This is a genomic window from Pseudomonas furukawaii (assembly GCF_002355475.1).
In the GTDB taxonomy this organism is placed as follows: Bacteria; Pseudomonadota; Gammaproteobacteria; order Pseudomonadales; family Pseudomonadaceae; genus Metapseudomonas; species Metapseudomonas furukawaii.
The window spans coordinates 280,587-337,029 of the sequence record NZ_AP014862.1 but is presented as its reverse complement, the minus strand read 5'-3'; the positions used below and the strand labels follow the sequence as shown (position 1 = coordinate 337,029).

Genomic DNA, 56,443 nt, shown 5'->3' with positions numbered 1-56,443 from the left:
CAGATTGACGTGCCACTGGCTGTGACGCCCCACCGCCTGGGGCAGGGCCGACTCGAAGGTGGCGTCGATGTGCTGGGCGTAGAGGAAGCCCACCGGCAGGCCGCCGGGCAGGGCGTCGAGGAAGTCCTTCACCGCCGCCGGGCCACCCAGGGACGCCGCCAGCAGCCAGACCTGACGGGCCGGCTCGCCGGACACCAGCGGGGTGTTCGCCAGGGCCCGGGGCAGCTCCAGCCGCGCCGGGCGCTGGGCGTCGGCCAGCAGCGTCTGCAGGCTCGGACCCACCGCCACGGCGGGGTCGCCCACCAGCTTCTTCAGCTTGCCGAACAGGCGCCGCTCCCAGCGCGGATAGTGTTCGGAATGGCGCTCGGGGGCATGGCCCTCGCCGAACAGCACCGGCGCGCTGGCGTGTTCCAGCAGGTTGTCCACCAGGGGAGAGTCCTCCGACAGGGCCAGGTCCACCAGCCACAGGTCGGCCTCGCAGGCGCCCAGCGCGGCTTCGTCCAGGCGCGCCGGGTCACTGTTGAGCACCACCTGGTAACCATTGCCGGTCAGGGCCTGCTGCAGCACATGGCGCTGCAGCGAGGTGTCGGCGAGCACGGCGATGCGTGCGGATGTCTTCTCTGTCATGTCCGTTTGACCAGATGCTGGATGCTGTCGAGCAACTGGGACTCCTGGTAGGGCTTGCCCAGGTACTCGTTGACGCCGATCGCCAGGGCACGCTCCCGGTGCTTCTCGCCGGTACGGGAGGTGATCATGATGATCGGCAGGTCCTTCAGGCGCTCGTCGTGGCGCACCAGGGTGGCCACCTCGAAGCCGTCCATGCGCGGCATCTCGATGTCCAGCAGCAGGATGTCCGGGCGCTGCTCCTGCAGCAGCGCGATGGCGTCCACCCCGTCCTTGGCGGTGAGCACGTTCATGCCGTTGCGCTCCAGCAGGCGGCTGGTCACCTTGCGCACGGTCACCGAGTCGTCCACCACCATCACCAGCGGCGGACGCACCAGGTCGGTCTCCGCCGGCAACTGGGCGACGCTGGCCGAGCGCGGCAGCGGCTGCGCCAGGTGGGCATGGCGCGAACGGATGGTGGCCAGCAGGTCGAGGATCACCACCACGCGGCCATCGCCGAGGATGGTGGCCCCGGAGATGCCATGGACCCCGGCGAACTGCGGGCCCAGGCTCTTCACCACGATCTCGCGGGAACCCACCAGGGCGTCCACCTGCACCGCCACGGCGTGCTCGCTGGAACGCACCAGGATCACCGGCAACGGCAGGCTCTGGCCCACCAGCTTCGGCTGCTGGCCGTTATCCAGCAGATCGCCCAGGTACTTCAGTTCATAGGCCTGCGCGGCGTACTCGAAGCGCGGCGCACCGGGCTGGTAGTAGGCCTCCAGCTCATAGGGCGAAACCCGCACTATGCCTTCGATGGTATTCAGCGGGATGGCGTAGAGGTCCTCGCCGGAGAGCACCATCAGCGCACGGTTCACCGAAACGGTGAAGGGCAGGCGGATGAGGAAGCGGCTGCCGACGCCCGGCGTGGAGTCGATGCTCATGCCACCGCCGAGCTGTTTCACCTCGGAGTGCACCACGTCCATGCCGACGCCACGGCCGGAAATCTGGGTGACCTGCTCGGCGGTGGAGAAGCCCGGCTCGAGGATGAACTGCAGCACCTCGTGGTCGGAGAGGTCCGCATCGGCATCCATCATGCCGCGCTCGATGGCCTTGCGGCGCACGGCCTCCAGCCTGATGCCGGCGCCGTCGTCCTCCAGGGTGAGCACGATGTCGCCACCTTCACGGCCGAGGTTCAGGCGGATGGTGCCGGTCTCCGGCTTGCCGGCGGCGCGGCGGGCCTCCGCGGTCTCGATGCCGTGGTCGACGGCGTTGCGCAGCATGTGCTCCAGGGGCGCCACCATGCGTTCCAGCACGGTACGGTCCATTTCGCCCTCGGCGTTGCCGACGACGAACTCCACCTGCTTGCCCAGTTCGCTGGCCACCTGCCGGACGATCCGGCGCAGGCGCGGCACCAGTCGATCGAAGGGCACCATGCGGGTGCGCATCAGGCCTTCCTGCAGCTCGGTGTTCACCCTCGCCTGCTGCAACAGCAGGGTTTCCGCATCGCGGTTGCGTGCGGCCAGGGTTTCCTTGAGGTCCAGCAGGTCCGACGCGGACTCGAAGAGTGCGCGGGACAGTTGCTGCAACTGGGAGTGACGGTCCATTTCCAGCGGGTCGAACTCTTCGTAGCCGGCGCGCTCGGCCTCCGCCTGGTAACGGCTGAGGATCTGCGCCTGGGTCTCGGTGTCGAGACGGCGCAGCTGGTCCCTGACCCGCTCGATGGTGGCCTCCATCTCGGTGAGGGTGAAGCTGAAATCACTGACCTGCTGCTCCACCCGTCCCCGGAAGATAGAGGTTTCGCCGGCCAGGTTCACCAGGCCCTCCAGCAACTCCGCCGGCACTTTCACCAGCTCCTGGGGCGCGCGGCGCGCGGCGGCTTCCTGGGCCGCCTCCTGGGCTCGACGGACGAACGGCAGGACCCGCTCCTCCTGAGGGACATCCGGCGCCACGCTGGCCGCGACAATGGGGGCGGCCAGGGCAACGGGCCCCGGCTCGTTCCCGGGGCCCCTGGCGCCGGGCTGATCCTCCGCCAGGCTCTGGTCCAGCTGCTGGCGCAGGGTGTCCAGTTCGGCCTGCAGCCCCTCGTAGCCGGACTGCAGGTCGAGGAACAGGCTTTCCGGCCAGGGCGCACCCTGTTGCTGGATCTCGATGAGGTACTGCTCCAGGTCGTGGCTGAGGTCGCCGAGGCGTCTCTGCCCGGCCAGGCGGGCGCCGCCCTTGAGGGTATGCAGGTTGCGCAGCAGCTCGTCCAGTTGGCTGCCGTCCTCGCGGGACTCCTCCCAGCGGCCGATGGCGGTCTCCATGGCCTCCAGCAGGTCGTCGGCCTCTTCCAGGAAGATGTCGAGGATATCCGCCTCGGCCACGGCCTCCAGCTCGTCTTCCACGGCCGGTTGCAGGTGGACGCTGCTGGGCATGGCCAGCTGCTCGGCGGGGTTGGCGCGCCAACGCTGGATGGCTTCGATCAGCGGCCGGCCATCGGGCAGCGGACGGCGAGCCCGTACCGCGTCGAGCATCTCGCCCAGGCGGTCCTGGCAGGCCTGCAGCAGCAGGAACAGTTCCGGACTGGCGCGCAGGCGGCCGCTGCAGAGGCCCTCGTAGAGGAATTCCAGCTCATGGGAGAGATCGCCGATGGGGCCGATCTCGGCCATGCGTGCGCCGCCCTTGAGGGTATGCAGGTCCCGCTGCAGGGCCTCCACTTCCAGCAGGTTGTCCGGGTCCTCGATCCAACGCTGCAGGGCGGCGCCGGCGCTGTCGAGGATGTCGAAACCCTCCTCAAGGAAGATCTCCACCAGCTCCGGGTCCTGCTCGCGGTCCAGCCCCAGGGACTCGCCGCCGTAGCGCGCCGGCTCTTCGACCAGGGGCCGGGGCTCGCCTTCGTCCAGCGCAAGGGCCAGCTCCGTCTCCATTTCGTCCTCGCTGGACGACTCCGCCCCGGCATCGTTGGCGGCGGGCGGGTCGTCCGCCGCGTCGAACTCGGGGAACGCGTCCTCGAAGGCCTCCGGCAGGGGCTCCACCACCGCCGCGGACAGGCTCTGGGCGCCGCCCTGGCGGTAGCCGCGGATGTCCCGGATCAGTTGCGCCGGCTCGGCCAGCGGACGGCCGGCCTGAAGCTGTTCCAGCAGCCGGGCGAGGCAGTCATGGCTGTCCTGGAGCAGGCCCGACAGGCGGGGGGAATGGTTGTGGCGGCGATCCACCAGGCCCTCGTAGAGCGACTCCAGTTCGTGGGCCAGGTCACCGATGGGGCGGATCTCGGCCATGCGCGCGCCACCCTTGAGGGTGTGCAGGTCGCGCTGCAGGGACAACAGCGCGGACATGTTGCCGGGCTCGCCAAGCCAGCGCTCCAGGGCCTTGCCGGCACTGTCGAGGATGTCCACCGCCTCCTCGAGGAAGATGTCCACCATTTCCTGGTCCAGTGCGGCGGGCACCTCGTCCAGGGGCACCTCGTCGATGGGGGCCTCGGCGGGGTTCGACCCGGACAGGGCATCGTCGACGGCATCCGGCGCCGCATCGGGCTCCAGCGACGCCAGGGCCACAGGGTCCACCGCCTCCTGCAGCAGGGCGTGCAGCGCCTGGACGCGCTCCGGCCGGGGCGTGACCTCAAGGGCCGCAGCGACCTGGTCCATCATGCCGATCAGCGCCTCATGAGCCGCCTCGGCCTCGCTGAAGAAGCGCTCGCTGACCGGCAGGCTGCTCTCGTCAACGGCACCGTAGACATCCAGCAGCGCTTCGCAGAGCGTCTCGATCTGTGGCAGCTCGGCCATTTCCGCGCCATGGGCCAGGGTAGTCAGTTCTTCCAGCAGCGCGCCCAGTTCCTGGCGCTCGGCGGGATGCTCCCGCCAGCGACGCAACAGGTCCTCGGCATCCAGCAGGATATCCATGCCCTCGGCGAGGAACAGCGAGATCATCTGCGGATCGCGGCTCTCGCCCTTGTCGTTGCGGCGAGCGGCGTTGGCGGCGTCCAGGCGCTCCTGATGCAGCCGGCGAATGCGCTCCAGCAGCGCCTCGGTGCCGGGAATCGGCTCCAGCGGTGCGCTGTCCAGTTGCGCGACACCGACCCGCAGCAGGGCCAGGGCGTCCTTCAGCAACTCGGCCTCGGACAGGTCGATGCTGAGCAGGTTGGTCTTGTACTCCTTGGCCAGCTTCTCCAGGGGCGTGGCGATCTCGGCGATGGGCAGGATGCCCGCCATGTGGGCACTGCCCTTGAGGGTATGGAGCGCACGCTGGAGGTCGTCGTTCACCGCCTGGGGCAGTTCCTGGTCGCAGGCCTTGAGGAATCCGGCCAGGGTGTCCAGGTGCAGCTCCGCCTCGTTGCGGAAGATTTCCAGCAGTTGCGGGTCCAGCGCCTCACCGCTGTCGGTGATGACGTGAGCCTGAGCCTCGCCCACGGGCCCGACGGCCTGCTCTGAACCCGGGGCATCAGATTTTGGGAGGGGCTGTCCCTTGGCCAGGGCGTGGGCGGTGGCGGCCAGCAGGTCGACGTCGTCCCGTTGGCGCTGGGCCTTGTCGGCGTACTCCTGCACCAGTGCCGGCAACAGGTCGACCACTTCCTGGACCACCTGGTGCACCGGCTCGCTGGCCTCGATGCTGCGATCCAGCACGCGGTTCAGCAGGTTCTCCACGGACCAGCTGAGTTCGCCGATGACCAGGGCGCGGACCATCCGCCCGCTGCCCTTGAGGGTATGGAAGGCCCGGCGCACTTCGCCCAGGGCGTCGCGGTCGTCGTCGGCGGCGTGCCAGCGGGGCAGGTACTCGGCGAGGGTCTCCAGCACTTCACCGGCCTCTTCGATGAAGACTTCCTGCAACTCGTCGTCCACCGGTTCCTCGTCGGCCGGCGGCGGCAACAGCGTGGGCGGCACCTCGCGGGCCGGCGGATTGAACGCCGGGACCGGAGCGGCCATGACGTCGGCCAGGGACAGCGGGCGCTCGGCCGGCACCTCAGGGGCTTCCGGCACGGGATCGGGCGCGGCCGGCAGCTCAACATCGGGCAGGCCCAGTTCGGCCAGGGCGGCCTCATCCCATTCCAGGGGCGCGGGCAGGTCGTCGAGGCTCAGGGCTTCCAGCCCGGCCAGGGGCTCGTCGACGGGCAGCAGTTCCAGTTCGTCGAAGTCCAGGCTCGGCAGCGCCTCGCCGTCACCCTGCGGATCGAGTGCGGCGGGCTCGCCCGGTTGCGCCGGCGCAAGCGCCTCCAGATCGGCCAGGTCGAAGCTGGGCTGCGGCTGGACTGGCTCGAACTCCAGCGGCATGTCCAGGTCGAGACCCTGCCAGTCTTCGCTGCGGACCACCGGTGCGTCGGCATCCGCCGGCAGGCTGTCGAGCTCGGTGAGGTCGAGGCTCGGCAATGGATCGTTCCTGTGGGGCAGCAGGGCAGCGTCCAGTTCCGCCAGGTCCCATTCATTGGCGCGGTCGGGGATGGGGGCGTCGACCGTCGCCTCCAGCGGTGCATCCAGGCTGAAGTCGAATCCTTCGCTGGGGAGCAGTTCCGGCTCACCCAGGCTCCAGTTGTCATCGCTGGCCAGCAGCTCGCCCGCCTGGGCCTCAGGCGACTCGCCGCCCGTCCTTTCCAGGGGGGCATCCAGGCTGAGGTCGAAACCCTCGGCAGGCCGGGTTTCCGGCTCGCCCAGGCGCCAGTTGTCGTCGTTGGCCAGCCCTTCGGCGGCCGGCATGACAGCGGCGTCGGGCGAGGCGCCCAGCCCGAAGTCGGAGTCGAAATCGTCCGGCGCCTGGGGCGCCGCTGCATCGACGGACACTTCGGCGTCCTCCGGCAGCGGGTCGGGCATCAGGGACGCGGGTTCCTCGTCCAGCTCCAGGTGCTGGCTGAGTTCGGTCTCCTCGGCGGCCAGCACTTCGATGTCCTGCAGCGGGTCGGCCAGAGGCGCCGGTGGCTCCACATCGGCCACCGGGTCGAGGATGGAGGGTTTCTGCTGAACCGGATAACCCAGGGCGGCAAGGCTTTCCTCGGCCACGTCGAGGATCAGGTCGCCTTGGGCGGCATGGTCCTCGGAGAGTCGTTCCAGGTAGTACTCGACGCTGGTGATGGCGTCGGCGAGGGTGTCCAGGCTCTGCCAGTTGGGCACGGCCTTGCGCGCCAGCAACTGCTCCTGGATGTAGCGGTTGCAAGCTTCCAGCAGGGTGGCGGCACGGGGCAACGGAATCATCGACAGGCCGCCTCGGGCCTGGGTCAGCAATTCCGGTACCCGGGCCAGGTGCTCATGGTTCCACTGGGAGGCGATGAACTCGATGATGGCGTCCTTGGCCTGCTCCAGGGCGTTGCGGGCCTCCTTGATCACCAGCTGGTGGATCTGCGCCACGTCGGTGGTGGGCAGGTGGCTTTCCTCGCCGCCCCCCTCCTCCGCCGGACCGACCATGCCGGCCAGGGTGGCTTCCACGTAGAGCAGCGCACCGGCGACATCCATCAGCACCGCGTCGCTGGGCTCGCGCTGACCGAGGGACAGGCCATGGATGACGTCGATCTGGTCGAGGATCACCTTGCGTGGCTGGCCGAAGCCCAGTACCGCGAGGGTGTCGGCGATCTGCTTGAGGGGCGGCAGCAGGGCATCCAGATCGGTCACGGCACTGCGGTCGCTGCGCACGAACAGGTCGAGGCTGTCCTTGACCCGCACCAGTTCCTCGCAGAGGGCGGCGACCACCGAGCGCATGGCGTCGCGGTCCGGCCCGGCGAGACGGGCACGCTCCTCGTCCACCACGGCGGTATCCGGCAGGGCCTCGTCGAGGCGGTAGCGCGCCTTCAGGGCGCGGATCCGTGGCGACTGGGCCGGCGCCTTGGCGATGTAGAACAGCAGGTTCTTCACCAGCTCTTCGGGGGCGGCCTGGTTGAAGCCGTCGGCACCCTGTTCCAACAGGCGCTTGAGCTCCTTGTCCACCTGGCGCAGCAGGTTGCGCACCGAGGAGCCATTGACCACCGATCCATTGGCGAGGCCTTCCACCAGGCCCGAGGCGATGGGCCAGAGGGTCCCCAGGGGGGCGTCCTGGCAGAGGGATTCGAGGCGGGCGAAGACCCGCGCCATGTAGCCGAGGTTGGTGGCCAGGTCCTGGTTGCGGATCACGCCGACCAGCGCGGTCTGCAGCATCTGCCGCAACTTGCGCAACAGCGCCGGCAGCTCGGCGGTGCGCATGCGCGCCAGGCTGTCCACGGACAGCGCGGGCATGACGCTGGACAGGTCGGGGGCGAAGAGGCTGGTTTCCGACAGCAGGTTGTCGCCACGGGCGGCGCGCAGGTCGTTGAGCAGCGGCAGCAGCACCATCGGCAGGTCGCGGCGGGCGCTCTGGATGCGGTCCAGGTAGGGCGGCAGCTGGAGGATGGCCTGCATCAGCACTTCCAGGGCCTCGCCCCGGTTGGCGGTGCGTCCTTCCATCAGGGCCAGGGCCAGGCGTTCCATCTCCTCGGCGAGCAGGGCCGCGCCGTAGAACTCGACCATCTGCAGCGTGCCCTGGACCTGGTGGATGTAGTTCAGGCAGAAACGCATGCGTGTCGGGTCCTGGGGATTCTCGACGAAATCCTCCAGAGCCTGCCGCGCCTGCTTCAGGGTTTCCGCGATCTCGCCCTTGACCCACTCGAGGGCGACATAGTCATGCCGATCAGTCATAGCCGTCTGCTATCCCTTCCGGGTGAATGCGAGAACCTGTTCGTTGGCCACCGGCTCAAGCTCCGGATGCTCCCAACCCACGACTTCGCCCACGCCCAGCACCATCAGCCCTCCCGGCGCCAGGCGCTCGGCCAGGCGGTTGAGGATGTCGCGGCGCCGCCAGCGGCGGAAGTAGATCAACAGGTTCTGGCAGAAAATTACGTCCATGCCGGACATTGGCGCCTTGGCCAGTTCCAGCACATTGAGCCGTGCGCAGCACACCCGCGCCGCCAGGCTCGGCACCACCTTGTAACGCCCGGCGTCCAGGGCCTGGAAATAACGTTCGGCAAGCTCGGTTGCCAGGGGTTCCAGGCGGCGGGCGCCATATACGCCCTCGCGGGCCTTGGCCAGGGCGCTCAGGCTGATGTCGGTGCCCGTGACCGCGAAGTGATCCGGCCACGGCGTGCCGGCCAGGGCTTCGGCGGCCACCATGGCCAGGGAATAGGGTTCCTCTCCGCTGGAGCACCCCAGGCTCCAGATTTCCAGGGGCCGCGACAGGCCGGTCTCGATGCGCCCGCGCAGGTAGTCGGCGAGCAGCTCGAAGGACGGACCATGGCGGAAGAAGCGGGTTTCCTGCACCGTCAGACGGTCCAGCAGGTTGGACCACTCCACGGCACCACGGGGACCATCGGTGACCTGGCGGTAGTAGCTGGCGTAGTCCGTCACCCCCAGCTCGCGCATACGCGCACTGAGGTTGGCCTGCAGGAAGGTGCGGCGCCGGTCGTTGACCACCACGCCTGTGCGTTCCTCCAGCAGTTTCTGCCAGTCCTGGAACTCCTCGTGCGTCATGTCGGCCAGGGGTTTCAAGGCCCAGACGCCGCCTGGCTGCATGCTGTCGTGCCCTTGATTCATGGCCGTCGTGCCGCGACCTCAGGCCGCGGCGCCTCCCCTGGTCAGGCTATGTCCTGGGTATCCGGCAGCTTGAAGCCGGATACCGACTTGCGCATCTCGCTCGCCATCTTCGCCAGGTTGCCGATGCTCTTCGCTGTGGCGGTGGTGCCGGCGGAGGTCTGCGAGGTGATCTCCTGGATCACGTTCATGGTGTTGGAGATGTGGCCGGCGGAGGAGGCCTGCTGACGAGCGGCATTGGAGATGTTCTGGATCAGCGCCGCCAGGGTCTTGGATACCTTCTCGATCTCCTCCAGGGCCACACCGGCGTCCTGCGCCAGGCGTGCGCCACGGACCACTTCGGAGGTGGTCTGTTCCATGGAGATCACCGCTTCGTTGGTGTCGGTCTGGATGGTCTTCACCAGCGCCTCGATCTGCTTGGTGGCGGCGGAGGAGCGTTCCGCGAGGCGCTGGACCTCGTCCGCTACCACGGCGAAGCCACGGCCCGCGTCACCGGCCATGGAGGCCTGGATGGCGGCGTTCAGGGCGAGGATGTTGGTCTGGTCGGCGATGTCGTTGATCAGGCTCACGATGTCACCGATCTCCTGGGACGATTCACCCAGGCGCTTGATCCGCTTGGAGGTGTCCTGGATCTGCTCACGGATGTTGTCCATGCCGGTGATGGTGTTGTGCACCACCTCGTTGCCCTTGTTGGCGATGGCTACGGAGCGCTCGGCTACCGCGGAGGATTCGGAGGCGTTCGCCGATACCTGGTCAATGGACACGGCCATTTCGTTGATCGCGGCGGAGGCACCGGCGATTTCCTGGGCCTGGTGCTCGGACGCCTCGGCCAGGTGCATGGCGGTGGCCTGGGTTTCCTGCGCGGCGGCGGCCACCTGCACGGCGGTCAGGTTGATGGTTTCCACCAGTTCGCGGAGCTGGTCGATGGAGTAGTTGATGGAGTCGGCGATCGCACCGGTGAAGTCTTCGGTCACGGTCGCGGCCACGGTCAGGTCACCGTCGGCGAGGTCGGCGATCTCGTCCAGCAGGCGCAGGATCGCGGCCTGGTTGCGTTCGTTCTTGGCGGCGGTTTCGGCCAGTCGGCTGCGGGTGCTCTGCACCATCACCAGGCCGATGAGGATGATCGCGCCCAGGGCGAGGGCGCCGAGGATGTAACCCGCGAGGGTGTTGAGGCCACGGCCGGCGGCCAGGTTCTCGAAGCCGGTGGTCAGGCCGGAGGCCTTGTCCAGCAGGATCTGGGAGCCGGAGAAGATGGTGTTGGCGGACTCCCGGACCTGGAACAGCTCCGGAGAGGTCTCGAGGATCTCGTCCACGGAGCCGGAGACGAATTCGAACAGCTCGGAAATCTCCTGCAGGCGCTCCAGCGCCTCGGTGTTGGTCACCTTGGAGATGTCCATGGCGGCGTTGCCTTCCAGCATGGCGCTGAGCACGCGGCCGAAGAGGCTGGCGTCGCGGCCGAACATGTCGGCGGCCTGCACGGAGTCCTCGTCACCGGCCAGCACCTTGTTCACCGAGCCGAGGATTCGCTCGGCCAGCAACGACTGGCGCTGGGCCACGGAGACCTGGCTGGCGGGGGCGCCGCTTTCCAGCAGGATGTCGACGACTTCCTCGTACTCCACCTGCAGCTGCGGGATGGTTTCGGCCAGGGTGGCGGCCACCTGGTGCAGGGACAGTACGGTCTGTTCACTGGCCAGGATGGCGTCGGCGTTCTTGCGCAGGTTGTCCCAGTCCTTCTGCACCGCGCCCATCTCGTCTTCCACGGCGGCGGGTGCGGCGGGCAGGCCGGCGGACGCATCCCCCTTGGTGAGGATGTTCCAGCGCTTGTCGAAGTCGTTGCGCGCGTCCTTGAGCTGGGCGAAGGCTTCGGCCTTGCCCGCGGCGGCCTCGCTGGAGTTCTTCGCGATACGCTGGGACAGGACGCGCAGCTCGCCGGCGTGGCTGATGTATTCCTTGTCGTAGTTCGCCTGGGTGTTGAGGTACGCGAAGTTCGCGAACAGCAGCACGATGGCGATGATCAGGACCACGAAGAGTCCCGCGATCAGCGACGTGCTGCGCACCCCGGAAAGAAGATTGCCTGCGTTGAGTCTTTTCATTATCGGGCCCCCGCCTGGACCAACCACTGGTTTCCCATGTAACGCCAAAGGGCCGGCAGCGCCGGCCCAACCTTGAAGCCTGGGCCCCCGGGCACTCCGTCCCGTGGGCCGCGCGAGGCGCCATGCGCCGCGCGTGGAACTAGACCGCTACCTCGAGGAAGGCCTGGTGCCGGGCCAGCACGTGAGGGCTGAACACCAGCCAGGGCCGCTCGCGATGGAACACACCGTGGATGAAGGGCTGGATGCTGGCCTCCAGGAGAGGTCGCTCCTCGCTGAAGGCATCCACCAGGAAATGCTGCATGCCGAAGACCTCGTCGACGATCAGGCCGGCGAAGATCTCCTGGTGGTCCACCACCAGCACCCGGCGCTGCTTGCGCAGGGGCGACAGCTCGCCGCCGAAGAAACCGCACAGGTCCATGATCGGCAGCAGGCGGCCACGCACGTTGGCCACGCCCCGGACCCAGCTCTTCACGCCAGGCAGCGAGGTGTAGCGGGGCTCGTGGAGCACCTCGCTGACCTCGCCCATGGGCGCCACGAAGTGTCGCTCGCCCATGCGGAAACCAATGCCGCTCCAGCTGCGCACCACCTGCTGCTGCGCGGGCAGGCCCGCGGCCAGCGCACGGCAGCGCTGGTCGATCTCGAGGAGGAGCTGGAAGGGTGTCCGGGATTCCGACATTGGGTGACCGGCCTTGGCCTGTTTCTAATCGTTATGCTTCGGGGGACCGGCGCAGGTGTCAGCCGGCCAGTACCGTGTTCAGGGTCTTGATCAGGGTGTCTTCGTCGATGGGCTTGGTCAGGTAGTCCTTGGCGCCCTGGCGCTTGCCCCAGACCTTGTCGGTTTCCTGATCCTTGGTGGTGACGATGATCACCGGAATATGGCTGGTCTCGGCGTCCTTGGTCAGTTGACGGGTCGCCTGGAAACCGTTGAGGCCGGGCATGACGATGTCCATGAGGACGGCGTCGGGCTTCTCCTGGCGGGCCAGGGCCACGCCGTCGGCGCCGTTCTCGGCCTTGAGTACCTGATGACCGTGCTTCTCCAGCATGGCGGTCAGTTTGTACATTTCGGTCGGCGAGTCATCAACAATCAGAATACGAGCCATTGGGTTCCCCATTCGGAAAGGCTTCACCGGCCATCAGGCCGGACTTCAGGAGGCTTGCTCCACCGGGGTGAAATCGGGGACGTGAGTCTTGATCGCGCCGAGCAGCTCTTCCTTGCTGAATGGCTTGGTGAGGTACTGGTCGGAACCGACGATGCGACCCTTGGCCTTGTCGAACAGGCCGTCCTTGGAGGACAGCATGATCACCGGGGTGGACTTGAAAGCGCTGTTGTTCTTGATCAGGGCACAGGTCTGGTAGCCGTCCAGGCGGGGCATCATGATGTCGACGAAGATGATGTTCGGGTGGGAGTCGGCGATCTTGGCCAGGGCATCGAAACCATCCACCGCGGTGATGACTTCGCAACCCACCTTTTTCAGCAGAGTCTCGGCGGTGCGACGAATCGTTTTCGAATCGTCGATCACCATGACCTTCAAACCCTCGGAATGCTGTTCCATGTTCGCCCTACCATCGCCTCGGTGAGTCGTTCTTCTGCTTTATATGTGTGCCTGAGGCCCTGAAAACGACGGGCTCCGGCCCAATCGTCGGGCCTTTTTAGCACAGTCTCCAGACGTCGGCTACACGCCATCCGCATCTGCGATTCCTCCCCTTTTACGGGAGGTTTTTTCCTTGACCGCGATCAATGGCGGCGCCACCCTGAGCGCCTCATCCAACCGGCCCGCCGTCCTGGCGAGCCCCTTGAAACCTGTTGCGGAGAACCCCCATGAGCGTTCGCCTCGGGATCGTCATGGACCCCATTGCGAAAATCTCCTTCAAGAAGGACAGCTCCCTGGCCATGCTGCTGGCGGCCCAGGAGCGCGGCTGGTCGCTGTTCTACATGGAGCAGCAGGACCTTTACCAGAAAAACGGTGAAGCTCGCACGCGCATGCGTCCCTTGAAGGTCTTCCTCGACCCGGAGCGCTGGTTCGAGCTGGAGGCCGAGGACGACATCCCGCTGGCCGACCTGGACGTGATCCTGATGCGCAAGGATCCGCCCTTCGACAACGAGTTCGTCTACTCCACCTACCTGCTGGAACAGGCCGAACGGGCCGGCGTCCTGGTGGTGAACCGCCCGCAGAGCCTGCGCGACTGCAACGAGAAGTTCTTCGCCACCCTGTTCCCCCAGCTCACACCGCCGACCCTGGTCAGCCGACGAGCGGACATTCTGCGCGAGTTTGCCGAAGAACAGCGTGACATCATTCTCAAACCCCTTGATGGCATGGGCGGTTCCTCGATCTTTCGCCACCGCGCCGGCGACCCCAACCTCTCGGTGATCCTCGAGACCCTGACCGCCCACGGCAGCCAGCAGATCATGGCCCAGCGCTACCTGCCGGCCATCGTCGACGGCGACAAGCGCATCCTGATGATCGACGGCGAGCCGGTGCCCTACTGCCTGGCACGCATCCCCGCGGCCGGCGAGACCCGTGGCAACCTGGCCGCCGGTGGCCGTGGCGAGGCGCGTCCGCTGACCGAGCGCGACCGGGAGATCGCCGCCACCGTGGGCCCGACCCTGCGGGAGAAGGGCCTGCTGTTCGTCGGCCTGGATGTGATCGGCGATCACCTCACCGAGATCAACGTGACCAGTCCCACCTGCATCCGCGAGATCGACAAGGCCTACGACACCCGCATCGGTGCACGCCTGATGGAGGCCATCGAGCAGAAGCTGAAAGCGGCAGGCCGAACGCCACAAGCTTGAAGCAGGTAACAGCTTGAGGCGTGTCGCTTGCAGCCCACAGTCCCACTTGGGCAGACTGCGCCGCTATCCGCAGCAAGCTGACTGGCGATGAACGCAGCCATGACCTCCTCCGCCCATCCGACCGCCGGCGTCCGCCCGGCGGACCGGCTGGGCTTTACCCTGTTCCTCGCCGCCGTGCTGCACGTCGCGGTGATACTCGGGGTCGGCTTCACCCTCGGCGACCCGCAGCAGATCAGCAAGTCCCTGGAAATCACCCTGGCCACCTTCAAGAGCGAGGAAAAGCCCAAGGAGGCCGACTTCCTCGCCCAGGCCAACCAGCAGGGCAGCGGCACCCTGGAACACAAGGCCACCCCCAAGACCACCGAGGTCGCGCCCTTCCAGGACAAGGAGATCCGCAAGGCCACGCCGCCGACCGCGCCAACCCAGGCGCCCAGGAAGGAAGCCCCCAAGGCCGCCGTCGCCACCACCAAGCCGCAACCGCAGAAGACCACGGTCAAGCGCGAGCAGACCCGCCCCCAACCCGAGGCCAGGCCAGCCCCCACTTTCGACAGCTCGCAGCTCTCCGCCGAGATCGCCAGCCTCGAGGCGGAACTGGACAAGGAGCGCCAGCTCTATGCCAAGCGCCCGCGCATCCACCGCCTCAGCGCGGCCTCGACCATGCGCGACAAGGGCGCCTGGTACAAGGAAGAGTGGCGCAAGAAGATCGAGCGCATCGGCAACCTGAATTACCCGGACGAGGCCCGTCGCCAGCGGATCTACGGCAACCTGCGGCTGCTGGTCTCGATCAACCGCGACGGCACCCTCTACGAGGTGCAGGTGCTGGAGTCCTCCGGCCAGTCGGTGCTGGACCAGGGCGCCATGCGCATCGTCCGCCTCGCCGCGCCCTTCGCCCCCTTCACCGGGGACCTCGCGGACATCGACCGCCTGGAAATCATCCGCACCTGGCGCTTCGAGCGGGGCGACCGCCTGTCGAGCAACTGAGGGCGAGGGTGCGGTCCATGCCCTAGGCTTCAGGCAGGAGCGGAAGCCGGCGCCCTGCCGCTTGAAGCCTGCCGACTTAAGCCTGAAACTAGCCGACATGAAAAGCGCACCGAGCTACCTCAAGCATCACTTCCTCATCGCCATGCCGCACATGGCCGATCCCAACTTCGCCCAGACCGTCACCTACCTGGTGGAACACAACGAGCAGGGCGCCATGGGGCTGGTGATCAATCGACCCAACGGCCTCAGCCTGAGCGATGTGCTGGAGCAGCTGCGCATGGACTACACGCCGCCTGCGCGCTGCCAGGGCCTGCCCATCTTCGCTGGCGGGCCGGTGCAGACCGATCGAGGTTTCGTCCTGCACCCCACCGGCCACAGCTACCAGGCCACCCTGGAGCTGGGCGAACTGGCCCTGTCCACCTCCCAGGACGTGCTCTTCGCCATCGCCGACGGCAGCGGGCCGGAGAAAAGCCTGGTGGCCCTCGGCTACGCCGGATGGGACGCCGGCCAACTGGAGGCGGAGCTCGCCGACAACGCCTGGCTGACCTGCCCGGCGGACCTGCCGATCCTCTTCGACACCCCGGCCGAGCAGCGTCTCAGTGCGGCCGCCGCGCGCCTCGGGGTCAACCTGAGCCTGCTCACCGCCCAGGCCGGGCACGCCTGATGGGCGAGACCAGACCCCTGCGACTGTTGCTCGGCTTCGACTACGGCACCCGCCAGATCGGTGTCGCCGTCGGCCAGGCGATCACCGGCCAGGCCCGCGAGCTCAAGGTGCTCAAGGCCCAGAACGGCGTGCCGGACTGGCAACAGGTCGAAGCCCTGATCCGCGAGTGGCAGCCGGACGCCATCGTCGTCGGCCTGCCACTGAACATGGACGGCACCCCCAGCGAGATGAGCGCCCGTGCGGAGAAGTTCGCCAGGCGGCTCAATGGCCGCTTCAACCTTCCGGTGTTCACCCACGACGAGCGCCTGACCACTTTCGAGGCCAAGGGCCAACGCCTGGCCCAAGGCCAGCGCGATGGCTACCGGGAGCGCCCGGTGGATGCCCTGGCCGCCGCCCTGCTGCTGGAAGGCTGGCTGGCCGAGAACCCTTCACAATCCTAAGCGAGGACCGCCGATGACCCTGCCCAACCCCGCCGAACTGCTGCCGCGGATGGCCAGCGACCTGCACGCCCACCTCAAGGCACGCCAGATCCTCGAACCCCGTTTCATCGGCATCCGCACCGGCGGCGTGTGGGTCGCCCAGGCCCTGCTGGAGCAACTGGGCGAGAAGGGTCCGCTCGGCACCCTCGATGTCTCCTTCTACCGCGACGACTTCACCCAGAACGGCCTGCACCCCCAGGTGCGCCCCTCCGAGCTGCCCTTCGAGATCGAAGGCCAGCACCTGGTGCTGATCGACGATGTCCTGATGAGTGGCCGCACTGTGCGCGCGGCCCTCAACGAGCTGTTCGACTACGGCCGCCCGGCCAGCGTGACCCTGGTCTGCCTGCTGGACCTCAACGCCCGCGAGCTGCCGATCCGTCCCGACGTGGTAGGTGCAACCCTGTCCCTCGGCGCCACCGAGCGGGTAAAATTGCTCGGCCCCGCGCCGCTCAGCCTCGAGCGCCAGGACCTCGCTTCACCTGCCTGATCCCCCGATTCCTCGTAACCTTTCAGGGCCTGCCCCATGCCGACCGACGCCAAGCGCCCGCTGCAGCTCAACGACCAGGGCCAGCTGCGCCACTTCCTCTCGCTCGACGGGCTGCCCCGCGAGCTGCTGACGGAACTCCTCGACACCGCCGACTCCTTCCTCGAAGTGGGCGCGCGCGCGGTGAAGAAAGTCCCGCTGCTGCGTGGCCGTACCGTGTGCAACGTGTTCTTCGAGAACTCCACCCGCACCCGCACCACCTTCGAGCTGGCGGCCCAGCGCCTGTCCGCCGACGTCATCACCCTCAACGTCTCCACGTCCTCCACCAGCAAGGGCGAGACGCTGTTCGACACCCTTCGCAACCTGGAGGCGATGGCCGCCGACATGTTCGTGGTGCGCCACGCCGACTCCGGCGCCGCCCACTTCATCGCCGAGCACGTGTGCCCCGACGTGGCCATCATCAACGGCGGTGACGGCCGCCACGCCCACCCGACCCAGGGCATGCTGGACATGCTCACCATCCGCCGCCACAAGGGCGACTTCGAGAACCTCTCGGTGGCCATCGTCGGCGACATCCTGCACTCCCGGGTGGCCCGCTCCAACATGCTCGCCCTGCGCACCCTGGGCTGCCGCGACATCCGCGTGATCGGGCCCAAGACGCTGATCCCGGTGGGGGTCGAGCAGTACGGCGTGAAGGTCTACACCGACCTCAGCGAAGGCCTGAAGGATGTCGACGTGGTGATCATGCTGCGCCTGCAACGCGAGCGCATGCAGGGCGGCCTGCTACCCAGCGAAGGCGAGTTCTACCGCCTCTACGGCCTCAGCACCCAACGACTGGCCCTGGCCAAGCCCGACGCCATCGTCATGCACCCCGGCCCGATCAACCGCGGCGTGGAAATCGAATCCGCCGTGGCCGACGGCGCCCAGTCAGTGATCCTCAACCAGGTCACCTACGGCATCGCCGTGCGCATGGCGGTGCTGTCCATGGCCATGAGCGGCCAGGCCGCCCAGCGACAACTCAACCAGGACGCCGAGGAGCTGAACTGATGCGTACCCACATCCTCGGAGCCCGCCTGATCGACCCGGCCAGCGGCCACGACCAGGTGACCGACCTCTTCCTCGAAGGCGGCAAGGTCGCCGCCATCGGCCAGGCCCCCGCAGGCTTCCAGGCCGAGAAGACCCTCGGCGCCAAGGGCCTGGTGGCCGCACCCGGCCTGGTGGACCTGTCCGTCGCCCTGCGCGAGCCCGGCTACAGCCGCAAGGGCACCATCGCCAGCGAAACCCTGGCGGCCGTCGCCGGCGGCGTCACCAGCCTGTGCTGCCCGCCCCTGACCCGCCCGATCCTCGACACCCCGGCGGTGGCCGAGCTGATCCTCGACCGCGCCCAGGAGGCCGGCCATGCCAAGGTCTTCCCCATCGGTGCCCTGACCAAGGGCCTGGCCGGCGAACAGCTCTCGGAGCTGGTGGCCCTGCGTGATGTGGGCTGCGTGGCCTTCGGCAACGGCCTGGCCAGCTTCGTCAGCAACCGCGTGCAACGCCGCGGCCTGGAATACGCCGCCACCTTCGACCTGACGGTGATCTTCCACGCCCAGGACGCCTCCCTGGCCGAGGGCGGCCTGGCCCACGAAGGCCCCACCGCCAGCTTCCTGGGCCTGGCCGGCATCCCGGAAAGCGCCGAGACCGTGGCCCTTGCCCGCGACCTGCTGCTGGTGGAGCAAAGCGGCGTGCGCGCCCACTTCAGCCAGATCACCAGCGCTCGTGGCGCCGAGATGATCGCCCAGGCCCAGGCCCGTGGCCTGCCGGTGACCGCCGACGTGGCCATGTACCAGCTGATCCTCACCGACGAGGCGCTGATGGACTTCTCCAGCCTCTACCATGTGCAGCCGCCGCTGCGGACCCGCGCGGACCGCGACGCCCTGCGCGAAGCGGTGAAGGCTGGCGTGATCACCGCCATCGCCAGCCACCACCAGCCCCACGAACCCGACGCCAAGCTGGCCCCCTTCGGCGCCACCGAGCCGGGCATCAGCAGCGTCGAACTGCTGCTGCCGCTGGCCATGACCCTGGTGCAGGACGGACTGCTGGACCTGCCGACCCTGCTTGCCCGGCTCACCTCCGGCCCGGCCCGCGCCCTGCGCCTGCCCGCCGGTCGGCTGGCCGTGGGCGCCCCGGCCGACCTGGTGCTGTTCGACCCGGAGGCCACCACCCTGGCCGGCGAAACCTGGAAATCCCGTGGCGACAACTGCCCCTTCATCGGGCACTGCCTGCCCGGTCAGGTGCGCTACACCCTGGTGGATGGCCGGATCATCTTCCAGGGTTGAATCACCCGGTACTGAACGAGCCCGCCTGCTGGCGGGCTTTTCGTTTCCGGACGGATGATTCAGCAGGCCTCGATGCAATCGCGCCGCAGCTTGGCGCGGTAAAGGCCATCGTCCAGCCGCTTGAGCAGGGACTCGATCCCTTCCCCGGCCTGCATCGCCGCCACCGAGAAGCTGGCGGTCAGGGCCCGGGGCAGGCCCGGATCGGCCTGGGGCACCCGCTGACGCAGGCGCTCGGCCAGGCGCAAGGCGGATTCGAGGTCGGTCTCCGGCAGCAGGGCGATGAACTCCTCGCCACCCCAGCGGGCGAAGCAATCCTCCTCCCGCAGGGCACCGCGCACCGAGCGGCTTACCGCCACCAGCGCGCGATCGCCGATCTGGTGGCCGTACTGGTCGTTGATTCGCTTGAAATGGTCGAGGTCGAACATCAACAGTGCGGTCGCGTGGCCGTGGCGCTGGAAGCGTTGCCACTCCCCATGCAGGGCCCGCTCGAAGTGGCGGCGATTGGACACCTGGGTCAGCGGGTCCGTCTCGCTCAGCCGCATGGCCGTCGCCACCTGCTGGGCCAGTGCCTCGTTGGTCCGTCGCAGCTCTTCGGTGCGTTCCGCCACCAGGCTTTCCAGGCGACGATTGAGGGCCAGCAACTCTTCGTTCTTGCGTTGAAGCTCCAGGCTGGCCATCTTGCGCCGATGGATATCGCGATGAGCGCCGATCATCCTGGTAGGACGCCCATCTTCGTCGAACTCCACGAAGCGACCATGATCACTGACCCAGAGGTAGCTGCCATCGCGGCAACGGCAACGGTAGTCCTCGGCGTAGATCTGGCTTTCACCGCTGACATAGGCCTGGAAGTTGCGCATCACCCGTTCGTAGTCGCCGGGATGGATCACCGACTTCCAGGTATCCACATCCTCCGGCAGGCCATCCTGTGGATAACCCAGCATGGAGTACCAACCGGGGCTGCGCTTCACGTGGTTTGTGCGGATGTTCCAGTCCCAGATGCCATCACTGACGATATCCAGCGCAAAGCGCAGTGTCCGCTCCACTTCTTCGAGCGTGGTGCCGTAGCAATGGTCGAGCGGTTCGGGATCGAGCTTCTCCATAAGCTTCCTGCCGATGAGCCCCCTGAGAGACCTTTGCCCATGAGCAAAGCACATGGGCGCGTTGGTGGCGCCCCGAGGCTCAGGCCTGGATGGTCGCCGCCGGATTGATCACCCGCCCCAGACCCAGGTTGCGCAGGGCGAGACTCAGCGAACTGTGAATGACCTGCGGGTTGTCGATGGTCAGGAGCTGCGCCAGCAGCTCCCTGGCCTTGCTCAGGGTGACCTGGCGCAGCAGCCACTTCACCTTGGGCAGGTTGGTGGCGTTCATCGACAGGCTGTCGAAGCCCATGGCCAGCAGCAGCACCGCCGCCGCCGGATCGCCCGCCATTTCGCCACAGATGCTCACCGGCTTGCCCTCGGCGTGGGCATCGTCCACCACCTTCTTCAGGGCCTGCAGCACGGCGGGATGCAGGTAGTCGTAGAGGTCGGCCACGCGCGGGTTGTTGCGATCCACCGCCAGCAGGTACTGGGTGAGGTCGTTGGACCCCACCGAAAGGAAGTCCACCTGGCGCGCCAGCTCTCGGGTCTGGTAGACGGCGGCCGGTATCTCGATCATCACGCCGACGGGCGGCATGGGAATGTCCACACCCTCGTCCCGCACCTCGCCCCAGGCGCGGTGGATCAGGTGCAGCGCCTCTTCCAGCTCGTGGGTGCCGGAGATCATGGGCAGCAGGATGCGCAGGTTGTCCAGGCCCTCGCTGGCCTTGAGCATGGCGCGCACCTGGACCAGGAAGATCTCCGGGTGGTCGAGGGTGACGCGGATGCCGCGCCAGCCGAGAAAGGGGTTGCTTTCCTTGATGGGGAAATAGGACAGCGCCTTGTCGCCACCGATATCCAGGGTGCGCATGGTCACCGGCAGCGGGTGGAAGGCCGCCAGTTGCTCGCGGTAGATGGCGAGCTGCTCCTTTTCGCTGGGAAAGCGCTCGTTGATCATGAAGGGCACCTCGGTGCGGTACAGGCCGACACCTTCGGCACCACGCTCCTGGGCGCGGGTGACATCGGCCAAGAGGCCGGTGTTGACCCACAGCGGCATGCGCTGGCCGTCCAGGGTCTCGCAGGGCAGGCTGCGCAGGGCGTCCAGCCCCTTCACCAGCTGGCGGTCCTCCTCCACCACCTCGCTGTACTGCTTGCGCAGCTCGGCGGACGGGTTGGTGAAGACTTCGCCGTGGTAGCCGTCGACGATCATCTCGATGCCGTCGACCTTGGAGTACGGCAGGTCCACCACGCCCATGACGGTGGGAATCCCCATCGCACGGGCGAGGATGGCGACATGGGAGTTGCCCGATCCCAGCACCGAGACCAGGCCCACCAGCTTGCCCTCGGGCACCTCGCCCAGCATGGCCGGGGACAGCTCCTCGCTCACCAGGATGGTGTTGTCCTGATACACCAGGTTCTGCTTGCGCTCTTCCTGCAGGTAGGCGAGCAGGCGGCGACCCAGGTCCTTGACGTCGGAGGCCCGCTCGCGGAGGTAGGCGTCATCCATCAGTTCGAAGCGGGTGACGTGCTCCATCACCACCTGACGCAGGGCACCCTGGGCCCACTGGCCGGTGCGGATGACGCGCTTGACCTCCAGGCCGATGGAGGCATCGTCGAGCATCATCAGGTAGACGTCGAACAGGGCGCGCTCTTCGGGACGCAGCTGGGTCTCCAGCTTGCTGGAGAGGCGCCGCATGTCTTCGCGCACCGCTTCCAGGGCCTGTTTGAAACGTTCGATCTCGGCATCGATATCGTCGACGCTGCGGTCGGGAACCACTTCCAGGTCAGCCGGCGGCAACACCACAACGGCGGTGCCCACGGCTGCCCCGGGCGCACCCGGCACGCCGACGAACTTGGCCTCCTGGGTGCCCTTGCCCTGGCGACCGAGCCCCCGGATGGAGCCGGTGGCTTCGGCGTGGGCGATCACGCCCGCGAGCTGGGCGCTCATGGTGACGAGGAAGGCCTCCTCGCCCTCGTCGAACTGGCGACGCTCCTTCTGCTGCACCACCAGCACGCCCATGACGCGACGGTGGTGGATGATGGGGGCGCCGAGGAAGGAGGCGAAGCGCTCTTCACCGGTCTCGGCGAAGTAGCGGTAACGGGGGTGATCGGCGGCGTGCTCGAGGTTCAGCGGTTCCTCGCGGGTCCCCACCAGGCCGACGAGGCCTTCGTTGGGGGCCATGCTGACTTTGCCGATGGAGCGCTTGTTCAGGCCTTCGGTGGCCATGAGCACGAAGCGATTTGACTCCGGATCCAGCAGGTAGACCGAGCAGACCTGGCTGCCCATGGCCTCCTTCACCCGCTGCACGATGATCGCCAACGCCGCCTTCAGATCCTTGGCGGCATTCACTTCCTGGACGATCTTGCGCAGCGTGTTGAGCATGGCTAGGCAGCCTTTCTCCGGGTCAGTCTTGCGCCAGCAGGCGCGGTGCTAGTTCCTTGAGGGCACGACGGTAGACCTCACGCTTGAAGGTCACCACCTGGCCCAGGGGGTACCAGTAACTGACCCAGCGCCAGCCGTCGAACTCGGGCTTGCCGGTCAGGTCCATCCGTACCTTGTTCTCGTCCGACTGCAAGCGCAGCAGGAACCACTTCTGCTTCTGGCCGATGCACAGGGGCTGGCTATGGGTTCGCACCAGACGCTGGGGCAGACGATAGCGCAACCAGCCACGGGTGCAGGCAAGAATCTTCACATCCTGCTCTTCCAGACCGACTTCTTCGTTCAACTCCCGGAAAAGCGCCTCCTCGGGCGTTTCCCTGGGGTTGATCCCACCCTGGGGGAACTGCCAGGCATCCTGGTTGATACGCCGGGCCCAAAGCACCTGCCCGACATCATTGGCGAGAATGATGCCGACATTCGGGCGGAAACCATCGGAATCGATCACGGCACTCAACCTCGCAAACGCATGTTCCGGCATTGTTCCATAAAGCCTGCAAGCCCAGCAATGCGAGCCTTTCGCGCAATGTGCAGCCTCGGTGAAAGCCGCTATTCTGGCCGCCTTTCGTGACTTCCATGCAAGGAAACGCAACGTGCGCCTGGCTCTTTTCGACCTCGACAACACCCTGCTGGGCGGGGACAGCGACCATGCCTGGGGCGATTTCCTGTGCCGGCGCGGCATCCTCGACCGGGTTGCCTACAAGGCGCGCAACGATGCCTTCTACCAGGACTACCTGGCCGGGCGCCTGGACATCCGCGCGTACCTGGACTTCAGCCTGGAGATCCTCGGCCGCACCGAGATGGCCCGACTGGACCAGTGGCACCGTGAATTCATGGCCGAGTGTATCGAGCCCATCGTCCTGCCCCGGGCCGAGGCGCTGCTGGCCGAGCACCGCGCCGCTGGTGACCGGCTGGTGATCATCACGGCCACCAACCGCTTCGTCACCGCCCCCATCGCACGGCGCCTGGGTGTGGAACACCTGCTTGCCACCGAGTGCGAGATGGCTGGCGGCCGCTACACCGGCCGCACCACCGACGTGCCCTGCTTCCGCGAAGGCAAGGTGACGCGCCTGGCACGCTGGCTGGGCGAAACCGGCCTGACCCTGGAGGGCAGCGCCTTCTACAGCGATTCGATGAACGACCTGCCCCTGCTGGAGCGAGTGACCCACCCGGTGGCGGTGGATCCGGACCCGGCACTGCGGGCCGAAGCGGACCGCCGCGGCTGGCGGGTGATTTCCCTGCGCCACGCCGGGCCGCCCGCTACAGGGGCTTGACCACCATCAGCGCGTAGACGGCGATCAGCAGCAGCAACGCCAGCGAAGCCAGCCGGAAGCGCCAGGCCGCGAGCGACGCCAGTTCCGGCGCCAGCCCGTCTCGCAGGGCCCGACGCGCCCGGTTGCGGATGCGAATCTGCAACCACAGCAGCGGCACCCAGCACAACGCCGCGACCAGATAGAGGCCGGCACTCCAGAGCAACCAGGATTGCCCGATGGGCCAGCCACCCACCCTGGCCAGGGCCAGGCCCGAGAGGGGGAGCAACACGGCGGAGCTGCCGATGAACCAGAGCTCCAGGTGCACCAGGGAGGAGAAGGTCGAGGCGATCTGCCCGGCGCTCCCTGAACGGGCCGCGCGGTGGGCGAAGAGCAGGCCCGCCAGGGCCGCGCCCAGCAGGACGGCAGCCAGCAGGCCATGGGCGGTCTTGAGCAGGTAGTAGAGCGTCATGCCTGAAGAATCATTCCGTCACAGGGGCTTGGTCACCATCAGCGCCACCACCGCGCCGAACAGCAACAGCCCGAAAAGTCCGTAGGCCGCGCCGAACCTGAGGCTGCGCTGCACCGGGGGCGACATCGGCCCCGACGCGTCCAGGGCCTGCTCCCGCAATCTCGCCAGGCGACCGAAGAGCAGCAACCAGGCAATGCAGCCGAAGAGGTAGAGAATGGCCCCTCCCAGCAGCCAGGTCTGTCCCAGGGGCAGGCCCGCGAGGTCGACCATCCACCAGCCGCTCACCGGCAATGACACCGCCACCAGGATCAGCAGCGGCACGCCGAACAGCAGGATATGCCGCAGCTGAGCGCCAATCCGTGCGGCGTCGCCCGAGCGAAATGCGCGCCAGCCGTACCAGGCCAGCCCCGCCAGCCCGCCGAAGAACAGCAGGGTGGCCAGGCCGTGGAGAATGCGAAACAGCAGGTAGTTTTCCATGGACTCCGTCCTTGTCAGCGAATGCGGCTGCCGGAAAGCCTAGCAGCCGCGGCCTGGCCGGACCTCAGCCGAGGAACAGCCGATAGGCCGGGTTGTCGCTCTCGTCCCAGTAGGGGTAGCCGATGGCGTCGAGCGCCGCGCGTACCTGGTCGCGCTCCTCCTCCGGCACCTGCAGGGCGGCCAGCACGCGGCCGTCGGCGGCACCGTGGTTGCGGTAGTGGAACATGGTGATGTTCCAGCGGCCGCCCAGCTTGCTGAGGAAGTTGAACAGCGCGCCGGGGCGCTCGGGGAACTCGAAGCGGAAGACCAGCTCGCCGCTGACCCGCGCCGCGTGCCCTCCCACCATATGGCGGATATGCAGCTTGGCCAGCTCGTTGTCGGTCAGGTCCAGCACCGGGAAGCCCTGCTGCCTCAGGTTCTCCACCAGGGCCGCGCGGGGATCGGTCTCCGGGTGGGTCTGCACACCGACGAAGATATGGGCCTCGGAATCGGTGTTGTAGCGGTAGTTGAACTCGGTGATCTGGCGCTTGCCGATGGCCTCGCAGAAGGCCTTGAAGCTGCCGGGACGCTCGGGGATGGTCACGGCGATGATGGCCTCGCGCTTCTCCCCCAGCTCGGCCCGCTCGGCCACGTGGCGCAGGCGGTCGAAATTGATATTGGCGCCCGAGTCGATCGCCACCAGGGTCTGGCCACGCGCGCCCTCGCGCTCCACGTACCTCTTGATCCCGGCCACGGCCAGGGCGCCGGCGGGCTCGGTAATGGAGCGGGTGTCGTCGTAGATGTCCTTGATGGCCGCGCAGATCTCGTCGGTGCTGACGGTGATCACTTCGTCCACATGGTCCTTGCAGATGTCGAAGGGGTACTGGCCGATCTGGGCCACGGCCACGCCGTCGGCGAACAACCCCACCTGGCCGAGCACCACGCGCTCGCCGGCGGCCATGGCGGCCTGCAGGCAGTTGGAGTCGTCCGGCTCGACGCCAATCACCTTCACCTCGGGACGCAGGTACTTGACGAAGGCGGCGATGCCGGCGATCAGGCCACCGCCGCCCACCGGGACGAAGATGGCGTCCAGCCGGCCCGGGTGCTGCCGGAGGATTTCCATGGCCACGGTGCCCTGGCCGGCGATCACGTCCGGATCGTCGTAGGGGTGGATGTAGACGTAGCCCTTCTCTTCCACCAGCTTGAGGGAATGGGCCAGGGCATCGGGAAAGGCATCGCCATGGAGGACCACCTTGCCGCCCCGGGCGCGCACGCCCTGGACCTTGAGCTCGGGGGTGGTGCGCGGCATGACGATGGTGGCCTTGATGCCCATTTCGCGGGCAGCCAGGGCCACGCCCTGGGCGTGGTTGCCGGCCGAGGCGGTGACCACGCCGCGCGCCAGCTCCTCGGGGGTCAGCTGGGCGATGCGGTTGTAGGCGCCACGGATCTTGAAGGAGAACACCGGCTGCAGGTCCTCTCGCTTGAGCAGCACCTGGTTGCCCAGGCGCTCGGTGAGCTGGCGGGCGGGCTGCAGAGGGGTTTCCACGGCGACGTCGTAGACGCGCGAGGTCAGGGTCTTCTTCACGTATTCTTCGAGCATCGCGGCTTCACTGGCGGGGGTCACGGAAGCGGCGAGTCTACCCCAGGGGTTCGTCGGGCGACCACAGAGAATGCGGGGTTTTGCCGCGCCGACCGGCTATAATCCGCGCCTTCGACACTCCCCCATTCGGACCCCCAAGCATGACCCAGGACCAGCTCAAGCAGGCCGTCGCCCAGGCCGCCATCGACGTCATCCTCCCCAGGCTCGACAAGACGAGCATCATCGGCGTCGGCACCGGTTCCACGGCGAACTTCTTCATCGACCTGCTGGCCCAGCACAAGATGGCCTTCGACGGCGCCGTCGCCAGCTCCGAGGCCACCGCCCAGCGGCTGAAGAGCCACGGCATTCCGGTCTATGACCTGAACAGCGTCAGCGACCTCGAGTTCTACGTCGACGGTGCCGACGAGAGCAACGAGCGCCTCGAGCTGATCAAGGGCGGCGGTGCGGCCCTGACCCGCGAGAAGATCGTCGCCGCCGTGGCCAGGACCTTCATCTGCATCGCCGACGAGAGCAAGCTGGTTCCGCTGCTGGGTACTTTCCCGCTGCCGGTGGAGGTCATTCCCATGGCGCGCAGCCACGTGGCCCGGCAACTGGTGAAGCTGGGCGGCGACCCGGTCTACCGCGAGGGCGTGCTGACCGACAACGGCAACATCATCCTGGATGTGTACAACCTCCAGATCGACAGCCCGGTCAAGCTGGAGGAGCAGATCAACGCCATCGTCGGCGTGGTCACCAACGGTCTGTTCGCCGCCCGCCCGGCCGACCTGCTGCTGCTGGGCACCAGGGACGGCGTCAAGCGACTCGGCGCCTGACGGCCCTTCACCCGGCCGGATAGCGTCTAGAGTTGAAGGCGACAGCTTCGGTTGTCGCCTTCCACCCATCCTCGAGGAGACGCCCCATGGCCGGGAAATTCCATCTCACCAAGGCCAGTAACGGCCAGTACCACTTCAACCTGAATGCCGGAAACGGCGAAACCATCCTTTCCAGCGAGCTGTACAAAGCCCGGGATTCCGCCTTGAACGGCATCGAATCGGTGCGCAGCAACGCCCCTCGCGAAGGCGCCTTCGAGCAACGCACCGCCAGCAACGGCAAGTTCTATTTCGTGCTCAAGGCCACCAATGGCCAGGTCATCGGCCAGAGCCAGATGTATGCCAGCGCCGCCAGTGCCAGTGCAGGCGTCGAGTCCGTGAAGAAGAACGCCCCCGACGCCACCCTGGTGGACGACGCCTGATCAGTCCGCAACCTGCCTGCTGAAGACGTAGAAGAGGTTCGGCTCGCTCACCAGGTAGAGATTGCCGTCATTGTCCATCGCCACCCCCTCCGCCTGGGGCACGCCGCGTTTCAGCCCGTGCATGCCCCGCAGCAGCGACAGGGTGCTGATGGGAAGGCCGTCGGCGTTCAGTTCCAGCACCAGCCGCGACTCGTCGGACAGCGCCAGCAGGTGACCGCTGCGGTCGTCGTACTGCAGGCTCGACAGGTCGCGGACGAACAGGCGGGCGTCACGCTTGGGGTCATCCACCACGTGGACGGCGAACGGCTTGTCCGGATTGGTGTGGGGAAAGCCATGGATCTCGTAGATGCGCACCGGGTCGCGCTCCTTGGCGACGAACAGGCGCCGCCCGGTGGTGTCGTAGGCCAGCCCCTCGAAGCCCTTGTTCCCGGACAGGCCGATGCCCAGGGACAGTTGCTGCGACGCGGCGGCGTCCACCCGGGTCGTGCCCTCGTCCACCCGCACCTTGAGCAATCGCTGCTCACGCTCGTCGGTGATCACGTAGACGCCCTTGCTGATGTATTCGATGGCCTCCGGATCGCCAAAGCCCACCAGTTCGATGCGACGGATCAGGTGGCCATCCAGAGACAGCTCGATGATCTCGGGCTTCTGGTTGGTGACGGTGAACAGGCTGTGGCGGTCCGGGTCGTAGGTGAGGGCGGAGACATCGTCCGACAGCCCCTCGATGGGCTTGGCTTCGATCACCACCCGGTAGTCCGGCAGCCAGATGGAGCGTTCCCTCCACTCCGAGGCGTGACGCCATTCCTGCAGCACGAAGAGCCCCCGTTCGAAGAGCCTGAACTGCTGGGCGGCGACTCCCAGCAACAGCAGCACCAGGAGTAGCAGAGCGGCCACCAGCCGCCACGGGGTGAGGAGAGAGCGCATCGGACGGGACTCGGTATTCGGGAGGCGTCGAAGGATACAGAGTGCGTGGCACTCCTGCCTGAATTGAAGCTTAAAGCTGGAAACGGGGCGACGCGTCCACTGCAGAAAGGTGCCCCGGGCAACTCGCCCCAGTAGGTAACGGGCTACACCGGCCATGCAAGTTGGCCATTTCGATCCCTTTTTGACCCTTTTCAGGGTTCTGCCTCCAACTCCCCACTGACAGAATCGAGACGCATGCGGCTAGCAGGCGCCTCGAGGCAGGTGCCGATCCAAGAACAACAATCGGCTAGAGAGAGATGAACATGTCCCGCGCACGTCCCCTTCGCAACGCCCTTCCCTCCCGATGGACACCCGGACTTCCTCCGTACTGACGGCTCGCGCACGACCGGATGCGCAACGGACCCGGTGATGCATGCGCACGGATGGCTCGCCACGCGACCAGGCGCCCGAAAGCGGCGCGCAGAGAACGGAGAGAAGCAGAATGACCCAATCTTCCAGCCTGGGCGGCAACACCCGCCTGCCCGATGAGTTCACCCACAGCGCCCAGGGCACCAGCCTGCGACGGATCCTGGGCCTTCCCGCCCTGGTGTTCTTCGGCCTGGTCTACATGGTGCCGCTGACCATCTTCACGACCTACGGCGTGGTCACCGAGATGACCGGCGGACGCACCGCCCTGGCCTACGTCGTCACCCTGGCCGCGATGATCTTCACCGCGCTGTCCTACAGCTACATGGTCCGCCGCTACCCCATCGCCGGCTCCGCTTACTCCTACAGCAGCCTGAGCTTCGGCCCTGGCGCAGGGTTCCTGACCGGCTGGTGCCTGCTGCTGGATTACCTGTTCCTGCCGATGATCAACTACCTGGTGATCGGGATCTTCCTCAACATCGCCTTTCCCGAAGTACCGGCCTGGGTTTTCGTGGTCGGCTTCATCGGACTGGTAACGGCACTCAACATCCTCGGCATCAGCTCGGTGTCGGGCATGAGCAACCTGATCGTCACCGCCCAGTTGGTCTTCGTCCTGGTCTTCCTGGCCATGGCCGGCAAAAGCCTGATGGACGGCCCCATCGACTTCATGGCGCCACTGATGGGCGACGGCAGCCAGCCCGGACTGGCACCGATCATGGCCGGTGCCGCAGTACTCTGCCTGTCGTTCCTCGGTTTCGACGCGGTCTCCACCCTGGCCGAGGAGGCCCGTGACCCACGCCGAGACATCCCCCGCGCCATCGTCATCACCACCCTGTCCGCCGGCGTGCTGTTCTTCGTCCTGGCGGCCATTGCCCAGCTGGTGTTCCCCGGCAGCACCTTCAAGGATGCCGACGCTGCCGCCAACGAGGTGATGCTGGCGGCAGGCGGCCAGTTCCTGGCGGCCTTCTTCACCGCCGCCTATGTGGCCGGCGCCGCAGGCTCGGCCCTGGCATCCCAGGCATCGGTGTCGCGCATCCTCTACAGCATGGGGCGCGACGGCATCCTGCCACGCCGGCTGTTCGGCACCTTGTCCGCACGTTTCATGACGCCCACCGTCGCCATCCTGGTGGTCTCCCTGGTGTCGCTGCTGGCCGTGGTCATCGACCTGGCGACCCTGGCCTCGATGATCAGCTTCGGCGCCCTGGTGGCCTTCTCCGCCGTGAACCTGGCGGTGATCCGCACCTACCTCTTCGACGGCCGGCCCCGCCAGCCGGGTGACCTGCTCCGCTACGGCCTGGTGCCCCTGGTGGGCTTCGGCCTGATCGCCTGGCTCTGGACCAGCCTCTCGGGCCTGACCCTGATGCTGGGCCTCGCCTGGTTCGCCTTGGGCCTGGCCTACCTGGCCCTGCAGACCCGGGGATTCCGCCGGCCGGCGCCCCGGGTGCAATTCTCCGATCACCCATGAGCCCAGAGGGCCGGCCTGCAGGCTCGCTTCACGCGCAGGGAGCATTGGACTGGAGGAAGAGCGAGGCTTGAGAAAGATGCGGGAGCGAATTCATTCGCAAATGAATTCGCTCCCGCCGTGTGTCGCACCGTTCTCGCTGCAAGGGATCAGTTCACCCGCTCGACGAACTCCACATCCACCTCGCGGCCCATCAGATCGCGGTCCACTTCGCCGGTCAGCCGGACGGTGGCCTTGTCATCGATGGACATGGGCGGCCAGTCCTCGTCGTCGATTTCCACCTTCATGGTGCCGGTGGCGTCCTTGAACTCGTAGATATCGCCCTTGATCCGGCGAACGATCTGACCCTGCAGCACAACGGGGGCGTCGTCCGACGCCTCCAGGGCAGCGGCGACGGTGGTGATCTGGCTGGTCGCGCCAGGGCCGGTGTAGCTGCTGGCGAACACGGCGGTGGAGAACAGGGGGGCGGCCAGCAGTGCAAGGTATTTGGCTTTCATATCGGTGATCCCGTGTGTGTTTGGAAGACGGGATCAGGCTATGACCGCTGGCTGAAACCAGGCTTAAAAGCGACTTAAGCGAAACTTAACGGCCCAGCGGATCGCCCTAGCCTCGGTCGGCGCCGGCCAGCAGGTTCTTGCGGAAGACATAGAAGAGGTTCGGCTCGCTGACGACGTAGATATCGCCGCGCTCGTCCATGGCCACCCCTTCGGCGCGGGGAATACGGGCCTCCAGGCCATTCATGCCACCCAGCAGGCTGATGAAGCTCACCGGCTCGCCCTGTTCATCCAGCTCCAGCAGCAGGTTGGACTGGGCGGACAGCACCAGCAGATGGCCGGTGCGCGGGTCGACGCTGAGGGCCGAGAGGTTGCGCATGCCCAGACCGTAGCTGGGCAGGGGCCGCAAACCATCATCCAGGGCGTCGTTGCCATCGCTGCCCAGGCTGAACAGGGCGACGGGGCCCCGCTCCTTGCCCAGGATCAACCGCCCCTTGGCCGGGTCCCAGGCAATGCCCTCGAAGCCCTTGTTACCCGAATCCGGGAACCCCAGGTCGAACTCCGGGGTGCTGCCCGCCGTCAATTCGCGGGTCTGCGGATCCAGTTCGAAAATCGACAGGGTTCGGCGGCGCTCATCGGTCACGGCCACGTGACCGCCTTCCAGCACCGCGACGCCTTCAGGGTTGGAGAAGCCTTTCAAGGGAATCTTGCGCAGGACGTCGCCGGTCCGGCTGATCTCCACCAGGGTCGGCGCCTTGCCGGTGACGGTGAACAGGGTGCCCGTGACCGGGTTGTAGGCCAGGTCGGAGGTTTCGTCCTCCTCCAACCCCGCAAGCGGCTTGCCCTGCAGCACCACCTGGTATCCGGGGAGCCAGATGCTGTCGGCGCGTTGCGCCTGGGTGAGCCGATGCTCCGACAGCCAGACCAGGGCGCGATCGTCCCAGTGCATGTAGCGGGTCAGGGCGGCACCGATGGCGAAGCTGGCGGCCAGTCCGAGCAGGACGCGGTGGCGAAAGGGGGACGGGAGGCGGGACGACATCGGCGGCTACTACTCGGCTTCAAGGTCGCCAAGAGATAGCCCGATGTCCGTGAAAGTTCCGTGAAGCCCCCCTCCTCCCGTCGGCCGGATCAGAGGACCCGGCTTTCGAAGGCGCTGTGGCCCACCAGTTCCAGCACCAGTTCATCGCCCTGATGCAACGGACCGACGCCTACCGGGGTACCGGTGAGAATCACATCACCCGGCTGCAGGCTGAAGTGTCCGGCCATGTGCTGGATCAGCGGCAGTATCGGGTTGAGCATGTCGCGGCTGTTGCCATCCTGGCGGACCTCGCCGTTGATGGTCAGGCGAATGCCGATATCGTCCAGGCGCTCGGGTGCGTCGCCCGGCACGAAGGGCGCGAGCACGCAGGCGCCGTCGAAGGACTTGGCGATCTCCCAGGGCAGGCCCTTGTCCTTGAGCCGGGCCTGCACGTCCCGCAAGGTCAGGTCGAGGGCCGGGGCGAAGCCGGAAATGGCATCGCGGACCTCTTCCTCATCCGGGTGACGCGACAGCGGTTTGCCGATCAGCACGGCGATCTCCGCTTCGTAGTGCACCGAGCCGCGATCCTGGGGGATCGAGAAACCACCGGCCAGGGGCACGACGCAGGAGCCGGGCTTGATGAACAGCAGCGGCTCGGTGGGGACGGGATTGTTCAGCTCCCTGGCGTGCTCGGCGTAGTTGCGACCGACGCACACGACCTTGCCCAGGGAAAAGTGGATCGGGGTGCCATCGACATACTGGTGCTGGTAGCTCATTGACCGATTCCTTGAGAGTGGCGGACCTGAAAGCGTCAGAAGCGGGCGCAGCGGCTTTCAGTTGAAGATCTTGCCGGGGTTCATGATCCCATTCGGATCGAACACCGCCTTGATCGCCTTCATGACCGCGATCTCCGCCTCGGAACGGCTGTAGCCGAGGTAGTCGCGCTTGGTCATGCCCACGCCGTGCTCGGCGGAGATGGAGCCGTTGTACTTCTCCACGGTCTCGAACACCCACTTGTTCACGGTGGCGCACTTGGCGAAGAACTCGTCCTTGGACAGGTTCTCCGGCTTGAGGATGTTCAGGTGCAGGTTGCCGTCGCCGATATGGCCGAACCAGACCACTTCGAAATCCGGGTAGTTGGCCTCGACGATGGCGTCGATGTCATGGAGGAAGGCCGGCACCTTGGAAACGGTGACGGAGATGTCGTTCTTGTAGGGCGTCCAGTGGGAGATGGTCTCGGAAATGTACTCCCGCAGCTTCCACAGGTTCTGCAGCTGCTGCTCGCTCTGGCTCATTACGCCGTCCAGCACCCAGCCCTGCTCCACGCAGTGCTCGAAGGTGGCCAGGGCATCATTGGCGATCTCTTCCGAGGCGGCCTCGAACTCAAGCAGGGCGTAGAAGGGGCATTCGGTCTCGAAGGGCGCCGGTACGTCGCCCCGGGCCAGGACCTTGGCCATCGCCTTGTCGGAGAAGAACTCGAATGCGGTCAGGTCCAGCTTGCTCTGGAAGGCATGCAGCACCGGCATGATGGAGTCCAGGTCCGGCGAACCCAGCACCATCGCCGTGAGGTTCTTCGGCGCGCGATCCAGGCGCATGGTGGCTTCGACCACGAAGCCCAGGGTGCCTTCGGCGCCGATGAACAGCTGGCGCAGGTCGTAGCCGGTGGCGTTCTTGATCAGGTCGCGGTTCAGCTCCAGCAGTTCGCCGGTTCCGGTCACCACCTTGAGGCCGGCCACCCAGTTGCGGGTCATGCCGTAGCGAATCACCTTGATCCCGCCGGCATTGGTGCCGATGTTGCCGCCAAGCTGACTGGAACCCGCGGAAGCGAAGTCCACCGGGTAATAAAGGCCTTTCTCTTCGGCGAAATTCTGCAGTTGCTCGGTGACCACGCCCGGCTGGCAGACCACGGTGCGGTCGTACTCGTTGAAGCCGAGGATCTGGTTCATGTAATCGAAGGCCACCACCACTTCGCCATTGGCGGCCACGGCGGCGGCGGACAGGCCGGTACGGCCGCCGGAGGGCACCAGGGCGACCTTGTGCTGGTTGGCCCAGCGAACGATGGACTGCACCTGCTCGACGGTCTTGGGGAAGACGATGGCACTGGGGGCCGGCGCGAAATGCTTGGTCCAGTCCTTGCCATAGGCGTCCAGGGAGGCGGCGTCGGTCAGCACCTTGCCGGGCTCAACCAGGGTCTTCAGCTCTTCGATCAAAGCGACGTTGGTCATCAGCGGAACTCTCAAATCATTCATGGTCGCCCTGAGAACGATTCAGGTCGCAACCGAGCAAGGGAAAAGGAGATCATGCTAGCATACGCACCCCGCGAATCGCGCCCTACAGCCGATTTTCCGGGTAGCAGCCCGCTCCCCCCACGGCCCGCTTCTGTCATTACATACCGGGATACATAGGTACGCAGATGAGCAAGACCTCCCTCGAAAAGAGCAAGATCAAGTTCCTTCTCCTCGAAGGTGTCCACCAGAACGCCGTGGACACCCTGAAGGCCGCCGGCTACACCAACATCGAGTACCTCAAGGGCGCGCTCTCCGGCGAGGAACTGAAAGAGAAGATCGCCGACGTCCACTTCATCGGCATCCGCTCCCGCACCCAGCTCACCGAGGAAGTCTTCGACTGCGCCAAGAAGCTGATCGCCGTCGGCTGCTTCTGCATCGGCACCAACCAGGTGAACCTGAGCGCGGCCCGCGAACGCGGCATCGCCGTGTTCAACGCCCCCTACTCCAACACCCGCTCCGTTGCCGAACTGGTGCTGGCCGAAGCCATCCTGCTGCTGCGCGGCATCCCGGAGAAGAACGCCTCCTGCCATCGCGGTGGCTGGATCAAGTCCGCGGCCAACTCCTTCGAGATCCGCGGCAAGAAGCTGGGCATCATCGGCTACGGCTCCATCGGCACCCAGCTCTCGGTGCTGGCCGAGGCCCTGGGCATGCAGGTCTACTTCTACGACACCGTGACCAAGCTGCCGCTGGGCAACGCCACCCAGGTGGGCAACCTGTACGAGCTGCTGGGCCTGGCCGACATCGTGTCCCTGCACGTCCCCGAGCTGCCGTCCACCCAGTGGATGATCGGCGAGAAGGAAATCCGCGCCATGAAGCCGGGCGGCATCCTGATCAACGCCGCCCGTGGCACCGTGGTCAAGCTGGACGCCCTGGCCGAAGCCATCAAGGACGAGCACCTGATCGGCGCCGCCATCGACGTGTTCCCGGTGGAACCCAAGTCCAACGACGAGGAATTCGAGAGCCCGCTGCGCGGCCTGGATCGCGTGATCCTGACCCCGCACATCGGCGGCTCCACCGCCGAGGCCCAGGCCAACATCGGCCTGGAAGTGGCCGAGAAGCTGGTGAAGTACAGCGACAACGGCACCTCGGTGTCCTCCGTGAACTTCCCCGAAGTGGCCCTGCCGTCGCACCCGGGCAAGCACCGCCTGCTGCACATCCACCAGAACGTCCCGGGCGTGATGAGCGAGATCAACAAGGTGTTCGCCGACAACGGCATCAACATCTCCGGCCAGTACCTGCAGACCGACGAGAAAGTGGGTTACGTGGTGATCGACGTGGACGCCGAGTACTCCGACCTCGCCCTGGAAAAACTCCAGCACGTGAACGGCACCATCCGCAGCCGCGTCCTCTTCTGACAGAGGCCGCTGCGCGTCGGCGATACGGCGCTGGACAATGAAAAAGGGAGGCCTCGGCCTCCCTTTTTCATGGGCGCGTTCTCACGCTCATTTCACCGTGGCGATTCTCTCGGGCATCGCCCGTGGAGCCAGCGGCAGATGATTCCCGCCCCCACCAGCGGCTGCAGGCTGTGCCTGCCCGGAGACGGCCCCAGGTCGATCATCAGGTTCGGTCGCGCTCCAGTTCCGCCAGCCGCGCCGCAGCAGCGGCGAACTCCTCCTCGCTGAAGACCTCGACCCCGGCCCGGCGCAGGGCCGCGGCGGTGACGCCCTCGCCCGCCACCCGGGTGCCGCTGAAGCTGCCGTCGTAGTTCTCGCGGTTGCCGCAGGAAGGGCTGCGAGCCTTGAGCAGGGCGATGCGGATGCCGTGGGTGGCCACCAGGTCGAGGGCGATCCGGGCCCCGGCCAGGAACTCAGCGGTGACGTCCTCGCCGTCCACCGTCATCACCGGCAACTCGCCGTCCAGCACCCCCGCACCGCGGCCACCGGGAATCTCCGCGGGTGCCCGTGGCGTCGGGAGTCCACCGGCCACTTCCGGGCAGAGGGGGACGACGCGCCCCTCCGCCTGCCAGCGCTCCAGCAGGTCGAAGGGACCATGGGCACCACCGTCATAGCGCACCCGCTGCCCCAACAGGCAGCGGCTGACCAGGATCTTCTGCATCACGCCTCCTCACCGGGCTCCCCCGGGTAACAACTCGCCCCTGGATCGCTCACGCCCCGGACCGAAACCAGCGCGGGCGACGCCTGGCGTCACTCAGAGCACACCGCCACGACGCCGGAACCAGCCGGCCAGGGAAAGCCGATCACGGGTTGCCGGCAGCACCTCATGGGGCACCTCGCCGGACAGGAACACCACCAGCGTGCCCTCTTCGGGAAGCACATCACGCTCGCCCTCATCCAGATACAGGCGCAGGGCGCCTCCCTGCTCGGCCCGCCAATCCTCGTTGAGATAGGCCACCACCGAGACCGCGCGACGATCGTCGTCGCGGAAGCGATCCAGGTGCCTCTGGTAGCAGGCACCCGGCGGATAGAAGGCGAAGTGGCACTCGAAATCCTCGAGCCCCAGGAAAAGCTCCTGGTTGAGGCGCTGGCGCAGGTCGTCCATCCAGGCCAGGTAGGTGTCGCTGGCGGCCGACTGGCCGGGCTCCAGCCAATGGATGCAGTCGCCACGCACGCCTTCGAGCACCTGCTGCCCCTCACCGCGTCCCACCGAGGCGGGCGCCAGTTCGCCGGCGCGATGGCGCGCACGGCACTCCGTGGCCAGGGCCGCGGTGAGCTCACGGGGGAGCGCCAGAGGCTGACAGGACCAGCTCTGGGTAACCAGTTCATTGATGATTGGGGCGAGCATGGGGACTTCGCGGGAGGGGGTCGTAGAGGCCGAAATTCTACCAGTAGGCAAAACTTTTCCTACTGACCAAAACGAAAAATCCGACAGCTCGACAATAAAGCCCCAGTCCGAAGAGAATAGCGCCACGCAGCACCCCGCCCCGCCTGGCCGCCACCGCCTTCCCCCGCCGAACCGATGCTGTGCGAGTGGGTCCGATACGAACAGCGGACCGTTCACCAAGGAGACTTCATGCGCCTGCTCTTCGCCATCACCCTCCTGCTCGTCGGCCTGCCAGCCCTGGCGGACGACCATGCCACCCTTTACCAGGCCGCCGGCTGGCCGGAGCAGCGCGCCCACTTCAACGACGCCCTGTCGGCGGCGCAGCAACGCTACCAGCAGACCCTGCCACCGGCGGTCTACCAGGCCCTGGTGGAGAACAGCAATCGCCGCTTCCAGCCCCAGGCTATCGACCAGCGCGCCCAGGATGCCCTGCGCAACCAGCTAGCCGACCCGCGTCCGGCCCTGGCCTTCTTCCAGTCGCCCCTGGGCCGCAAGATCATCGCCGCCGAGACCCTCGCCACCCGGCGCGACCAGCTGGCCAAGCATGCCAACGGCCTGCCGCGCATCGAGGCCGATGCCACCCGCCGCCTGCTGATCCGCCATCTGGCCCAGGCCCTTCCCGCCCGCGAAGCCGGCGCCGAAGTGAGCCTGGCCCTGGCCGGCGTGGCCGCCGACAGCCTCAGCCAGATGCTTCCGGGCTTGCTGGGTGGCGCCCAGGCCCAGGGCATGATCGACGGCCAGCGCCAGCGCCTGATGGACCAGATCGGCAACGACCTCGACAACACCCTGCTGTATGTCTACCGCGACCTGTCCGACCCCGAGCTGGAGGAATACGTGACCTTCGCCCAGTCCGCCGAAGGCAAGGCCTACTACCAGGCAGCCCTCGCCGCCGTGCGCGCCGGCCTCGCCGTGGGCCGCGACGCCGCCAGCCTCGCCCAGTAAGGCGCAGACGGGCAGCGCGGGGCGGCGCTCCGCTTCAGCCCAGGCGCTCCCCCAGGAAATCGAAATAGCGCTGCCGATAGGCCGGTACCTCGTTCACCAGATGGTGCCCGGCGCCCTCCAGCATCAGCACCTCCGGCCGGTCGAACTTCGCCTCCAGCACCTGGAGGTTATGCCGCCAATCCACCGTCATGTCCGCGTCCCCCTGGATCACCAGCGGGCGCCGGCGGCTGGGCGCCGCCCGTTCGATGCGCGGAATCCAGCGGGACAGGGCGCCGACCCAGGCGGTGGGCAGGGTCTGAGGCTGGAGTGGATCGCGGCGGTGGACGAAATCGATGAACTCGGCATCGCCGGAGTTGACGCTGAAGCGCCGGGGAATGCCCTCGACGAAGGGGCGCAGCAACCGGTAGCTGAACTTCGACCAGCCCCAGGCGCGGGGCCGCACCAGGGGCGCGAACAGCAGGGTTTCCCCCAGCTCCGGTCGCGCTTCCCCCGTCAGCAGGTAGTCCAGCAGGATGGCGCCGCCCGTGCTCTGCCCGGCCAGGTGCCAGGGTTGCGGCAGGCCCAGCGACTCGGCTTCCGCCAGCAGCGCCCCGAGGGCGGCCTGGTACTCGGCGAAATCCCCGATGCTGGCCCGAGTGCCGCTGGACAACCCATGCCCCGGCAGGTCGCAGGCGATCACCGCAAGGCCGAGGCCCAGGGCCCACTCCACCAGGTGGCCATAGAGCCCCATGTGGTCGTAGTAACCGTGCAGCACCACCAGGGTGGCCCGGGGCGTGGGTGGCAGCCAGAGCTGGGTGACCAGGCTGTAGCCCGCCGCCTCCATGCAGCCCAGGCGAGCCTCCACCCCGGGATGGCGGTCGGAGAAATCCAGCCGATAGAAGGCCCGGTAACCCTGGGCCTGACGCAGGTCGGCGGCGCCGACCGCGAGGGGGCGCAGCAGCGGGCGCAGTAGATCGGGCTGGATGGAGTCGGACATCGGGCTTCCCTGGTACGGCTGATGGGACCACAGGACCGCTCGGGGCCCTGCATGGCAGCCGATATTCTTCTGGCCGGCGCGGCATGGCAAGCTAGGCGCCTCGACAGAAGGCCCCACCCATGCCCATCGCTCACTCCCGACCACTCAAGATCGGCCTGATCGCCCTCGCCTGCGTGATCGCGCTGGTTCTCGCCTACCGCTGGTACGAGTCCCGCTTCATCCGTCCCTTCAATCCGCAGCCCACGGTGTTCACCGGCGAGCACCTGCAATTGCCGAGGGAACTGGCGGGCAAGGGACCGATCCGGCTGGTGCATTTCTGGGACCCGGCCTGCCCCTGCAACGCCGGAAACCAGCAGCACCTGGCCGAGCTGATCCAGCGCTTCGCACCCCAGGGCGTGGCCTTTTACGCCCTGCAGAAGCCGGGCAGCAGAGGGCAATTGCCACCAGGACTGGAAGCCCTCGAGCCACTCACCGAAGTCCCCGGCTCCGAGCAGTTGCCGGCCGTACCGGCCGTGGGCATCTGGGACCGCGACGGCAACCTGGCCTACTTCGGCCCCTACAGCGAAGGCGCCGTCTGCACCTCGGACAACAGCTTCATCGAGCCGGTGCTGGACGCGCTGATCGACAATCGCCCGGTGAGCGTCGGCGGCACCCTGGCGGCCGGCTGCTTCTGCGGTTGGCGGAGCCCGCTCTAGGCAGGCCCCAGGCGGGCCCGCCAGTGATCAGGTGTGGCCCCGTACCAGCGCCGGAAAGCGCGGTAGAACGGGGACAGCTCGGAAAAGCCGCAGCCCCGCGCCACTTCCCTGAGCGTCCGTCCCTCCCGCAACAGCTCCATGGCGCGGCCGCGCTGGACCGACTCCCGCAGCCGGCGCAGGTTGGCGCCCTGCTCCGCGAGGGCGCGCTGCAGCGCCCCGGCGGACATCCCCAACTCGGCGGCGCAGGCCTCCAGGGTGCAGGACGCCCGGCCCAGTCGAACTTCCAGCAGATAGCGCAGGCGATTCAACAGGTCGTTGCCGGCCAGGGCGGCCAGTTGCGTCTCCGCATGCCCCCAGAGCAGCCGGTGCAGGTCCGGGTTGGCCGTGCGCGACGGGCGTTTCAGCAGCGCGGCGGGAAACACCAGCACATCGTGCTCGCAGCCGAACGCCGGCATCAGGCCGAAGAGTCGCTGATGCTCGCTCACCCGGGCCGGGCGCGGATGGCGGAACTCCACGCCGAGGAGGCGGAACTCCCCATCGGTGATCGAACCCAGCAGCTTGGTGAAGAGCAGCGCCAGGCACTCCATCTGCTGACGAAGCGAGGAATAGCCCAGGTAGTTGAGGTCGATCACCAGCCGAGCATGGTCGCCCTCCACCCGCATCTGGGCGACGAAACCGCCGGAGAGGATGTGCTGGAAGCGCAGGAAACTCACCAGGGCCTCCTCCAGGTCCCGGCTGGCCAGCAGGAGATAACCCACGACGTCCAGCAACCGTGGTTTCATCGCTTCCCCCAGGTGCAGGCCGATGTCCGGATCGCCGCACAGGGCGTCCGCGGCCAGCCAGAACTGCGGGGCGTCATCGTGGTGCAGGCGCCCGTCCGCGGGCGGTGGCCTGAGCCTGCGGTGCTGGTTGATGCCGAGGTAGACCTGGCCGGGGTCCAGTCCCAGGTCCGACAGGGCTTCATAGAGCAGGCGCCGCAAGGTCGCGGAATGGGTCAGGGGCAAGGCGTCGAGGCGATCCGGGGAAGAAGCGGGCATCGAGGAACTCCAGGGATTGACCAAAGACTTTCAGCTTGCGGGTCCAGGGTCAATGCCCACCCCGGCGGCCTTGGCGAGAATGCCGCGACCACTACAACAAGGAGAAACGTGCATGAAACGCACCCTGACGGCCCTTGCCGTGATGATCGCCGCGGCCGCCGCCGGCGCCACCTGGTACAGCGAGAGCGGAAGGCCCGTACGCGATGGCGAGCTGGCCCTGGCCCACCTCCAGGCGCCGGTGACCGTGCGTTACGACGAGCGCGGCGTACCCCATATCCAGGCTGGCAACGAGGCCGACCTTTACCGTGCCCTGGGCTTCGTGCATGCCCAGGACCGCCTGTTCCAGATGGAAATGCTGCGCCGCCTGGCCCGCGGCGAACTGGCCGAAGTGCTGGGCGCCCGCCTGGTGGACACCGATCGCCTGTTCCGCACCCTGGGCATTCGTGCCCACGCCGATGAATACGCCCGCCGCATGGACAGGAACAGCCCCGCCTACCAGGCACTGGTGGCTTACCTGGACGGCATCAACCAGTACCAGGACAGCCGCCCGGCCCCCGTCGAGTTCGACCTGCTGGGCATCGACAAGCGCCCCTTCACCGTCGAGGACACCCTCTCCGTCGCCGGCTACATGGCCTACAGCTTCGCCGCCGCCTTCCGTACCGAGCCGGTGATGACCTACGTGCGCGACGAACTGGGCACCGACTACCTGAAGGCCTTCGATCTCGACTGGCACCCCGAGGGCGTGGTCGGCCAACCCCTGGCCAGCGCCGACTGGCAGGACCTCAACCACCTGGCACGGCTCAGCCAGCAGGCCCTGGTGGAAGCCGGCCTGCCGCAGTACGAAGGCAGCAACGCCTGGGCCGTTTCCGGCAGCCGCACCGCCAGCGGCAAGCCGCTGCTGGCCGGCGACCCGCATATCCGCTTCGCGGTGCCGGCGGTCTGGTACGAAGCCCAGCTGTCCTACCCGGGCTTCGAGCTCTACGGCCACCACCAGGCCCTGAACCCGGTCGCCTCCCTCGGCCACAACCGCCAGTTCGCCTGGAGCCTGACCATGTTCCAGAACGACGACCTGGACCTGATCGCCGAGAAGACCAACCCGGACAATCCGCAACAGGTCTGGTACCAGGGCCGCTGGGTCGACCTGGAAAGCCGCGAGGAAAGCATCCAGGTCAAGGATGGCGAATCGGTCAGCCTGACCCTGCGCCGCTCCCCCCACGGCCCCATCATCAACGACGCCCTGGGCGCCGCCGCCGGCAAGACGCCCATCGCCATGTGGTGGGCCTTCCTGGAGACCGAGAACCCCATCCTCGACGCCTTCTACGAACTCAACCGCGCCGACAGCCTCGACAAGGCCCGCACCGCCGCCTCGAAGATCCACGCACCGGGGCTGAACCTGGTCTGGGCCAACGCCGACGGCGACATCGGCTGGTGGGCGGCGGCCAAGCTGCCCCAGCGCCCGGACGGCGTGAACCCGGTGTTCATCCTCGACGGCAGCAGCGGGGAATCGGACAAGCCGGGCTACCTGCCCTTCAGCGCCAACCCCCAGGAAGAGAACCCGGAGCGCGGCTACATCGTCTCCGCCAACTACCAGCCGCTGTCCCCCACCGGGGTGGCCATTCCCGGCTACTACAACCTCCCCGATCGGGGCCAGCGCCTGGACCAGCGCCTGGCCGAGCCGGGCATCAAATGGGACCTGCAGAACAGCCAGGCACTGCAACTGGACACCGCCACCGGCTACGGCCCGCGCCTGCTGGCGCCGCTGCTGGCCGACCTCCGTGCGGCCGCCGCCGATGACGGCGAAAAAGCCCTGGTGGAGCAACTCGCCAACTGGCAGGGCGACCACCCCCTGGACTCCCAGGCCGCCACCCTGTTCAACCAGTTCGTCTACGAACTGGCCCGAACGGCCATGCGCGACGAACTGGGCGACAACTTCTTCGGCAGCCTGCTGCAGACCCGCGTACTCGACACCGCCCTGCCCCGCCTTGCGGCCGACGCCGATTCACCCTGGTGGGACAATCGCGGCACACCGCACAAAGAAAGCCGCGCGGATGGGGTCAAGGCCGCCTGGCAGGCCAGCCTGGCGCACCTGAAAAAGACCCTGGGTGATGACCCCGCCGCCTGGAACTGGGGCAAGGCCCACACCCTGACGCACAGCCATCCACTGGGCCAGCAGAAGCCTCTGGACCTGCTGTTCAACGTTGGCCCCTTCCCCGCTCCGGGTGGCCACGAAGTGCCCAACAACCTCTCGCATCGGGTCGGCCCGGCGCCCTGGGACGTTTTCTATGGTCCCTCCACCCGGCGCCTGGTGGACCTGGCGGACGCCGAACACGCCCTGGGCATCAACCCCCTGGGCCAGAGCGGCGTCCCCTTCGACCGCCACTACAAGGACCAGGCCGAGGCCTATATCCGTGGCGAGTACCTGCCCATGCATTTCTCGGAAGAGGATGTGAAGGCCAATAGCCAGGGGACCTTGAAGCTGGTGCCGGCCGGCTGAGACGAAGCGCTCTCTCACCCGACACCTGCGCCAGTCCCCGTGATGAGTCGGGCCTGCGATACCCATCGGCCGATGCGATGGGTATCGCTCCGCTCAACCCCTCCTACTGACTGCGCATCAACACGCGGGAAGGGTTGCTTTACTCATCCTCACAGCCTCCCTAGCGCCTGCGCCAGATCCGCCCGCAGGTCCTCCACATCCTCCACCCCCACCGAGAGGCGGATCAGCGAGTCGCCGATGCCCAGCTGCGCGCGGATCTCCGCCGGGATGCTGGCGTGGGTCATGATGGCCGGGTGCTCGATCAGGCTTTCCACCCCGCCCAGGCTTTCCGCCAGCGTGAAGAGGCGCACCGCCTCCAGGAAACGCCGCGCGCCGGCCAGGTCGGTGGCCAGGTCCAGGGAGATCATCCCGCCGAAGCCGTGCATCTGCCGTCGCGCCAACGGATGCTGCGGGTGGGACGCCAGGCCCGGGTAGTGGACCCTCGCCACTTGCGGCTGGCGCTCCAGCCAGCCGGCCAGCTCCAGGGCGTTGTCGCAATGACGCTCCATGCGCAGGGCCAGGGTCTTCACCCCGCGCAGGGTCAGGAAGGCGTCGAAGGGCCCGGCGATGCTGCCCACGGCGTTCTGCAGGAAGCCCAGGCGCTCCCTCAGGGGCTCGCACCGGTTGTCGCTGGAGACGACGGCGATGCCGCCTATCACGTCGGAGTGGCCATTGAGGTACTTGGTGGTGGAATGCACCACCAGATCGAAGCCCAGGTCCAGCGGCCGCTGCACCCAGGGGCTGGCGAAGGTGTTGTCGGCCACCAGGATGATGCCGCGCCCCCGGCAGAGGGCGACGATGGCGGCGAGGTCGGCCAGGCGCAGCAGCGGGTTGCTCGGGGTCTCCACCCAGAGCATCCGGGTGTCGTCACCGATGGCCGCGCCGATCTGGGCGATGTCGCTGAAGTCCACGAAACTGAACCGGTGCCCGGCGCTGGCCCTGCGTACCCGCTCGAAGAGGCGGAAAGTGCCGCCATAGAGGTCGTTGCTGGCGACTATATGGGAGCCGGCGTCGAGCAGCTCCAGCACGGTGCCGATGGCCGCCAGCCCCGAAGCGAAGGCGAAGGCCTGGCTGCCGCCTTCCAGGTCGGCGACGCAGCGCTCCAGGGCCCAGCGGGTGGGGTTGTGGGAGCGGCCGTAGTCCAGCCCCTTGTGCACGCCCGGACTTTCCTGGGCGTAGGTGGAGTTGGCGTAGATGGGCGGCATGATGGCCCCGGTGGACGGGTCGGGGGCCTGGCCGGCATGGATGACACGGGTGGCGAAGGCCAGTTGGCGTCTGTCGACCTGCGGGCTCATGCGAGTGTCCTCCGCAGGTGATTGAGCAGATCGAAGCGGGTGATCAGTCCGTGGAAGGCCGAATCGTCGGCGATGATCGCCACCAGGCCACGGTCGAGTTCGGCCTGCAGCTCGGCCAGGCTGGCATCCGGCGCCAGGGTTTCCAGGCGGGTGGTCATGACGCTGGCGACGGGCTCGCGGAAATGCGTGGCGTCGGCATGCACGCCGAGCAGGATGTCCGACTCATCGATCACCCCCACCAGTCGTCCACCCCGGAGCACCGGAAGTTGCGAGACATCCGCCAGGCGCATGCGCTGGAAGGCGGTGAGCAGGGTATCGTCCGCCCCCACGCTGATCACCCTGCCGTCCTCGAAGCGTCGCGCGATGATGTCCCGCAGGTCGCCATAGCGCTTGCGCGCCAGCAGGCCCTGGTCGGTCATCCACTGGTCGTTGTAGACCTTCGACAGGTAGCGGGTGCCGGTGTCGCAGACGAAGCTGACCACCCGCTTGGGACTCTTCTGCTCGCGGCAATAGCGCAGCGCCGCGGCCAGCAGGGTACCGGTGGACGAGCCTCCGGGAATGCCTTCGGCTCGCAGCAGCTCACGCGCGTGGGCAAAGCTTTCCTCGTCGCTGATGGAGTAGGCGTGACGCACGCTGGACAGGTCGGCGATGCCGGGAATGAAGTCCTCGCCTATGCCCTCCACCGCCCAGGAGCCGACGGGACCCAGGGTGCCGCTGCGCACGTATTCGGCCATCACCGATCCCACCGGGTCGGCCAGCACCATCTCCAGCTCCGGCTGGACACGACGGAAATAGCGGGTCAGGCCGGTCAGGGTACCGGCGGATCCGACGCCCACGACGATGGCGTCGACGTCCTGGCCGGTCTGCTGCCAGATCTCCGGGCCGGTGGTGCTCTCGTGGGCCAGGGGATTGGCGGGGTTGTTGAACTGGTCGGCGAAGAAGGCCCCGGGGATTTCCGCCGCCATCCGTCCGGCCAGGTCCTGGTAGTACTCGGGATGGCCCTTGCCTACATCCGACCGGGTGATATGCACCTCGGCCCCCATGGCCTTGAGGTGCAGCACTTTCTCGGTGGACATCTTGTCCGGCACCACCAGCACCACGCGGTAGCCCTTGGCCCGCCCCACAAGGGCCAGGCCCAGTCCGGTATTGCCGGCGGTGGCCTCCACTATGGTGCCACCGGGCTTCAATCGCCCGTCGCGCTCGGCGGCGCTGATCATGGCCACGCCGATACGGTCCTTGATGGAGCCGCCGGGATTCTGCGACTCCAGCTTCAGAAGCAGGGTGCAGGGGCCGGTATCGAAACGGGAGACCTGAACCAGCGGGGTATTGCCGATCAGATCGAGCACCGCAGGACGGGCACTGTTCATGGCGTCACCTCCTTGCGCGACCAGGCAGGGGGCGAAACGCCCCATGCCCTGGAACATAGGACGGGCGACGGGGGACCGCCATGGGTTCCGACGAAGGGGTGGTGGGCAAGGCCCCTCCATTTCCGGCAAACAATCAACGAGCTTTCAGACAAGACGACCAGCCTGAGCCGACAAGGCCGCCCTGCCCTCTATCCCTAGACTCCCGAGCTATCGCCCGCTCCAAAGATGGGGCCCGGATCGCCACGGAGAGCCTTCATGAACAAGCACCTGCCGCGTTACCTGGCAGCCCTGTGGCTTGCCTCGACCGCACTGAGCCTGCCGGCGATCGCTGCGGAAGAAAGCTTCAACGAGGCCGCAGTGGGCGCCTACCAGGAACCCGGACATGCGAACAACCGCGACTTCTCCGGCAACCAGCAGGTCGACAGCATCGACCCCTTCACGGGCGCACTGAAGATTCTCGTCAGGGACCTGCTGATACCGGGCAACGGCGGCCTGGATATCGAGGTCCTGCGCAACTACCAGAGTGTCACCAACGACGCGGGCCCCTACAGCAACGGCTACCGAGAGCGCACACCGTTCGGTACGGGTTGGGACCTGCATTTCGGCCGGCTATGGGTTTCCAGGACTTATGGGTACCTGAACCAGTCGGACAACAACCAAGGCTGTCAGATCAACAATCAGATAGCCTCCAACCTGAACCCCATCCTCGAACTGCCGGACGGTACCCGACAGATCCTGGCCAATGGCAACGGCCGAGATCACGCCTTCATCACCAAGGAGCGCTGGATAGGTCGCTGTCTCCCACGGTCCCTGAACAAAGGCGACGGCGGGCTGATCGTCATCTCCCCGGACGGTCGGAAATACCTGTTCGACAAGAAGGGAACCGTTTCCCCTGACCAGCAGCTCCGCAGCTACTTCGTGACCCGAATCGAGGACCCGGACGGAAACTTCCTCACCTTCGCGTACAACATCGGTACTCACAATCTGTTCGGCCGGCATCACCTGCTCAAGTCGATCCAGGCATCCGATGGGCGCTCCGTGAACTTCACCTACCGGGACGAGACCGGAATGCGCCCTGTCCTGGAAAGCATCGTCGCCAACGGAGCGACCATCCGCTTCTCATACGTCGACGCCAACTGGAGTGTAGGAGCCAGGCCGCATTACCTGGAGAGCGTGAGTTATCCGGATGGCACAGGCTGGTCCTACAGCTACAACGATGCCAGCACCCTGACCGGTGCCCAGCCAGGCCGCTTCTCCATGGCCAGCATGACCAGCCCGACCGGGTTGCGCACTCGCTATACCTACGAATACCGGCAGATGGGCCCTAACCCCGCAGAGAAACTCAATGTCATCAACAGGAGAACGTTGTCGGGCATCCAGGGCGCGGCACCCGCGGAGCAGGTCTGGGAATACCAGTATTCCAAAGGGCGTGTGCCCAACAACGACCAGACGCTGGTCAAGGGCCCCACTCAGTGCATCGGCTATGAACACGTGGGGACAGATACCCTGGCCAACGGCGCATCGGGCGTGAATCGTGGGCTTTGGAAGGTCGGGGCGCTGGTGCGCAAATTCACCGCCGCGCGCGCCGGCACCGGGTGCGGCCCGGCCCTGCGCACTGAAACCTATGCCTGGTCCAGCCAGGACATCTCCAGCCAGCATGAAGTGCGTCGCTACAACCTGCTGGTGGAGGATCGTACCCGCGCCGCCCTGCTGGCCAGCAGGGTGATTGCCCAGGACGGCGCCAGCTACACCACGCAATACAGCTACGACGCCTATGGCCAGCCTTTGACGGTGACCGAAAAGGGGCAGATGCAGCGCACCACCACCTACACCTATATCCGACCCGGCGGCTTGTGGATGCTGGGCAAGGTGGCCAGCCAGGCCGTGTCAGGCATTCCCGGCTCTATCACATATGGCTACACGAATACCGGTCGACTCGCCCAGCAGACGCGCTATGGCGTGACCACCCGTTTCGGATATACGCCAGCCGGAGACCTGGCAAGCGAGACAGACGCCAACGGCCGCGTCACCCGCCACATAGGCCATCTCCGTGGCGTTCCACTCCAGACCACCCTGCCAAATGGAGGGGTGATTCGTCGAACCGTCAACCCCACTGGCACCCTGGCGTCGATCACCGAGCCACTGGGACGCGTGACGCGCTATAGCTACGACACCATGAATCGCCTCGTCGCTGTTCAGATGCCCAAAGGCGGCGCCGGCAACATCGCCATCAGCTACTCCTTCGGCGCCGGAGGGGTAACGGAAACCCTCAAACGCGCGAACTACGTACGTGTCCGCCACTACAACGGACTTGGTCAAATGATCAGCCAGAAGGAATCCGGTGGCAGTGCGCCGATCGTGACAACCGCCACCTACAGGGCGGATGGACGGAAGGCCTCGCAGTCCCTGCCCGGCTACCACCAGGCAAGTGCCAGCATCCAGTCCTTCCAGTACGACGGCCTTGGCCGTCGCACCCAGGTTCGCCATCCCGATGGCACCTTCCACACCACCAGCTATGGCCCAGGGAATACCGAGACGCAACGAGACGAGCGCGCCAACGTCACGACATTGACCCACCTCGCCTTCGGCGAACCGTCGGAGCGGCTGCTGGCGAAGATGGCCCAGCCTGGCGGCATCACCACGGCTATCGGTCGGGACAGCCTGGGCAGAATCACCTCCCTTGAACAGGGCGGCCTGGCGCGCCGCTACACATACGATGCGCGAGGATTCCTGGCCAGCGAATCCAACCCGGAAACCCAGACCACGGTGTATGGCTACGACGCGGTGGGTAACCGCACCAGCCGCAAGGTGGGCGCGGCGGCAGCCGACACCTTCAGCTACGACAGCATGGATCGGCTGATAAAGGTCACCCACCCCGGCAACCAGATTTTCACCTTCAGCTACGACCTGGCTGGGCGACTGCTTTCACAGACGTCCTACCAGGGCAACACCTGGAACTACACCTATGACGCCCACGATCTGCTGGCAAGCGAAACCCTAGTTCTGAAAAATCCATCCCGTACTCTAGGCTTCCGCTACGCGCACAACGTCCTCGATCACCTACAGACGATCACCTATCCCAGCGGCCTGAAGGTCGACTACGCCCCCGATGCCTACGGGCGGGCCACTCGTGCGGGTGCCTTCGCGAGCGCCATCAGCTACCACCCCAGCGGTCAACTCAGCGCCCTGACCTATGGCAATGGCCGAAAGCTGAGCCAGACCTTAGACAGCCGGCGCCTTCGAGTCACGGAACGGCATGTGGGCGGCCCGGACCTGCCACTGCGCCTGCGCTATGCCTACGATGCCGGTAGCAATCTCACCCAGATCACTGACCTGCAGAACAGCGCCTATACCCAGACGCTGGGCTACGACGCCCTCAACCGCCTGGCCAGTGCTCGCGGTATCTGGGGTACGGCGAGCTTCGCCTACAACACCCGGGGCGACCTGGCCCGTCAAACCCTCGGTGGCGGGACCATCAACTACAACTACGACGCACAGGGCCGCCTGGCGGGGCTTAGCGGGTCGCTGTCCGCCAGATTCGGCTACGACGTTAGGGGCAACGTCCTCAGGGCCAGGGGCGAGTATGGCTACGACCATGCAGGCCACATGACCTGGCTCTGCCTGTCACCCCGTGTCGATTGCACCTCAACACCCGACGAACGCTACACCTATGACGCGGCCGGCAGACGGGTCACCACTTCCATCAGCCAGGGGGCACTACGAGTCAGCGTCTACGGGAGAAATGGGCAACTGCTGCGCGACGACGACACCAGCGGCGGGGTCAGGGAGTACATCCATGTGGCCGGAGAGCTGGTCGCCCATCGCGAGCAGTGCCCGGACCTGGACAGCGACTTCGACGGAATGCCCGATTGCTATGAAAGGCGTCTAGGCCTGGATCCGCAGGACGCCAGGGATGGGCGCATGGACAGCGACGGCGATGGCCTGAGCAACGCTGATGAGTACCGTCTTGGTACCAAGTTGCGAAATGCCGACAGCGACAACGACGGGATGCCCGACGGTTGGGAGTACCAGCACAAACTCAACCCTCTCGACCTTACCGATGCGCACCTCGATGCAAACGGCGATGGCATCTCCAACCTGAAAGGTTATCAGCAGGGAATATCACCCTCCAGACCGGACTGGCCGGCCCAGGTACCACTGATGCACCGGATTCCGGCAGGCGGCTAGAGCGAAGAAGACGGCGCTCTCACAAGCGCTTCGAACTGAATACCGGGCTGGCGCTGCAATGTCGGCCACTCACCCAGCAATACCAGCCCAATGACTCTGTCAGGGAGACCAGCATGCGAACCTTATCCTTCATTGTCCTCATAGCGTTATCCACAACCGTGCAATCCGCCGCGCTCTTCTGCCCTGGGAAAGTTGTCCAGGTAATCATCTACGGCAATGGAAACCTGATGATTCAAAGCACGTGGAGAAGCGATTGGACAGTGCTCTGCAATCTGAAAGGCAACCCGTCCATCGACTCGGTGACCTGCTCCCACTGGTCATCACTGGCCACTATGGCGTTCAAGGAGGGCTCGCAGATAGGGGTCTACTACAACGTTCCTGCCGGCACCACATGCGCCAACCTTCCCACTTATGCCAATGCGCCTGTCCCGGTCTACCTGAGACTGGTTTCCCCGAAATAAGGGACAAGCGAAATGGAGTTTCTCGTGGGCAGGCTTATCACCTCAGTCCTGGCTCTCCTGCTACTGGGCTCCACCCAGGCAGCGACCCTGGTCTTCACCACCTACTACCACAACGACCACCTGGGCTCACCGGCCGCCGCCACCGACGAGCGCAACGAACTCCTCTGGCGTGCACATTACCGCCCCTATGGCGAGCGCCAGGAGAATCCCGCTGATACCCCTTACGGCAGCCCGGGATACACCGGACACGTGCAAGACGGCAGCAGCGGCCTGGTCTATATGCAGGCCCGCTACTACGACCCGCAACTGGGTCGCTTCCTCGCCATGGACCCGGCCGGGCCCCAGGAGGAGGTGCCCGGAAGCTTCAACCGCTATGCCTATGGGCTGAACAACCCGTATCGCTACGTGGATCCGGATGGGCATTGGGCCATGGCGGTGCTAGTGGGGCTCGATATCGGCCTGACCGGCCACGGCATTTACTCGGAATACCAGACAGGAGGAACGGACGCCGCATTAGTCGAAGCCGGAAAGGCCGCTGCCGCGCATGTGATAGGTCTGGGGGTTGGGAACGTACTGAGGCGAGGGTATATCCTCGCAAAAGGAGCAAATACAACTGAAAACGTCGCTAACTTATTTAAAGCTGGAAGGACAGCCAAAGCCAGCGAACTGCGAGACTTTGCCAAAAATCAGGGATGGAAATCGGACCAAACAGACGGAGGCCCGTTAAAATTCATTGATGAAAATGGCATTGCCCGGCTGACAATCAAGAAAGGAAGCCCCCGCGCACCTGGTAGCTCGATGCCTCACGTCGAATTCAAGGATCCATCAGGACAGAGAACTGGCCCACTAGGTAATCCTGTAACTAGGAAAAGCGCTGAAAACCACACAAAAATTGATTTTGACCTATAGGCTACAGCATGAATTATCATGAAATTGAAGCACTAAAAGAAGTTTACCTCGAAGATAGCTACGTACTTGAAATAGAGGAAACAATTGACAAACTAATCTTTAGACTAGAGGCCGTTCTTACTGAAAAAAACCCATTTTTTACGCCACCAAACCCCGAAGAACAGTACTGCTACAAAATAGCAACACTAGAATTTCATGGCGCACACTTTATTAGATGGATCAAAAAGAGCAAAAATATAAATACCGACAGCGCAAAAGAAACCGACCTCGGAAACATCGACACATTCACAATAGAAAATCGACTTTGTACTCTATCAGGGGACTGGGGAGTCGTAGAGGTGGACTGCGAAAACATTTACTTCAGACCAAATTAAATATCAAAATCAATAACATTCAACAAAAAACCAGCCGTCCGAAAAGGGGGCGAGTTTATTGCGTCAGAACTTAAACTCGATCATCCACTCCCACTGGCCCTCGCTCACCAGCATGGTATTCAAGGAAGATGCAACACTCGGGATCAATTACAACGTTCCTGCCGGCACCACCTGCGCCAACCTTCCCACTTATGCCAATGCGCCTGTCCCGGTCTACCTGAGACTGGTTTCCCCGAAATAAGGGACAAGCGAAATGGAGTTTCTCATGGGCAGGCTTATCACCTGGGCTCACCGGCCGCCGCCACCGACGAGCGCAACGAACTCCTCTAGCGTGCACATTACCGCCCCTATGGCGAGCGCCAGGAGAATCCCGCTGATACCCCTTACGGCAGCCCGGGATACACCGGACACGTGCAAGACGGCAGCAGCGGCCTGGTCTATATGCAGGCCCGCTACTACGACCCGCAACTGGGTCGCTTCCTCGCCATGGACCCGGCCGGGCCCCAGGAGGAGGTGCCCGGAAGCTTCAACCGCTATGCCTATGGGCTGAACAACCCGTATCGCTACGTGGATCCGGATGGGCAATGGGCCATGGCGGTGCTAGTGGGGCTCGATATCGGCCTGACCGGCCACGGCATTTACTCGGAATACCAGACAGGAGGAACGGACGCCGCATTAGTCGAAGCCGGAAAGGCCGCTGCCGCGCATGTGATAGGTCTGGGGGTTGGGAACGTGCTTAGGCGAGGGTATATACTCGCTAAAAGTGAAAAAGCAACAGTAGCAATATCAGAAAGCCGAATAGGTCATATCTTTAGAGAAGCTGAGGGGCACCTTACAGATACTCCAGCCAATCGCGAACTAATAACCAAACTGGCTAATGATAAGAAATCCGTGCTTGGAGGTGATCGTCACGGCAATACGTGGGCTGCAGAGACATTGCCAGACGGCAGTCAAGCATTGGTTCAGTATCGAGGCAATCAGGTTATTAATGGCGGAACCAATAAGACCCCAAGGACTTATGACTCCGAAAGAGGCCTGACCTCACTTAAACCCAGGGGAAATAAAGATGGAGAGTGAAAAAAACCTGACTCCCAAACAAGCTTTCTGCGCGATGTTCTATTTTCTTGAGCATGAGTACTCACTAACAAAGTCAGATGATATTGGGGCCATGCTTGGTTCGATGGATTGGACTATTTGGTCAGATGGTGCTGGCCCGGCTGATCCAGCAGCATGGGAGGATTGGCTAGACGCAGTGAGAAAAGCTCAAAAAGACAGTCCCAATTGGTAGTTCAAAAAATGCAAATAGATGCTCCAGGCCATATGGAATTACCATTATAAAAAATAAGCCAGAAACCAAAACAAAGTACCTGAACGACTCGAAATACAGGATTAACACCATAGAACAGAGACCACAAAGAAAGCCAAACCAGATAGCACACCCGTCAGAACTTTGGAGTAAACGCCCGATGAAATCAACTTACAAAGCAGCATTCATAATGCCATGCTAGGAAAGGCCTGAAGTAGCCATGCGTTTCTGGCTAACCTCAGACCTTCCCAAGACGGCAGCAGCGGCTTGGTTTATATGCAAGCCCGCAACTACGACCCGCACCTGGAGCGCTGGTTATCCATGCACCACAAAATATCCACAGGAAGCGACACGCACAGAAATTTCAAAACCTAATTTTTGATCTTTTTGTGGTGCCGGATGGGCACATACATACAAGAACTCACCAGTAGCCCGACACTTAAACACGACTCGAGGCCGTGCAATGAAGCGACTTCCGCTACTCCTGGCGCTGTTCACCATCGGCGCGCAGGCGGCAACTTTCGAGAAGGACAAGAAAGCCTTCTTCGCCCGACAGGAGCAGCTGGACAAACGCTGCGAAGCAGCACGCCAGGTTCTGCTTGACCGGGAGAAAGGCAATATCTTCAACGAATGCATCAATGCAAAACGCGGCACCGCAACCGTCGAGACCTGCAAGCGCCGGGCGGAGAGGTTCGATGCGAACCGAATCGGCGGCTCGCCCAGGCACCATGAACTGCCGGAGTGTATCGAGGCATTCAACCATCGCCGCAACAAGCCCTCCACTTGAAGAGCGCTGTCCGGCGTTAGAGTTTCGCCTGTTCCCGTTGCCAGGAGAGCGTTCAGCTTCGCTTCTGGAGCATCGGCCGCAACCTGGCTTGCGGCCGAGTGAGTGCCTCAGCGCGCGTTCAGCACCGATATCTGGGAGTTCAGGGTCCAGAAGTCGTAGAGCACGCCCAGCAGGAAGAAGCCGCCGGTGAGCAGGTAGAGGATGCCGCTGATCCACTTGCCCTGGTACATGCGGTGAACGCCGAAGATGCCGAGGAAGGTCAGCAGGATCCAGGCGACGTTGTAGTCGTACTGGCCGGCGTTGAAGCGCAGGGAAGCCTCGCGGTCCATGGAGGGGATCAGGAAGAGGTCGATGATCCAGCCGATGAAGAACAGGCCGAGGGTGAAGAACCAGATAGTCCCGGTCACCGGCTTGCCGTAGTAGAAGCGGTGGGAACCGAGGAATCCGAAGATCCACAACAGATAGCCGATGACCTTGCTGTGAGTGTCCAGGCGGGTATTCATGCTGCCTCCTGCAGGCGGTGGGTGATGGCTGGGGCCGGCGCGGCCTGACGCCCGCCGGCGCAAAGAAGCCCGCCGAGGCGGGCTTCTTCAAGGGAGCGCAGAGCTTAGCGGAACCGACGCCCCGGGTCCTCTTCGGACACCTGCAGCGACAGCCCTTCGCTCATGTGCTGCAGGTGTTCGCCGTCGGTCTCCGAGTCGAGCTTGATCATCAGGCGCAGGTCGTTGGCCGAATCGGCGTGGAGCAGCGCGTCCTCGTAGGTGATCTCGCCCTGGGCATAGAGGTTGTAGAGCGCCTGGTCGAAGGTCTGCATGCCCTGCTCGGTGGAGCGCTTCATCAACGGCTTGAGCTCGTGCACCTCACCCTTGCGGATCAGGTCCGCCGCCAGCGGGGTGTTGATCAGCACCTCGATCACCGCGCGGCGGCCCTTGCCGTCGGGGGTCGGCACCAGTTGCTGGGCGACGATGGCCTTGAGGTTCAGCGACAGGTCCATCCACACCTGTTGCTGCCGGTCGGCGGGGAAGAAGTTGATGATGCGGTCCAGCGCCTGGTTGGCGTTGTTGGCGTGGAGGGTGGCGAGGCAAAGGTGGCCGGTCTCGGCGAAGGCGATGGCGTGGTCCATGGTTTCGCGGGTCCGCACCTCGCCGATGAGGATCACGTCCGGCGCCTGGCGCAGGGTGTTCTTCAGGGCCACCTCGAAGGACTCGGTGTCCAGTCCCACCTCGCGCTGGGTGACGATGCAGTTCTGGTGCTGGTGGATGAACTCGATGGGGTCCTCGATGGAGATGATGTGCCCGCTGCTGTTCTTGTTGCGGTGGCCGATCATCGCCGCCAGCGAGGTGGACTTGCCGGTGCCGGTGGCGCCGACGAACAGCACCAGGCCACGCTTGGTCAGCGCCAGCTTCTTCAGGACCTCCGGCAGCTTCAGCTCATCGATGGTGGGGATGGAAGTCTCGATGCGGCGCAGCACCATGCCCACCAGGTTGCGCTGGTAGAAGGCGCTCACACGGAAGCGGCCAATGCCCCGGGCGCTGATGGCGAAGTTGCATTCGTGGTGCTGGGCGAAGTCGCGACGCTGCTGCTCGTTCATCACGCCCAGCACCGTCTCACGGGTCATTTCCGGCGACATGGCGTTCTTGCTGACCGGCATGATCTTGCCGTTGACCTTCATCGACGGCGGCACACCGGCCGTGACGAACAGGTCGGACGCTCCCTTTTCCACCATCAGGCGCAGCAGTTTCTCGAATTCCATGGCGTTCTCGCTGTAATGGTCCGGCGCCGCTCAGGCGGTTCAGAAGTTTTCCGGGCTCTTGGCCTTTTCCCGCGCGCTTTCGCGGCTGACCAGTCCCTTGGCCACCAGGCTCTTGAGGCACATGTCGAGAGTCTGCATGCCGAGAGAGCCGCCGGTCTGGATGGCGGAGTACATCTGCGCCACCTTGTCCTCGCGGATCAGGTTACGGATCGCCGGGGTGCCAATCATGATCTCGTGGGCCGCTACCCGACCGCCGCCGATCTTCTTCAGCAGGGTCTGGGAGATCACCGCCTGGAGGGATTCGGACAGCATGGAGCGCACCATGGACTTCTCCTCGGCCGGGAACACGTCGACGACCCGGTCGATGGTCTTGGCGGCGGAGGTGGTGTGCAGGGTGCCGAATACCAGGTGGCCGGTTTCCGCGGCGGTCAGCGCCAGACGGATGGTCTCCAGGTCGCGCATCTCGCCCACCAGGATGATGTCCGGGTCCTCACGCAGGGCCGAGCGCAGGGCCTCGTTGAAGCCCAGGGTGTCGCGATGGACTTCCCGCTGGTTGATCAGGCACTTCTTGGACTCGTGGACGAACTCGATGGGGTCTTCCACGGTGAGGATATGGTGGTACTTGGTGCTGTTCAGGTAGTCGAGCATGGCTGCCAGCGTGGTGGACTTGCCCGAACCGGTGGGCCCGGTGACCAGCACCAGGCCACGGGGTACGTCGGAGACCTTCTTGAAGATCTCGCCCATGCCCAGGTCTTCCATGGTGAGGACCTTGGAGGGAATGGTCCGGAACACCGCGCCCGCACCGCGGTTCTGGTTGAAGGCGTTGACCCGGAAACGCGCGACGCCGGGGACTTCGAAGGAGAAGTCGGTCTCCAGGAACTCCTCGTAATCCTTGCGCTGCTTGTCGTTCATGATGTCGTAGATCAGCGCGTGAACCTGCTTGTGATCCAGCGGCGGCAGGTTGATCCGGCGGACGTCGCCGTCGACGCGAATCATGGGCGGCAGGCCGGCAGAGAGA

48 protein-coding genes and 1 pseudogene (2 of these 49 only partly in view) are annotated in these 56,443 nt (G+C 65.7%); 22 read left to right on the top strand and 27 right to left on the bottom strand.

The window, feature by feature from the left end:
* The 7 genes from KF707C_RS01570 to pilG form a co-directional block, all read right to left on the bottom strand.
* Positions 1-627, bottom strand: partial view of a chemotaxis protein CheB gene (locus tag KF707C_RS01570; protein WP_003455557.1) — the 5' portion only. Its footprint begins 405 nt before the window's first position; 627 of the gene's 1,032 nt are visible here — the first part of the coding sequence; the start codon lies at positions 625-627; its stop codon lies beyond the left edge, outside the window.
* Positions 624-8,210 carry an Hpt domain-containing protein gene (locus KF707C_RS01565; RefSeq protein ID WP_003455558.1) on the bottom strand — a complete coding sequence of 2,529 codons (7,587 nt, stop codon included), beginning with the start codon at positions 8,208-8,210 and terminating at the stop codon, positions 624-626. The genes KF707C_RS01570 and KF707C_RS01565 overlap by 4 nt, the downstream gene beginning before the upstream one ends.
* A 9-nt stretch (positions 8,211-8,219) precedes the next feature.
* Complete coding sequence (locus KF707C_RS01560; protein ID WP_003455560.1) at positions 8,220-9,080, bottom strand: protein-glutamate O-methyltransferase; 861 nt, start codon at positions 9,078-9,080, stop codon at positions 8,220-8,222.
* Between the two features lie 62 nt (positions 9,081-9,142).
* The gene (locus KF707C_RS01555; protein WP_003455563.1) at positions 9,143-11,191 is read right to left on the bottom strand and encodes a methyl-accepting chemotaxis protein; all 2,049 of its coding nucleotides are present in this window, start codon (positions 11,189-11,191) and stop codon (positions 9,143-9,145) included.
* Between the two features lie 139 nt (positions 11,192-11,330).
* On the bottom strand, positions 11,331-11,867 hold the full coding sequence (locus KF707C_RS01550) for a chemotaxis protein CheW (protein ID WP_003455565.1): 537 nt from the start codon (positions 11,865-11,867) through the stop codon (positions 11,331-11,333).
* A 58-nt stretch (positions 11,868-11,925) separates the two neighbouring features.
* On the bottom strand, positions 11,926-12,291 hold the full coding sequence (pilH, locus tag KF707C_RS01545; protein ID WP_003455567.1) for a twitching motility response regulator PilH: 366 nt from the start codon (positions 12,289-12,291) through the stop codon (positions 11,926-11,928).
* A 45-nt stretch (positions 12,292-12,336) separates the two neighbouring features.
* Entirely contained in the window at positions 12,337-12,744 is a 408-nt protein-coding gene (pilG, locus tag KF707C_RS01540) for a twitching motility response regulator PilG (RefSeq protein WP_003455569.1), read from the bottom strand.
* Positions 12,745-13,010: 266 nt separating this feature from the next.
* On the opposite strand from pilG, the gene gshB reads away from it, so the two are divergent.
* The 7 genes from gshB (at position 13,011) to KF707C_RS01505 (ending at position 18,908) form a co-directional block, all read left to right on the top strand.
* Positions 13,011-13,982 carry a glutathione synthase gene (gshB, locus tag KF707C_RS01535; RefSeq protein WP_003455571.1) on the top strand — a complete coding sequence of 324 codons (972 nt, stop codon included), beginning with the start codon at positions 13,011-13,013 and terminating at the stop codon, positions 13,980-13,982.
* 87 nt (positions 13,983-14,069) lie between these two features.
* Positions 14,070-14,963 (top strand): energy transducer TonB, encoded by an 894-nt coding sequence (locus tag KF707C_RS01530; protein WP_036993789.1) that lies wholly within the window; start codon positions 14,070-14,072, stop codon positions 14,961-14,963.
* Positions 14,964-15,060: 97 nt separating this feature from the next.
* Positions 15,061-15,627 (top strand): YqgE/AlgH family protein, encoded by a 567-nt coding sequence (locus tag KF707C_RS01525; protein WP_003455575.1) that lies wholly within the window; start codon positions 15,061-15,063, stop codon positions 15,625-15,627.
* Entirely contained in the window at positions 15,627-16,067 is a 441-nt protein-coding gene (gene ruvX / locus KF707C_RS01520; protein WP_003455576.1) for a Holliday junction resolvase RuvX, read from the top strand. The genes KF707C_RS01525 and ruvX overlap by 1 nt, the downstream gene beginning before the upstream one ends.
* A 13-nt stretch (positions 16,068-16,080) precedes the next feature.
* Entirely contained in the window at positions 16,081-16,593 is a 513-nt protein-coding gene (pyrR, locus tag KF707C_RS01515) for a bifunctional pyr operon transcriptional regulator/uracil phosphoribosyltransferase PyrR (protein ID WP_003455577.1), read from the top strand.
* Positions 16,594-16,629: 36 nt separating this feature from the next.
* The gene (locus tag KF707C_RS01510) at positions 16,630-17,637 is read left to right on the top strand and encodes an aspartate carbamoyltransferase catalytic subunit (protein ID WP_003455578.1); all 1,008 of its coding nucleotides are present in this window, start codon (positions 16,630-16,632) and stop codon (positions 17,635-17,637) included.
* The gene (locus KF707C_RS01505) at positions 17,637-18,908 is read left to right on the top strand and encodes a dihydroorotase (protein ID WP_003455579.1); all 1,272 of its coding nucleotides are present in this window, start codon (positions 17,637-17,639) and stop codon (positions 18,906-18,908) included. The genes KF707C_RS01510 and KF707C_RS01505 overlap by 1 nt, the downstream gene beginning before the upstream one ends.
* 59 nt (positions 18,909-18,967) lie before the next feature.
* Here KF707C_RS01505 and KF707C_RS01500 read toward each other — a convergent pair whose 3' ends face one another.
* The 3 genes from KF707C_RS01500 to KF707C_RS01490 all read right to left on the bottom strand — a co-directional run bounded on the left by KF707C_RS01500 (position 18,968) and on the right by KF707C_RS01490 (position 22,869).
* Positions 18,968-20,008, bottom strand: coding sequence for a sensor domain-containing diguanylate cyclase (locus tag KF707C_RS01500; protein ID WP_003455580.1), 1,041 nt, complete (start codon positions 20,006-20,008; stop codon positions 18,968-18,970).
* Positions 20,009-20,087: 79 nt separating this feature from the next.
* Positions 20,088-22,367 (bottom strand): phosphoenolpyruvate--protein phosphotransferase, encoded by a 2,280-nt coding sequence (gene ptsP, locus KF707C_RS01495; RefSeq protein ID WP_003455581.1) that lies wholly within the window; start codon positions 22,365-22,367, stop codon positions 20,088-20,090.
* A 22-nt stretch (positions 22,368-22,389) separates the two neighbouring features.
* On the bottom strand, positions 22,390-22,869 hold the full coding sequence (locus tag KF707C_RS01490) for an RNA pyrophosphohydrolase (RefSeq protein ID WP_036993839.1): 480 nt from the start codon (positions 22,867-22,869) through the stop codon (positions 22,390-22,392).
* 145 nt (positions 22,870-23,014) lie between these two features.
* On the opposite strand from KF707C_RS01490, the gene KF707C_RS01485 reads away from it, so the two are divergent.
* Positions 23,015-23,695 carry a histidinol-phosphatase gene (locus KF707C_RS01485; RefSeq protein WP_003455583.1) on the top strand — a complete coding sequence of 227 codons (681 nt, stop codon included), beginning with the start codon at positions 23,015-23,017 and terminating at the stop codon, positions 23,693-23,695.
* Here the strand turns inward: KF707C_RS01485 and KF707C_RS01480 are convergent.
* The 3 genes from KF707C_RS01480 to ilvA all read right to left on the bottom strand — a co-directional run bounded on the left by KF707C_RS01480 (position 23,682) and on the right by ilvA (position 26,199).
* Positions 23,682-24,143 (bottom strand): DUF2269 family protein, encoded by a 462-nt coding sequence (locus tag KF707C_RS01480; RefSeq protein WP_003455584.1) that lies wholly within the window; start codon positions 24,141-24,143, stop codon positions 23,682-23,684. The genes KF707C_RS01485 and KF707C_RS01480 overlap by 14 nt on opposite strands.
* Positions 24,144-24,161: 18 nt before the next feature.
* Positions 24,162-24,620 carry a DUF2269 domain-containing protein gene (locus tag KF707C_RS01475; protein WP_003455585.1) on the bottom strand — a complete coding sequence of 153 codons (459 nt, stop codon included), beginning with the start codon at positions 24,618-24,620 and terminating at the stop codon, positions 24,162-24,164.
* Positions 24,621-24,684: 64 nt separating this feature from the next.
* Positions 24,685-26,199 carry a threonine ammonia-lyase, biosynthetic gene (gene ilvA / locus KF707C_RS01470; RefSeq protein WP_003455586.1) on the bottom strand — a complete coding sequence of 505 codons (1,515 nt, stop codon included), beginning with the start codon at positions 26,197-26,199 and terminating at the stop codon, positions 24,685-24,687.
* A gap of 140 nt (positions 26,200-26,339) precedes the next feature.
* Between ilvA and rpiA the strand changes: the two genes are divergently transcribed.
* A complete protein-coding gene (gene rpiA / locus KF707C_RS01465) occupies positions 26,340-27,011 on the top strand; it encodes a ribose-5-phosphate isomerase RpiA (RefSeq protein WP_003455587.1) in 672 nt (223 codons plus the stop codon).
* A gap of 86 nt (positions 27,012-27,097) precedes the next feature.
* Positions 27,098-27,430 (top strand): YegP family protein, encoded by a 333-nt coding sequence (locus KF707C_RS01460; RefSeq protein ID WP_003455588.1) that lies wholly within the window; start codon positions 27,098-27,100, stop codon positions 27,428-27,430.
* Here the strand turns inward: KF707C_RS01460 and KF707C_RS01455 are convergent, their stop codons facing one another.
* A complete protein-coding gene (locus KF707C_RS01455) occupies positions 27,431-28,354 on the bottom strand; it encodes an SdiA-regulated domain-containing protein (RefSeq protein WP_036993794.1) in 924 nt (307 codons plus the stop codon).
* 481 nt (positions 28,355-28,835) lie between these two features.
* Between KF707C_RS01455 and KF707C_RS01450 the strand changes: the two genes are divergently transcribed.
* On the top strand, positions 28,836-30,224 hold the full coding sequence (locus KF707C_RS01450) for an APC family permease (RefSeq protein WP_003455591.1): 1,389 nt from the start codon (positions 28,836-28,838) through the stop codon (positions 30,222-30,224).
* A 146-nt stretch (positions 30,225-30,370) separates the two neighbouring features.
* On the opposite strand, the gene KF707C_RS01445 is transcribed toward KF707C_RS01450, so the two are convergent.
* From KF707C_RS01445 to KF707C_RS01430, 4 genes are all read right to left on the bottom strand, one after another.
* Positions 30,371-30,718, bottom strand: a complete 348-nt coding sequence (locus KF707C_RS01445; RefSeq protein ID WP_003455592.1) for a NirD/YgiW/YdeI family stress tolerance protein — start codon at positions 30,716-30,718, stop codon at positions 30,371-30,373.
* 106 nt (positions 30,719-30,824) lie between these two features.
* Positions 30,825-31,754, bottom strand: coding sequence for an SdiA-regulated domain-containing protein (locus KF707C_RS01440; protein WP_003455593.1), 930 nt, complete (start codon positions 31,752-31,754; stop codon positions 30,825-30,827).
* Between the two features lie 89 nt (positions 31,755-31,843).
* Complete coding sequence (locus tag KF707C_RS01435; RefSeq protein WP_003455595.1) at positions 31,844-32,509, bottom strand: fumarylacetoacetate hydrolase family protein; 666 nt, start codon at positions 32,507-32,509, stop codon at positions 31,844-31,846.
* Positions 32,510-32,566: 57 nt separating this feature from the next.
* Positions 32,567-33,958, bottom strand: coding sequence for an FAD-binding oxidoreductase (locus KF707C_RS01430; protein WP_036993797.1), 1,392 nt, complete (start codon positions 33,956-33,958; stop codon positions 32,567-32,569).
* 188 nt (positions 33,959-34,146) lie between these two features.
* Between KF707C_RS01430 and serA the strand changes: the two genes are divergently transcribed.
* Positions 34,147-35,376, top strand: coding sequence for a phosphoglycerate dehydrogenase (gene serA / locus KF707C_RS01425; protein ID WP_003455602.1), 1,230 nt, complete (start codon positions 34,147-34,149; stop codon positions 35,374-35,376).
* A 202-nt stretch (positions 35,377-35,578) separates the two neighbouring features.
* On the opposite strand, the gene KF707C_RS01420 is transcribed toward serA, so the two are convergent.
* Together KF707C_RS01420 and KF707C_RS01415 are read right to left on the bottom strand one after the other, a co-directional pair.
* Entirely contained in the window at positions 35,579-36,076 is a 498-nt protein-coding gene (locus tag KF707C_RS01420; protein ID WP_003455604.1) for a DUF523 domain-containing protein, read from the bottom strand.
* Between the two features lie 93 nt (positions 36,077-36,169).
* Entirely contained in the window at positions 36,170-36,763 is a 594-nt protein-coding gene (locus KF707C_RS01415) for a 2OG-Fe(II) oxygenase (RefSeq protein ID WP_003455607.1), read from the bottom strand.
* Between the two features lie 228 nt (positions 36,764-36,991).
* Here KF707C_RS01415 and KF707C_RS01410 point away from each other — a divergent pair, with 228 nt between their 5' ends.
* Entirely contained in the window at positions 36,992-37,744 is a 753-nt protein-coding gene (locus KF707C_RS01410; RefSeq protein ID WP_003455609.1) for a DUF2059 domain-containing protein, read from the top strand.
* Positions 37,745-37,778: 34 nt separating this feature from the next.
* On the opposite strand, the gene KF707C_RS01405 is transcribed toward KF707C_RS01410, so the two are convergent.
* Entirely contained in the window at positions 37,779-38,720 is a 942-nt protein-coding gene (locus tag KF707C_RS01405; RefSeq protein WP_003455611.1) for an alpha/beta hydrolase, read from the bottom strand.
* Positions 38,721-38,839: 119 nt separating this feature from the next.
* Here KF707C_RS01405 and KF707C_RS01400 point away from each other — a divergent pair, with 119 nt between their 5' ends.
* Complete coding sequence (locus KF707C_RS01400) at positions 38,840-39,415, top strand: DUF6436 domain-containing protein (RefSeq protein WP_003455613.1); 576 nt, start codon at positions 38,840-38,842, stop codon at positions 39,413-39,415.
* Here the strand turns inward: KF707C_RS01400 and KF707C_RS01395 are convergent.
* A complete protein-coding gene (locus KF707C_RS01395) occupies positions 39,412-40,452 on the bottom strand; it encodes an AraC family transcriptional regulator (RefSeq protein WP_003455615.1) in 1,041 nt (346 codons plus the stop codon). The genes KF707C_RS01400 and KF707C_RS01395 overlap by 4 nt on opposite strands.
* A 112-nt stretch (positions 40,453-40,564) precedes the next feature.
* On the opposite strand from KF707C_RS01395, the gene KF707C_RS01390 reads away from it, so the two are divergent.
* Entirely contained in the window at positions 40,565-42,946 is a 2,382-nt protein-coding gene (locus KF707C_RS01390) for a penicillin acylase family protein (RefSeq protein WP_003455616.1), read from the top strand.
* A gap of 149 nt (positions 42,947-43,095) precedes the next feature.
* Here KF707C_RS01390 and KF707C_RS01385 read toward each other — a convergent pair whose 3' ends face one another.
* Positions 43,096-44,280 carry a trans-sulfuration enzyme family protein gene (locus tag KF707C_RS01385; RefSeq protein ID WP_003455618.1) on the bottom strand — a complete coding sequence of 395 codons (1,185 nt, stop codon included), beginning with the start codon at positions 44,278-44,280 and terminating at the stop codon, positions 43,096-43,098.
* On the bottom strand, positions 44,277-45,647 hold the full coding sequence (locus KF707C_RS01380; RefSeq protein ID WP_003455620.1) for a pyridoxal-phosphate dependent enzyme: 1,371 nt from the start codon (positions 45,645-45,647) through the stop codon (positions 44,277-44,279). The genes KF707C_RS01385 and KF707C_RS01380 overlap by 4 nt, the downstream gene beginning before the upstream one ends.
* Positions 45,648-45,902: 255 nt before the next feature.
* Between KF707C_RS01380 and KF707C_RS01375 the strand changes: the two genes are divergently transcribed.
* From KF707C_RS01375 to KF707C_RS01345, 7 genes and pseudogenes are all read left to right on the top strand, one after another.
* A complete protein-coding gene (locus KF707C_RS01375) occupies positions 45,903-49,835 on the top strand; it encodes an RHS repeat protein (RefSeq protein WP_003455624.1) in 3,933 nt (1,310 codons plus the stop codon).
* A 113-nt stretch (positions 49,836-49,948) separates the two neighbouring features.
* Complete coding sequence (locus tag KF707C_RS01370; protein ID WP_036993800.1) at positions 49,949-50,296, top strand: hypothetical protein; 348 nt, start codon at positions 49,949-49,951, stop codon at positions 50,294-50,296.
* Between the two features lie 12 nt (positions 50,297-50,308).
* Entirely contained in the window at positions 50,309-51,205 is an 897-nt protein-coding gene (locus tag KF707C_RS01365; RefSeq protein ID WP_051050776.1) for an RHS repeat domain-containing protein, read from the top strand.
* 8 nt (positions 51,206-51,213) lie between these two features.
* Positions 51,214-51,579, top strand: coding sequence for a hypothetical protein (locus KF707C_RS01360; protein WP_081608124.1), 366 nt, complete (start codon positions 51,214-51,216; stop codon positions 51,577-51,579).
* A 351-nt stretch (positions 51,580-51,930) separates the two neighbouring features.
* A pseudogene (locus KF707C_RS01355) lies at positions 51,931-52,656 on the top strand (RHS repeat-associated core domain-containing protein); the annotation flags it as partial.
* On the top strand, positions 52,646-52,867 hold the full coding sequence (locus tag KF707C_RS01350) for a hypothetical protein (RefSeq protein WP_081608126.1): 222 nt from the start codon (positions 52,646-52,648) through the stop codon (positions 52,865-52,867). The pseudogene KF707C_RS01355 and the gene KF707C_RS01350, both read left to right, overlap by 11 nt.
* 481 nt (positions 52,868-53,348) lie before the next feature.
* Positions 53,349-53,672, top strand: a complete 324-nt coding sequence (locus KF707C_RS01345) for a hypothetical protein (protein WP_003455635.1) — start codon at positions 53,349-53,351, stop codon at positions 53,670-53,672.
* Between the two features lie 107 nt (positions 53,673-53,779).
* Here the strand turns inward: KF707C_RS01345 and KF707C_RS01340 are convergent, their stop codons facing one another.
* From KF707C_RS01340 to pilT, 3 genes are all read right to left on the bottom strand, one after another.
* A complete protein-coding gene (locus KF707C_RS01340) occupies positions 53,780-54,175 on the bottom strand; it encodes an NINE protein (RefSeq protein ID WP_003455636.1) in 396 nt (131 codons plus the stop codon).
* Between the two features lie 104 nt (positions 54,176-54,279).
* A complete protein-coding gene (locus tag KF707C_RS01335) occupies positions 54,280-55,425 on the bottom strand; it encodes a PilT/PilU family type 4a pilus ATPase (protein WP_003455637.1) in 1,146 nt (381 codons plus the stop codon).
* 39 nt (positions 55,426-55,464) lie between these two features.
* Positions 55,465-56,443: the 3' portion of a type IV pilus twitching motility protein PilT gene (pilT, locus tag KF707C_RS01330; protein ID WP_003455638.1), read on the bottom strand. It continues 56 nt past the right edge of the window; only the last 979 of its 1,035 coding nucleotides appear in the window; the start codon falls outside the window, past its right edge; the stop codon is at positions 55,465-55,467.

Excerpts from the sequence above, each read along its gene's own strand:
- KF707C_RS01565 (WP_003455558.1), bottom strand. The coding sequence starts at position 8,210 with ATGACTGATCGGCATGACTATGTCGCCCTCGAGTGGGTCAAGGGCGAG.
- KF707C_RS01560 (WP_003455560.1), bottom strand. The coding sequence starts at position 9,080 with ATGCAGCCAGGCGGCGTCTGGGCCTTGAAACCCCTGGCCGACATGACG.
- KF707C_RS01555 (WP_003455563.1), bottom strand. The coding sequence starts at position 11,191 with ATGAAAAGACTCAACGCAGGCAATCTTCTTTCCGGGGTGCGCAGCACG.
- KF707C_RS01550 (WP_003455565.1), bottom strand. The coding sequence starts at position 11,867 with ATGTCGGAATCCCGGACACCCTTCCAGCTCCTCCTCGAGATCGACCAG.
- pilH (WP_003455567.1), bottom strand. The coding sequence starts at position 12,291 with ATGGCTCGTATTCTGATTGTTGATGACTCGCCGACCGAAATGTACAAA.
- pilG (WP_003455569.1), bottom strand. The coding sequence starts at position 12,744 with ATGGAACAGCATTCCGAGGGTTTGAAGGTCATGGTGATCGACGATTCG.
- gshB (WP_003455571.1), top strand. The coding sequence starts at position 13,011 with ATGAGCGTTCGCCTCGGGATCGTCATGGACCCCATTGCGAAAATCTCC.
- KF707C_RS01530 (WP_036993789.1), top strand. The coding sequence starts at position 14,070 with ATGAACGCAGCCATGACCTCCTCCGCCCATCCGACCGCCGGCGTCCGC.
- KF707C_RS01525 (WP_003455575.1), top strand. The coding sequence starts at position 15,061 with ATGAAAAGCGCACCGAGCTACCTCAAGCATCACTTCCTCATCGCCATG.
- ruvX (WP_003455576.1), top strand. The coding sequence starts at position 15,627 with ATGGGCGAGACCAGACCCCTGCGACTGTTGCTCGGCTTCGACTACGGC.
- pyrR (WP_003455577.1), top strand. The coding sequence starts at position 16,081 with ATGACCCTGCCCAACCCCGCCGAACTGCTGCCGCGGATGGCCAGCGAC.
- KF707C_RS01510 (WP_003455578.1), top strand. The coding sequence starts at position 16,630 with ATGCCGACCGACGCCAAGCGCCCGCTGCAGCTCAACGACCAGGGCCAG.
- KF707C_RS01505 (WP_003455579.1), top strand. The coding sequence starts at position 17,637 with ATGCGTACCCACATCCTCGGAGCCCGCCTGATCGACCCGGCCAGCGGC.
- KF707C_RS01500 (WP_003455580.1), bottom strand. The coding sequence starts at position 20,008 with ATGGAGAAGCTCGATCCCGAACCGCTCGACCATTGCTACGGCACCACG.
- ptsP (WP_003455581.1), bottom strand. The coding sequence starts at position 22,367 with ATGCTCAACACGCTGCGCAAGATCGTCCAGGAAGTGAATGCCGCCAAG.
- KF707C_RS01480 (WP_003455584.1), bottom strand. The coding sequence starts at position 24,143 with ATGACGCTCTACTACCTGCTCAAGACCGCCCATGGCCTGCTGGCTGCC.
- KF707C_RS01475 (WP_003455585.1), bottom strand. The coding sequence starts at position 24,620 with ATGGAAAACTACCTGCTGTTTCGCATTCTCCACGGCCTGGCCACCCTG.
- ilvA (WP_003455586.1), bottom strand. The coding sequence starts at position 26,199 with ATGCTCGAAGAATACGTGAAGAAGACCCTGACCTCGCGCGTCTACGAC.
- rpiA (WP_003455587.1), top strand. The coding sequence starts at position 26,340 with ATGACCCAGGACCAGCTCAAGCAGGCCGTCGCCCAGGCCGCCATCGAC.
- KF707C_RS01460 (WP_003455588.1), top strand. The coding sequence starts at position 27,098 with ATGGCCGGGAAATTCCATCTCACCAAGGCCAGTAACGGCCAGTACCAC.
- KF707C_RS01455 (WP_036993794.1), bottom strand. The coding sequence starts at position 28,354 with ATGCGCTCTCTCCTCACCCCGTGGCGGCTGGTGGCCGCTCTGCTACTC.
- KF707C_RS01450 (WP_003455591.1), top strand. The coding sequence starts at position 28,836 with ATGACCCAATCTTCCAGCCTGGGCGGCAACACCCGCCTGCCCGATGAG.
- KF707C_RS01445 (WP_003455592.1), bottom strand. The coding sequence starts at position 30,718 with ATGAAAGCCAAATACCTTGCACTGCTGGCCGCCCCCCTGTTCTCCACC.
- KF707C_RS01440 (WP_003455593.1), bottom strand. The coding sequence starts at position 31,754 with ATGTCGTCCCGCCTCCCGTCCCCCTTTCGCCACCGCGTCCTGCTCGGA.
- KF707C_RS01435 (WP_003455595.1), bottom strand. The coding sequence starts at position 32,509 with ATGAGCTACCAGCACCAGTATGTCGATGGCACCCCGATCCACTTTTCC.
- KF707C_RS01430 (WP_036993797.1), bottom strand. The coding sequence starts at position 33,958 with ATGACCAACGTCGCTTTGATCGAAGAGCTGAAGACCCTGGTTGAGCCC.
- serA (WP_003455602.1), top strand. The coding sequence starts at position 34,147 with ATGAGCAAGACCTCCCTCGAAAAGAGCAAGATCAAGTTCCTTCTCCTC.
- KF707C_RS01420 (WP_003455604.1), bottom strand. The coding sequence starts at position 36,076 with ATGCAGAAGATCCTGGTCAGCCGCTGCCTGTTGGGGCAGCGGGTGCGC.
- KF707C_RS01415 (WP_003455607.1), bottom strand. The coding sequence starts at position 36,763 with ATGCTCGCCCCAATCATCAATGAACTGGTTACCCAGAGCTGGTCCTGT.
- KF707C_RS01410 (WP_003455609.1), top strand. The coding sequence starts at position 36,992 with ATGCGCCTGCTCTTCGCCATCACCCTCCTGCTCGTCGGCCTGCCAGCC.
- KF707C_RS01405 (WP_003455611.1), bottom strand. The coding sequence starts at position 38,720 with ATGTCCGACTCCATCCAGCCCGATCTACTGCGCCCGCTGCTGCGCCCC.
- KF707C_RS01400 (WP_003455613.1), top strand. The coding sequence starts at position 38,840 with ATGCCCATCGCTCACTCCCGACCACTCAAGATCGGCCTGATCGCCCTC.
- KF707C_RS01395 (WP_003455615.1), bottom strand. The coding sequence starts at position 40,452 with ATGCCCGCTTCTTCCCCGGATCGCCTCGACGCCTTGCCCCTGACCCAT.
- KF707C_RS01390 (WP_003455616.1), top strand. The coding sequence starts at position 40,565 with ATGAAACGCACCCTGACGGCCCTTGCCGTGATGATCGCCGCGGCCGCC.
- KF707C_RS01385 (WP_003455618.1), bottom strand. The coding sequence starts at position 44,280 with ATGAGCCCGCAGGTCGACAGACGCCAACTGGCCTTCGCCACCCGTGTC.
- KF707C_RS01380 (WP_003455620.1), bottom strand. The coding sequence starts at position 45,647 with ATGAACAGTGCCCGTCCTGCGGTGCTCGATCTGATCGGCAATACCCCG.
- KF707C_RS01375 (WP_003455624.1), top strand. The coding sequence starts at position 45,903 with ATGAACAAGCACCTGCCGCGTTACCTGGCAGCCCTGTGGCTTGCCTCG.
- KF707C_RS01370 (WP_036993800.1), top strand. The coding sequence starts at position 49,949 with ATGCGAACCTTATCCTTCATTGTCCTCATAGCGTTATCCACAACCGTG.
- KF707C_RS01365 (WP_051050776.1), top strand. The coding sequence starts at position 50,309 with ATGGAGTTTCTCGTGGGCAGGCTTATCACCTCAGTCCTGGCTCTCCTG.
- KF707C_RS01360 (WP_081608124.1), top strand. The coding sequence starts at position 51,214 with ATGAATTATCATGAAATTGAAGCACTAAAAGAAGTTTACCTCGAAGAT.
- KF707C_RS01350 (WP_081608126.1), top strand. The coding sequence starts at position 52,646 with ATGGAGAGTGAAAAAAACCTGACTCCCAAACAAGCTTTCTGCGCGATG.
- KF707C_RS01345 (WP_003455635.1), top strand. The coding sequence starts at position 53,349 with ATGAAGCGACTTCCGCTACTCCTGGCGCTGTTCACCATCGGCGCGCAG.
- KF707C_RS01340 (WP_003455636.1), bottom strand. The coding sequence starts at position 54,175 with ATGAATACCCGCCTGGACACTCACAGCAAGGTCATCGGCTATCTGTTG.
- KF707C_RS01335 (WP_003455637.1), bottom strand. The coding sequence starts at position 55,425 with ATGGAATTCGAGAAACTGCTGCGCCTGATGGTGGAAAAGGGAGCGTCC.